Raw genomic sequence first — 56,259 nt, forward strand, 5'->3', positions numbered from 1 at the left:
GTCATTGCCATGGCATGCGCGTTTCTATGGCTACCAATGTGAAACGTCAACAGCCCCTAGCCCGTGGCAGGTTTTTTATGGCACTACGCATAACCATGGCAAGCGTGCCGCCGGCAGCGCAACGCGTTACAATAACCGGCTACCAGTAACAGACGGACATACCGCAGCATGAAAATCAGCAGCAATTTCGACGCCGGCAGTATCGAGGTTATCGCGCTCAATAACTTTGAAGACATTCAGCTTCGCATCCGCAAAGATAATGCCTCCGATTTTGCCCAATGGTTTTACTTCCGGCTGCAGGGTGCCGCCTACGAGCCGTGCAAGCTGCGCCTCCTCAACATCAAGGAAACCGCCTATCCCAAGGGCTGGGAAGACTACCAGGCGGTGGCGTCCTATGATCGCGTCAACTGGTTCCGCGTACCGACCTACCTGGACGGCGACGATCTGGTGATCGAGCACGTACCGCTGGCTGGCAGCATCTACTACGCCTACTTCGAGCCGTACTCGCACGAGCAGCACCTGAACCTGATCGGCATGGCGCAAAGCTCCGGCCTGAGCCAGGTGTCCGACCTCGGTTCGACGGTACAAGGGCGTGACATCAACCTGCTGACCATCGGCCACGAGGTCGAGTCCGATCTCAAGATCTGGGTCATCGCCCGCCAGCACCCCGGCGAAACGATGGCAGAATGGTTTGTCGAAGGCCTGCTCACCCGTCTGCTCGACACTCAGGACCCGACTTCGCGCGCGCTGCTGGATCGCGCCACCTTCTACGTGGTGCCGAACATGAACCCGGACGGCGCCATTCTCGGCAACCTGCGCACCAACGCCACCGGCGCCAACCTGAACCGCGAATGGCTGAACCCGAGCCCGGAAACCAGCCCGGAAGTGTTTCATGTCCGCAACAAGATGCTGGAAACCGGCGTGGACCTGTTCCTCGACATCCACGGCGACGAGGCGATTCCGTACGTGTTTGTCGCCGGCACCGAAGGCGTGCCCAGCTACAACGAGCGCATCGCAGCACTGGAAACCGCATTCAAGCAGCAACTGCGTGTGGCATCGCCCGACTTCCAGGACGAGCACGGCTACGACAAGGATGCCCCCGGTGCGGCCAACCTTGCGATGGCGACCGCCTGGGTCGGCAACCAGTTCAACTGCCTGGCCTACACTCTGGAAATGCCGTTCAAGGACAATGACAACCTGCCGGACGACGACTTCGGCTGGAATGGCCAGCGCAGCCTGCGTCTTGGCGAAGCCAGCCTGAGCGCCATTTACGGCGTACTGAAAGACCTGCGCTGAAGTGATACAGCACGCAACAATGAAAAAAGCCACGATCTGCATCGTGGCTTTTTTCATTGTTGCATCATTAATTGCAAATTACAGCTGTGCGACTAGCTCGATCTCCACCTGACACCAGTCGGCACCCTTTTCCAGCACCCGCCCCAGCGCCACCAGAAACCCCTTGTTCTTGGCAAACATTTGCAGCCTCTTGCCGTGCACATAGCTGGATAACGGAATCAGCAGGGTATTGGTCTTCCCCCCCCTTTTTGTCACCGAGGCAAACAGGGCAATTTCTCCCTGATTCCAAACCATGCCAGCCGGCAGGGTTGCAGCCGCATTCCTGCCATCCTCCGACTTGGTATATGCTGCCACAGGGCGCGAACTCAGCAGCTGCAAACCCAGGTACATGCGCCCCTTCTCCTCCCGCTTGATGCGGCGCACGATACTCAGGCTCCATGCCTGCTGCCCCGCTTCGCGCGTCGCCAGCAACGTCCCCAGTGACAGCCAGTCTGCCCCCGCTGCCGGCAAAGACACCCCGAGGCCACTCTCGCTCTGGTTCTCGATATCCCACAGCTGCAAATCGGCACTGGTAGCAATCTTGATCACATCATTCTGAAGCACGTTCCGCTCACGCCGACGGCCGGTCAGGAACCCGTAAATGCGTATCTCGGTAACATCTCCCGCACTGACTGCCGGACCTTCCCTGCGATTATCTTGCACCAGGGATTCTTCATGCTCGCGCACCAGACGGTGCACGCCACTTAGCAAGCGGCCAACCTCCAGCTGCTTGCTGACCACAGGTACCCGCTCCGCGCGCTCGAAGCGGAACGGCTTGACCGCCCACTCCCGCACCAGGAACCTCAGCAAGGCCGGGTCAACACCCTGGCTAAAACGCTCACGCAATGCTTGCGGTGTCGCACCACTGTCATACACCACCAGCCAGGCATTCAGTTGATCAACCAGCTCTGCAGTAGACCAGACTCGCACACCCTGTAATTGCGGCACATTGTGCGCACGGCTTGGAGGTGCCGCATGCTGGATATTGATGATGAAGCTGCTTTCCCCGGATAGATCGCGGGACAAGGTCATGCGATTGGACAGCATCAAGACTAGCTGATACGCAAGGTGAGTCTGGCGGGCAGTCAGATTACCGCTATTGAGCGACGAGGTCATCAGCAATGCCAGATACAGGTCGTGAATGGTTGTGGGCGCCTCGCCGGGAAACAGCTGCAATGGCACCGCATCAATGGCATTCTCTTCCGCGTAGCGAAATAACTGGTTGACATTACTCCACATCACCTCATCCAATGAGGCATGGCGGTAATAATGCCAGAGTGCGTTCTCGGTGAGGTAAAACAGCATCTTGCCGATTACTAGCGGCAACAGTCGCCGCATCTGCGGTGCATCCTCCCCGTCAGCATCGAAAGTCATGAAGCGCTGGAAAGCGTCCACCATCTGACGACCATATGAGCGGATCTGCGCCCGCTGCTGCCGCTCCATGGCGGGGAGTAATTTGGAACCCAGGTACTGGGCGCATAATTGCTGGTGCGTGGCATGCCCCAGCCGGTCCAGCTCGACAAGAGCCTCCAGCATGGCAACCGTCGGATTTTCTATCTCCTGATTGAACTGCAACAGCAGCCCGGTAATCTGGTCATGACTACCGGAGGCAAACTCCCGCAGGGTTGTGCCATACCACTCGGTTACCGACTTGACATCATCAAGCGGATGGGTTTTGCGCTTATCGCCAAACAAGAAAAAATCCAGTTTTGCCATGACCTTAACCGAAGTGGGCACTCATACAATCAAGCAATGCTCTCGACACCGGCACATTTTATAATGAATCCGGAATGAATGGCTGCAAAAAAAACGCCGTGCTTGTACACGGCGCTTTCATGCAAAAATGCATCACTTATACACGCAAACTGTCCAGATCGATGCCGGAATCCAGCAATGCAACAACCCACAATGGCTTGCGACCGCGACCAGTCCACGTCAGCGACTCATCATCCGGATGACGGTATTTGACTTCTACCGGTTTGCGCCCTGCTGTAACTGCCGATACTTTATTGCCGAGCACATCTTCGACGCTGAAGCCATAGGCCTTGGCAATTTCAAGAATCTGCTTTTTGGCTTTTGCTTTTTCCTCTACCTCACGGCGTCGAACCTCAACATCAACGTCATTTTTCAGCTGCAGCAGTGCAGCAAAATCCAGTGCGCTCAAATCCATTTAAAACCCCCTTCAATAAACAAAGCCAGCCTGAATATACCGAAATTAGATGACCAGCCGCCAAACGTCAAGCATTATATAAAACAATATAATTACTTTTATTGCATATCAGGGATCGCATATGGCAGTTCCTGTCGCAATAATAACGACCGGAGATCTCCTGCAAGATAAGGCTGCCCGCCCCAGCCTGATATTTGCATTACCACCAATGCCAGATATTTCCCTGCCGCCACCGGCACACTTAACATCACTTTTCCGATAGTCTGCTCACCAGTAGCCACGGTTTGCACATCCATGCCGGCAGTACAGTTAGTACTGCTTATCTCCACCATGAACATACGGCGTTTCACTTTGCCCAGATATTGGGTGCGCGCCACAATCTCCTGTCCCGGGTAGCATCCTTTACGGAAACTGATACCTCCGATCAGGTCCAGATTGGCCATCTGTGGTATGAATGCCTCGTAGGTTGCCCTTGACACCCAGGGAATGCCGGCACGAATGAAGAAGATATCAAACAGCTTGCTGGGCAGCAATTTGCCGGCAAATGCCGGCAATATGGCATCTTTTTCCGCACTCAGGCAGAAAATACGGATTTGAGTGCCAATCGATACAACCGCATGCTCTGCAGTGCCCGCCAGGGTCGGCTCAAAAACTGCCAGGCCAGTTTCTGGCGCAGCCAGATATTCACCGGCAATCACACTGTCGGCCACTTCGATTTTCACCTTGGCCCGCAGTACGAACATGGAAAGGCGACGACGGAACGTTTCGGCAATATCTTTTCGCAACAGCAGGAAAAATTTCTGTTCCAAGCGCCATAGCAAAAAGCTGGCCTGCATCCGGCCTTTGGCATTGGAATAACTACTCCATTGCGCCACCGTGCCATCCAGCAGTTTTACATCGGAAGAGAATTGCCCCTGCAGGAACGATTCAGCATCGTCGCCATGTACTGTCAGCAACACGAACTGGGTGAGTATGGCATGCCCATCCTGCCCGAATGGCAGCACCCCCTGGCTATCACTATTGGTCAATACCACATCACCCTCGGCATCAAGCATGGCACCATGCCGAGTCAAATAAGCCGACACTTGCGACTGGTTCATTACTGTTCCTTTCTGAATTACGGGCTTCATTACGCCTCGCAAAAGCTCGCCGGCCGGCTATTCACCCCACACCGGCCACGCTATGATCTACGAATGAAAAAATTCACCTTGCTGCCGGCATTGCTTGCTATTTTACTGTGGTCCTCGCTGGCTGCGTTAGGTACCTTTACCCAGCGCCTGCCACCATTCCAGGTCACTGCCGTGGCACTTTTCATCGGCAGCCTACTCGCCATTCACCGCATCCGCGACTGGAAAGTGGCACCGCACACCCTGCTGATTGGCGTCGCCGGTATCTTCGGCTATCACTGCCTGTTGTTTACCGCCTTTCGCACTGCTCCGGCACTGGAAGCCAATCTGTTGAATTACCTGTGGCCGTTACTGATTGTCGTGCTGAGCCCGCTGTTCGGGCTGGGCAAATTGACCATGCGCCATATCATGGCCGCTGCCGTCGGCTTTTCCGGTGCCGTATTGATTGTCAGCAAGGGCAGATTCGACTTTGCCGACAGCTTGCCAATCGGCTACCTGTTCGCGATCACCGCAGCCTTCACTTGGTCCAGCTACAGCCTGGCAACCTGCAAACTGCCGCCATTTCCCAATGCAGCGGTCGGCGGCTTCTGCCTGCTTTCCAGCCTGCTTGCCGCACTCTGCCACTGGCTGTTCGAGCCGGCGACCATTCCCGACAACGAGGAATGGCTGGCTCTGCTGCTGATGGGGATCGGACCGCTGGGCGCATCATTCTTCCTGTGGGACAAGGCGATGAAGGGGGGCGACCCGAAGCAGATCGGCGCCCTGTCCTATCTCACACCCTTATTGTCCACCCTGATTCTGGCCATTAGCGGATTGGGAGAGCTGAATACCATCACCTGGACTGCCGGCACCTTGATCCTGATCGGTGCAGCCATCGGCTCGCTGAGCCGCGGGCGTTGACACCCGGCACCAGGATCCCGCCGGCAGCGCACACCGCCATACCCGAACCTGATGCACAGACAACAACTCAGGCGAAACCAGATAAGACCAATGACATGGCATGTCAGGAGGTCGGAACAACGGCCGCCTCCATTCTAGATGGTTGGATGCAGATAAAACACCGAAGACGCAACAGGGTTATTGTGACACTTGCGATATGCATGGCGGGCACCACGCATCGCTGAGAGCGTGGCATAGGAAAAACGGGTGGAAGCAAAGTGCTGGATCTGGCGGGAGGCTCGCGAAGCAATCAGATAGCCGGCAAAGCCGAGGTCCAGGTGCATGGTACAGGGCGTAGCGGATAGCGCCGGCGATTGCTGCAACCATACCCTCTGCTGGTCGCCAAACCAGCGCTCCAGCACCAGCAGCAATTCATGCTGCGCATCAGCCGAAGCCTGCATCACAGAGGCTCCCGACATCATCGGTGCATCCAGCTGTCCGATCAGTTCCTGCTCATCCGCCACGGGCAGCGATAACCGGCACCAGCTATGCCAGCAATCAGCCTGTGCGGCCAACATACGCTGCTGGCTGGTCTGTACCGCGTCGAGATACTGCTGGAAAACCGTTGCCATGGCATGCCTCCGGATAAGGTAAGACGATATTCAGACAGTAAGGTCACCACCCAGCCCCCACACCGGTCGCAAGCCGGCAATCAGTGCCCGCAGGACAGGATCCTCCGCCCTGTCGGCAGGGTAAACAAATTGTAACTCGGCCATTTTCACGATCTCCGGCACCAGATCGACCACACCGCACTCGGCAGCATGGAGCGCATCCTCTTCGCGCAGCAAGGCAAGTCCGATGCCGGCCTGCACCAGCTCGGCCGCAGTGAACAGGTTGTCGCACTCCGAAACTTTCTTTGGTGCGATGTTTAGCTCCCGCCACAACTCGGACACGATCTTCGACAGGCTGGAAAACTGGGAAATGCCGACCCACGGCAAGCGACCCAGCTCCTTGGGGTTGGCCGCATTGATCCGTGCCAGCCAGCCCTTGGGCATCACGATGCGCAGACGCAACTGGGCCAACAGCAGGGTATGAACGTTGACGTAGGGGTTCTTGCCCAGATAGAAACCGGCGTCCAGCTCCTTCTTGCGCACCGCATTGAGCACATCGCCGGTAACCCCCTGATGCAGGCACACCTCCAGCAAAGGAAAGCGTTCGGCCAGCCCGGCCACCCAGGGGCCGACCCGCAACACGTTCGGGGTTAACGTAATACCGATCTGCACCTTGCCCGTCAGTGGTCCCTTCAGACTGCGGGCATGATCAAGCAGCTGTCGCGCGGACGCCAGTATGTCCTGGGCACGAGGCAGTAGCTCCTGCCCTGCCAACGTCAACATCACCCCCCCTGCCGTACGCTCAAATAAAGGCATCCCTACCTCTTCTTCGATGGCCTTGATCTGTGCCGTTACCGCCGGCTGTGACAAGTGAAGAAGCTCGGCGGCCTGCGTCAGATGGCCTTGCTGAGCCACCGTAACAAAGGTGCGCAGTTGGTAGATTTCCATGCTGGACAACTCTCCTGATCGGCCGGGGGTGTGCCACTTTATGCATCGTGAACACAGATTTCAGGTCATTTTGTACAAGTTCCCCGCCACCCTACAAGGCATACACACAAAAAGCTGGATAACGATTGCTGATGCCGGCCATCAATAAAGTAAATACTCGACCGCAAGTAACTAATAAAAAAGAAAAATCATCAAAAAACACCGTGGCGTTAATTCCTGCTATCAGAAAAAACGATTAGCCACATCGACAAAGCGACTTTTAGATTGCAAAGACACGCGAACCGCACCTGCGGCCAGCGAGAAACGGGAGGAGACAACGATGAATGAAGATATCCTTACACGGGTACAAAGCAACCCCAAATTCAAAGAGCTTGTTCACAAGCGGACCCGCCTTGGCTGGCAGCTGAGTATCCTGATGCTGGCTATCTACTACGGCTTTATCCTGGTGCTGGCCTTCGCCCCCAATGTGCTTGGAGCCTCCCTGTCGGGCGGAACCACCACGGTTGGCATTCCGGTTGGCATTCTCATCATCATCTCGGCATTCGTCCTGACCGGCATCTACGTGCGCAAGGCCAATACCGAGTTTGACCAACTGAACCAACAAATCGTCGAGGATGCCAAACAATGAAAAGCTGGATGAAAACCCTCTGCGCCACCGCACTGGCCGGCCTGCCAACTCTGGCACTGGCCGCCGGCGCCTTTGAAGGCGAAGTCACCAAGCAGGCGACCAACTGGTCCGCCATCATCATGTTCTTCCTGTTTGTCGCGTTCACCATGGGCATTACCTACTGGGCCTCGCGACGCACCCGCTCCGCCAGTGACTTCTACACCGCGGGTGGCGGTATTACCGGTTTCCAGAACGGTCTGGCGATTGCCGGTGACTACATGTCCGCCGCGTCCTTCCTCGGCATCTCGGCGATGGTGTTCGACAAGGGCTTTGATGGTCTGATCTACTCCATCGGCTTTCTGGTCGGCTGGCCGGTGATCCTGTTCCTGGTTGCCGAACGCCTGCGCAACCTCGGCAAGTTCACCTTTGCCGACGTCGCCTCCTACCGCCTGCAGCAAACTCCGGTGCGCACCTTCGCCGCTACCGGCACGCTGGTAGTAGTGGCGCTGTACCTGATTGCGCAGATGGTCGGTGCCGGCAAGCTGATCCAGCTGCTGTTCGGCATGAACTACTCCTCCGCGGTGATTCTGGTTGGTGTGTTGATGGTGCTGTATGTGACCTTCGGCGGCATGCTGGCTACCACCTGGGTACAGATCATCAAGGCCGTCATCCTGCTTGGCGGTGCCAGCTTCATGGCATTCATGGTATTGGCCACCGTCGGCTTCAGCCCGGAAATGATGTTCCAGAAGGCAGTAGCCATTCACGCCAAGGGTATTTCCATCATGTCCCCGAGCAAGGCCGATCCGATCGACTCCATCTCGCTGGGCCTCGCCCTGATGTTCGGTACCGCCGGTCTGCCGCACATCCTGATGCGCTTCTTCACTGTGTCCGATGCCAAGGAGGCCCGCAAGTCGGTGTTCTTCGCCACCGGTTTCATCGGCTACTTCTACATCCTGACCTTCATCATCGGCTTTGGCGCAATCATGCTGCTGCTGAACCAGCCAACCATGATGGAAACCGTGGTCAAGAACGGCAAGGAAGTGACCCAGCTGATTGGCGGCAGCAACATGGCGGCGATCCATCTGGCCAACGCGGTTGGTGGTGACCTGTTCCTCGGCTTCATTTCGGCAGTGGCCTTTGCCACCATCCTGGCGGTGGTTGCCGGTCTAGCCCTGTCCGGTGCCTCGGCTGTGTCGCATGACCTGTACGCCTCCGTGATCAAGAAGGGCAAGGCCAACGAAGCCGACGAAATCCGCGTTTCGAAAATCACCACCGTCGTGCTGGGTGTGGTCGCGATCCTGCTGGGCCTGCTGTTCGAAAAGCAGAACATCGCCTTCATGGTCGGCCTGGCCTTCTCGATCGCCGCTTCCGCCAACTTCCCGGTCCTGTTCCTGTCCATGTTCTGGAAAGGCCTGACCACCCGCGGTGCGGTAGTCGGCGGCTTCATCGGCCTGATCTCCGCGGTTGCCCTGATCGTGATGGGCCCGGCGGTATGGGTGGACGTGCTGAAGAACGAAACCGCACTGTTCCCGTACAAGAACCCGGCGATCTTCTCGATCACCCTGGCCTTCGTCTTCACCTGGCTGATCTCGGTCCTGGACAAGTCCAAGTCCGCGGTTGAAGAAAAAGCCAAGTTCGAAGCACAGTTCGTACGCTCAATGACCGGTATCGGTGCCGCAGGTGCCTCCAAACACTAAGCGAGTCGTGTAAAAATGGCCGCACCCGAACGGGTGCGGCCAGTTGCTGCCCGCGAATCATGTTTGCAAGGAACGCTTCATGTCTACTCTTGACTCCATCCTGCGCGAGACCCGCAGCTTTGACCCGGCAGAAGACTTCCGCCGCAAGGCCACGGTTTCCGGGCCGGACGCCTATTACGCCCTGTGCGAACAGGCTGACGATCACTACCTGTCCTTCTGGGGAGATCTGGCGCGAGAGCTGATCAGCTGGAAAAAGCCGTTCTCGCGCGTGCTGGACGACAGCAATGCACCATTTTTCAAATGGTTCGACGATGGCGTACTCAACATTTCCTACAACTGTCTGGATCGCCATCTGGCCGTCAACGCCAACAAGATTGCCCTCATTTTCGAAGCGGATGGCGGCGGCATCACCCGTGTTACCTACTCTGAACTACACCGCCGCGTCTGCCAGTTCGCCAACGGCCTGAAGTCACTGGGCGTCGGCAAAGGCGACCGCGTGGTCATTTACATGCCGATGGTGATCGAGGCTATCGTTGCGATGCAGGCCTGCACCCGCATCGGCGCTATCCACTCGGTGGTATTCGGCGGCTTCTCCGCCGCTGCGGTACATGACCGCATCCAGGACGCTGGCGCCAAGGTGGTGATCACCGCCAACGAGGGCCTGCGCGGCGGCAAGATCGTGCCGTTGAAGGCAATGGTCGACGAAGCGCTGGCGATACCGGGCAGTGAAACGGTGACTGCCACCGTGGTCTACCAGCGCACCAACAGCGGTGCCAGCGACTGGCACGACGGCCGCGACATCTGGTGGCACAAGCTGATCGACGGCCAGCCGGAATCCTGCGAACCGGAATGGATGCAGGCTGACGACCCGCTGTTCATCCTGTACACCTCCGGCTCCACCGGGCGCCCGAAAGGCATCCAGCACAGCAGCGCCGGCTACCTGCTCGGCGCCCTCAACAGTTTCCGCTGGGTGTTCGACTACAAACCCAGCGACGTATTCTGGTGCACCGCCGACGTCGGCTGGATCACCGGCCATTCCTACGTTTGCTACGGTCCGCTAGGCATGGGTGCCACCCAGGTCATTTTTGAAGGCGTGCCGACCTACCCGGACGCTGGCCGTTTCTGGCGCATGATCGAACAGCACAAGGTCACCACCTTCTACACCGCGCCGACCGCAATCCGTACCCTGATCAAGCTCGGTGCCGACCTGCCGAAGCAGTACGACCTGTCCAGCCTGCGCCTGCTCGGCACCGTCGGCGAGCCGATCAACCCCGAGGCGTGGATGTGGTACTACGAGATGGTCGGCGGCGAGCGCTGCCCTATCGTCGACACCTGGTGGCAAACCGAGACCGGCTCCGCGATGATCGCGCCGCTGCCCGGCGCCATCGCCACCAAGCCCGGCTCCTGCACCCTGCCGCTGCCCGGCATCATGGCCGACATCGTCGATGAATCCGGCGCCCCGGTCGAGCCGGGCAAGGGCGGCTTTCTGGTTATCAAAAAGCCGTTCCCGTCGCTGGTGCGCACCATCTGGAACGATCCGGAGCGCTTCAAGAGCACCTACTTCCCGGAAGAATTCAACGGCCAGTACTACCTCGCCGGCGACTCCGCCAACCGCGACGAAAGCGGCTACTTCTGGATCATGGGCCGCATCGACGACGTGCTGAACGTATCCGGCCATCGCCTCGGCACCATGGAAATCGAATCGGCGCTGGTCGCCAACCCGCTGGTGGCGGAAGCCGCGGTGGTCGGCAAGCCGCACGAGATCAAGGGTGAGGCGGTGGTTGCCTTCGTGGTGCTGAAAGGCCCGCGCCCGACCGGCGAGGAGGCCCGGCGCATGACCGCGGAGCTGAAAAACTGGGTGGCGCACGAGATCGGCAAGCTGGCGCAGCCGGACGACATCCGCTTCGGCGACAACCTGCCCAAGACCCGCTCCGGCAAAATCATGCGTCGCCTGTTGCGCTCCATCGCCCGCGGCGAGGAAATCGCCCAGGACGTGTCGACGCTGGAGAATCCGCAGATCCTCAGCCAATTGCAGGAGCGCGCCAGCTAAGCGGCCCCTCCTCAGAGCTGTCCTTGTAAACCGCACGCGTGCTGCCATCACCGTGCGGTTCTTTTTGTCTGCGGCAGCACAAGGTTGGCCGCAAGCGGATTGCGGCCAACCTTGCAGCGTCCGCGCGGCTGCCGGACAATAGCACCCAGCCATTTACAGATCCCAGGCCGGTTGCACTCCGGCCTTTAGCGAAGTCAGCATGCCATCATGAGCCAAGCTTTTCCGCCTGCCCGTCTTGACTGGAGCACCGGCCAACCCGTCTCTGCCGATTACGGCGACGTCTACTTTTCCCGGGAAAGCGGCCTTGACGAGACACGCCATGTGTTTATCGGGCATAACCAGCTGCCGCAGCGCTTCGCGGCGCTGACACCGGAGCAACTGTTCAGCATCGGTGAAACCGGCTTCGGCACCGGCCTGAACTTCCTGGCTGCCTGGCAATGCTTCCTCCAGCATGCCCCCGCCGGCGCGCGCCTGTCTTTTGTCAGTACCGAGAAGCACCCGCTCACCACCGCCGACCTCGTGCAGGCGCAGGCGATGTGGCCGGAGCTGGCCACCCAGGCTGCAGCACTGCAGCAGCAATACGACGTCATGGCACCGGGCTGGCACCGTTTCGTACTGGAAAACGGCCGCGTGATCCTGACGCTGCTGATCGGCGACGTGCTGGAAACCCTGCCGCAACTGGAGGCGCGCATTGATGCCTGGTTCCTCGACGGCTTTGCCCCGGCCAGGAATCCGGAAATGTGGCAGCCGGCGCTGTTCCGGCAGCTGGCGCGGCTGTCGCACCGCGGTACCACGCTGGCCACCTTCAGCAGTGCCGGCATCGTACGCCGCGGTTTGGAAGAAGCCGGCTTCGGCATCGAGAAAGTTGCCGGCTATGGCAAAAAGCGGGACATGACCCGCGGCCAACTGCAACACCTGCCACCCTCCGGGTGGCGGGCACCATGGTACGCATACCCACAACAGGCCACCGGCGAGCGCAGCGCAGTGGTGATCGGTGCCGGTATCGCCGGCGCCAGCATTGCGCGCAGCCTGGCCAACCGCGGCTGGCAGGTTACCGTACTCGACCGCCATCCACGAGCGGCGCAGGAAGCCTCCGGCAATCCGCAGGGCGTGCTGTACACCAAGCTGTCGCCACACTTCACCCTGTTGACACAACTGGTGCTGTCCGGCTACGGCTACACCCTGCGCACGCTGCACCAGCTGCTGCCGGAAGACGGCGTGCAGTGGCGGCGCTGCGGCGTGCTGCAACTGGCCGGTGACGCCGCCGAAGAGAAACGCCAGCAAGGCCTGGCCGCCGCCGGCCTGTCGCCGCACATCCTGCGCCGCGTCGATGCCGCCGAAGCCTCCGCCCTCGCCGGCGTCGAGCTCGCGCAAGGCGGACTCTATTTTGAGCAGGGCGGCTGGCTGAATCCTCCCAGCCTGGTCAACAAGTTGCTGGATCACCCCAACATCACCCTGCGCCTGGGCGACGCAGTCACCGAGCTGGCGCAAAACCCGGCAGACGGCGGCTGGGTAGCAATGGGCAGCGATGGCCCGCTAGCCATCGGCAGCATTGCCGTGGTCGCCACCGCCAACGACACCATGCAGTTCGACCCGACCTACTACCTGCCGGTAAAGCGTATCCGCGGCCAGGTCACCGAGCTGGCTGCCACCAGCGACAGCAAAGCGCTGCAGACCGTACTGTGCGGCGAGGGTTATATCACCCCGGTGCGTCGGGACCGGCACTGCCTTGGCGCCACTTTCAAGTTTGAATACGAGGACCTGGAGACCAACGATACCGAACATGCTGAAAACCTGGCCATGCTGGCCGGCCTGGCACCGCGACTGTACCAGGCCCTGGGTGGCGAGCGCATCGACCCGGCACAATGCCATGGCCGCGCCGCGCTACGCTGCACCAGCCCGGACTACCTGCCCATGGTTGGCGCCATCGTCGATCGCGATGCCTTCCTCGACTGCTATCAGCCGCTGGCACGCGACGCCTCGCTGAAACTGAGCGCCGAGGCGCCGCTGATCAGGGGGCTGTACGTCAGCACCGCCCACGGCTCGCGCGGCATGGTCACCGCGCCGCTGGCCGGCGAAATCATCGCCAGCCTGCTGAACGGTGAGCCGGCACCGCTACCCGGCAGCATCATGGATGCCGTCAACCCCAGCCGCTTCCTGGTGCGCGACCTGATCCGCCAGAAGCACCGTGACTGAATCAGTCAGTTGCGCCATGATCAGCGCCGCCGTGGCCTGCGGATGCTCCAGTGGAAACAGGTGCGAACCTTTTTGCACAATGATGCTCACAGCGAAGTGTTTGTGCATATAAGCCAGATCCGCCGGCGTCAGCACGTCGCTAGTCTCGCCGGCGACAAACACCGTCGGCACCCGCAGCTGTCCCTTGTAGCGCGGCACCGAATGCGGCAGCGTGTTGTAGATCGCGTTTTCGATCACCGGCCGGAACTTCAGGCGGCGGCCACCGCCGGCCGTCGCCACCGTGCCGAACTCGGCATAATCGTGCAGACAGTCGGGATCGAAGCGGGCAAACATCGGCTTGCGCGCGAAATAGTCGTACACCGATTCGACGCTGGCCCAGTTGTCGCGCCGCTTCAGGGTATTGCCGCCCGGTGTCACGCGGTCGATGAAGCCCAGCTTTTTCGCCAGCCAGATGCCGCGCGAGCGCAGCGGCCCCATCAGCGGCGAATCGAGGATGATCAGCTTGCTGAACAGCTCCGGGTGGCGAATGGCGGCAAAGAACAGGATGAAACCACCCAGCGAATGCCCGACGCCAACCACCGGCCGGTCATAGTGCTGGCGCAGGTAGGCAACGGTTTCCTCGACCAGATGCGGCCAACAGTCGGTCACCGGATAGCGCGGATCGTGGCCGATGCAGTCAAGGTAGCCAACGTGGCAGCCCTGTTCGCGCAGCGACTGGTGCAACTTGCGGTACACCGACGCCGGAAAGCTGTTGGCGTGGGCAAAATGAATGATGGTGGTCATGGCAGGCGCTCCTCGTGGCCCATAGTATATCAAGCGTTTGCTTGGCAAAATAAGGGCTGTGCGTTTAGCCGCGGCCGCACCATCGCAACAACTTATCAAGGCACCGTCGTTTTGGCGGTCACAAGCTCATGAACAAGCACATTTTTTCTCTCTTCATCCGTTGCCTGCTGTGGCTGAGCCTGCTGTCGGCCCCCTTTGCCCACGCACTGGACCAGGACGACCTGCTGCCGCCGGAACAGGCCTTTGCCGTCACCGCCGAGCGCCAGGGACCACAGCTGCGGCTGACGGTAACCGTCGCCGACGGCTACTACCTGTACCGCGACCGCAGCCGCTTCGAGACGATACCGGCCGCGTTGATCGCACAGCAGACGCTGCCCGCCGGCAAGCCCAAGGATGACCCCTACTTCGGCAAGCAGGTCACCTACCCGCCGGGACCGACCGTGATGCTGCTGACGCTGCGTCCGGACGCGCCGCAGCAGTTCACGCTCAAGGCCACGGTGCAGGGCTGCGCCGATGCCGGCCTGTGCTACCCGCCCTACACCCACACCCTCGCGGTCGGTGGTGACAACAAGGCGCTGTCGCCCTGGCTGCAGCCGGCCGGCGCGCAAGGCGACAGCAACCCGTCGCAACCACGCGAAGGCCTGGCCGCCACACTGGCGGCCTTCTTTGCCGCCGGCCTGGGCATGGCGTTCACCGCCTGCATGTACCCGCTGCTGCCCATCGTGTCCGCGCTGATTGCCGGCCAGGGCCAGCACCTGACCCGCCGTCGCGGCTTCCTGCTGGCGCTGACCTATGTGCAGGGCTTGGCCGTCAGCTACACCGCCATCGGCATCGTGGCCGGCCTGACCGGCAGCCTGTTCAACGTGTGGCTGCAGCAGCCGGCGGTGATCCTCGGTGCCAGCCTGCTGATGGTGGTGTTTGCGCTGGGCATGTTCGATATCGTGTCCATCCAGCTGCCATCCAGCTGGCAGACCCGCCTCGCCGCCTCCAGCAACCGCCTGTCCGGCGGCCACATCGTGACCGTGTTCGGGATGGGCGTGCTGTCGGCGCTGCTGATCGGCCCCTGCGTCGGCCCGCCGCTGGCACTGGCGCTGGGCTACATCGGCCAGACCGGCGACGCCTGGCTGGGCGGTGTCGCGCTCTACGCGATGGCGATGGGGCTGGGCCTGCCGCTCATCATCGTCGGCACCTTTGGCGGCCACGTGCTGCCCAAGGCCGGCATGTGGATGAAGACGGTCAAGGCGGTGTTCGGCGTGGTGATGCTGGCGGTGGCCATCTGGCTGGCGACGCCGTTCCTGCCCGCCATCGTGGTGATGCTGCTGTGGGCGGCGCTGGCGCTGGCCAGCGCGGTATTCCTGAAAGCCTTCGATCCGCTGCCGCCGAACGCGTCGTCCGTGCTCAAGCTGGGCAAGGCGCTGGGCCTGCTGCTGGCGCTGGTCGCCACCCTGCAGCTGATCGGCGTGTTCAGCGGTGCCAAATCGGCCCGCTACCCGCTGGCGGCGCTCGGCGCCACCGCCGGCGACAGCGGCAAGCCGCAGTTCCGCACTATCGGCAGCGTGGCCGAGCTGGACGCCGCCCTCGCTGCCGCCCGCGGCCAGCCGGTGTTGCTGGACTTCTATGCCGACTGGTGCGTGTCCTGCATCGAGATGGAAGAGACCACCTTCCGCGACCCGGCGGTGCGCCAGGCCATGAGCAAGGCGGTGCTGCTGAAGGCCGACGTCACCGCCAACCTGCCGGCGCACCAGGCGCTGCTGCAACGCTTCGGCCTGTACGGCCCGCCTGGCATGATCTTCTTCGACCGCCAGGGCAAGGAGCAACAGCGCCTCATCGGCTACAGCCCGGCCGACGAATTCCTGCCGCTGCTGCAACGCCAGCAAAACGGCGGCTGAGTCCGTTGCAGCCAACGTTGGCCGCAACGGTGAACACACCACGCCGACACCTCATCACACGAAAAAAAACAGGCCGCCGGTTCGCACCGGAGGCCTGTCCTGTCACTGCTATGCGCAGCGTGTTACTGTGCCGGCTTGCCGGCGACGCTGGCCAGGTAAGCGGCGCGACGTGCCTCCTTGGCGGCCACCTTCTCCGCCACTTCCAGCGCCTTCTCGGCGGCGGCCAGCGCCTCGCGCTCCTGGCGTGCCGCCATCGACGCGGCACGGGCGGCATCGCGCACCGCTTCTTCCTCCGCCTCCATCGCCTCGACTTCGGCGCGGGTCATGCATGGGCCGGTCTTCTCGAACCAGGCCACCGACTCGACGTGCCCGGTGTGCGGGAACATGTTGATGATGCCCGCCGTTTTCAGCGTGTAGCCTTTGGTGTGCACCAGCACCCCGGCATCGCGCGCCAGCGTCGCCGGATTGCACGACACGTACACGATGCGCTGCGGTGCAGTGTCCTCGGTGATCGCCTTCAGCAGCTGCATCGCGCCGTCGCGTGGCGGGTCCACCAGCATCTTGTCGAACTTGCCCAGAGCGGCGAACGATTCCTCGGTCACCTCGAACAGGTTGGCCATCTCATAGCTGACCTTGTGCTGCAAGCCGTTGTGGGTGGCATTTTCCACCGCCCGCTTCACCAGCGCCTCGCTGCCTTCCATGCCGTGCACGGTGGCGCCGCTGCGCGCGATCGGCAGTGTGAAGTTGCCGATGCCGCAGAACATGTCGGCAATGCGCTCGCCGGCCTGCGGATCCAGGAGGCGCAGCGCGCGGCTGACCATCACGTTGTTGATTTCCGGGTTGACCTGGGTGAATTCGGTCGGGTAGTACGGCATCTCGACGTCGAAATCGCGCAGGAGGTAGGTCAGCCTCGGCGCATCCAGCGGATAAATCGGGTAACAGCTATCCGGCCCCTTCGGCTGCAGCCAGATCTGTACCGTGCGCTGCGGCGTGGAGTGCGTGTCGGAGAACGCACGCAGCAAGGCAAAGTCAGCCTCGGTAATGTCGTCCATATTGCGGAACACCAGCACATCCAGCTCGGCACCAACCGCGATTTCCACCTGCGGCATGCGGTTGTAGATCGATAGCCTGGCGATCAACTGGCGCAGCGGCACGATCAACACCGAGATATGCGACGGCAGGATATGGCACTCGCTCATGTCGGCGATGAAGCTGGAACGCTTCTCGTGGAAGCCGACCAGCACGCCGTCCTTTTTCGCGACATGGCGCGCCGACAGCCGGGCGCGGTGGCGGTAGCCCCACGCGGCGCCGGCGATCGGCGGCATCACCACCTCGGCCCTGACCCTGCCGATATGGCGCAGGTCGTCTTCCAGCACGCGCTGCTTGATGGCGACCTGTGCCGAGAACTCGACATGCTGCATCGAGCAGCCACCACACACCCCAAAGTGTGGACAGGACGGCTTGGTGCGCAGGAAGCTCTCCTTCAGCACATCCGCCACATCAGCGTTTTCATAACTTTTCTTGATGCGATAACTTTGATAAGTCACTGTTTCATACGGCAACGCGCCATCGATAAAGACGGCCTTGCCATCGACACGGGCGATACCGCGACCTTCGTGGTCCAGCGACTCGACATGGGCAACTACAGACGCTTGAGTCATTGTTTCAACAAGTAAAAAGGCAAAAGACAAAGGTTGGAATTGTCGCAGAAAGCGCCACAAAAAGCACGATGCCGTGCCTCTTTTGACGGATGTTGCCATGCGGCACATCTGCTAACATCGAAGTATCCGCTTATCCCGAATCGCCAGAGAATGAAATTTTCGTCCCTGCTTGCAGCCTGCACCGTGGCCACCACTGCTTACAGCCATGCCATGACCCCGGAGCCGGACGTACTGGTCAGCAGTGCCGGCCAGCACTTGGTCGTCAACCTGCCGCAAACCCGCGTCTTCCTGTATCAGGATGGCATGCTGGTAAACAGCTACCCGGTGGCAGTCGGCAAGATGATCACCAACACCCCCACCGGCAACTACGCCATTACCGGCATCTACCGCAATCCGGTATGGCACGTACCCAGATCGATCCAGGAAGAAATGGTACGTGCCGGCAAGCCGGTACAGACCACCGTCGCTGCCGGGCCAGACAATCCGCTGGGGCCGGTATTCATCCGCTTTGGCGAAAGCAGGCTTGGCCTCGGTTTTCATGGCACCAACCAGCCCGCCAGCGTGCCCGGCTTTCGCAGCCATGGCTGCGTACGCCTGCGCAGCGAGAATGCGCTGGCACTGGCCGACTGGGTGGACATCGGCGCTGCAGTCACCATCAGCTACCAGACCACGCTGCTGAGTGAGGACAGTGCCGGCGAGCTGTGGCTGCATGCCTATCGCGACAGCTACAAGAAGGATGACATCGTGCCGCAACTGCTGGCGGAAACCCTGCTCAACTGGCAGCAGGAGAACCGGCGTCCGGTTCACGGCAAGCGCGTCGACCAGGCCTTCCGCGAGCGCAACGGCAAGCCGGTATGTCTCAGCTGCAGCAGCACGCAAAACAACCGTATCACCGGCACGCTCAACACCGTGCGCTGGCTGAGCCCGCCACCGGAGATCCGTGATGAGCAGCCCGATGAGCTGCTGCTGCCGGACAGCAACAGTGCCCGAGCACCACGCAGCGCACAATTCAAGCAGAAAAGCGCTTGACGCTGCAAAAGCTTCACGTTAAAGTGCGCACCTCGCTGACGAATCAACCGGTTCATCAGCGCAGCGTGGGGGTATAGCTCAGCTGGGAGAGCGCTTGCATGGCATGCAAGAGGTCAGCGGTTCGATCCCGCTTATCTCCACCACATCCGGTCCCTATCGTCTAGAGGCCTAGGACGTCGCCCTTTCACGGCGATAACCGGGGTTCGAATCCCCGTGGGGACGCCAGCATTTCGGGGGTATAGCTCAGCTGGGAGAGCGCTTGCATGGCATGCAAGAGGTCAGCGGTTCGATCCCGCTTATCTCCACCAAACAAACAGAAAACCGGCTTGCGAGCCGGTTTTCTGCTTTTCCGGCCCCATCTCCCGATTGAGCAGCGCTAGCGCAATACCTGCTCGCTCTGCTGCAAGGCTTGCTGCAGGCTTTGCACCTCACTGCGCTCACCGGCGCGCATTACCGCCCGCGATACGAAGTGGCAGATATTGAATATCCCCGCCAGTCGCGGCGCCGCCGCTTCGCGCCACGCCGGTCGCGCGCACCGCAGCCATAACGGTACCACCCGTTGCAGCACCTGGCTCACCTGCTGCAATTCCTGCAGCAGCCCGTAGGAAGGATGACCGCCATCAAGCAGGGCGCGCTCGCGCATGCTGTACAGCCGCTCTTCCAGCAACTGCAGCAGGTGTGCCAGCTCCGCCTCCAGTTGCGGCAGATCCAGCGCCGCCGCCGGATGTTCGTCCGGATCCAGCTGCTGGGCATGCTGTGCCAACAGGCTGAGCCGGAAGGCATCCTGCGGTACCGCCGGCCCGCCGCCCGCCGCATGATGCAGCTCAGGCGTTCGCGGCAGCTGCTCACTGACCGGTAGCGCCGGCCCCACTACCGTCACCTTGACCATGGCACACGTCCTTTCCTGTCATGCCCGACACTGACCTTATCGGCCAGCTTGCCGGATCATGAAGTCAGTGCCCAAACAAATGCCCCAGCTTGGCTTTCTTGGTATCGAGATAGTGGTCGTTGTAGGCATTGCGGCCAACCTGCAACGCCACGCGCTCGGCGACATTGATGCCGGCCTGCTGCAGGGTGTCGATCTTGCGCGGGTTGTTGGTCATGATACGCACCGCCGTCACCCCCAGATGTGCCAGCATCTCGCGTGCGATACGGAAATCGCGCATGTCGGCAGGGAAACCCAGTCTTTCATTGGCCTCGACGGTGTCGGCACCCTCATCCTGCAGCTTGTAGGCACGGATCTTGTTGATCAGGCCGATGCCGCGCCCTTCCTGACGCAGATACACCAGCACGCCACAACCTTCCGCGGCGATTGCCTCCAGCGCAGCCTCCAGCTGGAAACCGCAATCGCAGCGCAGCGAAAACAGCGCATCGCCGGTCAGACATTCGGAATGAATCCGCGTCAGCGGCGTACCACCGGCGACCTCGCCCAGCGTCAGCACCACGTGCTCGCGCCCTCCGACCTCTTCAAAGCCGTGCATGTCGAAAACACCCCACTGCGTGGGTAACTGGCAGGTTGCGACATAATCGACGCGCACCGGAGAATCAGGCTGAGTCACGTTGGCTTCCACTTGTTGTGCATTCATCTGAAGGATAGTGGGGGCAAAAGCTTGCAGTTTAAAGAGCCGGTGCCGCCAATTTGGCTTAGAACCTGTTCAAGGTTTTTTTGCGGCTGCGCTGACCTGGCAAATGGCCAGATGCAAGGCGGACGGCGCAGGCCTTGGTTATTCCAAGGTCAAGCCGGCCAACGCCGCAGCTGGTCGTTTGCCGGGCCAGCCCTTCGGGGCCATGCGCTGCCGGCGCATTACTGCGTCGCGCGCCCCTGACAGTGAATGCACTGCGGCGAGGCGCGCTCCTTGCACTGCATCCGGCAGCGCGTGGCCGCAGCTGCAAAAGACCTTGAACAGGTTCTTACCCCCGCAAAGTGACGAAATGCGCCGACAACACAGGAGCCGGCGCCTGCTGCGGATAATTCAGCCCCTCCTCGCCGGCAGCATACGCAACCATCGCAAAGGCGCTAGAATCCGCTTATCCCTACCCTGCGGCATCGCCGCATTATGCCAATCCCTGCGCAAAGCCGAAATCATGACTGCTGCCATCCATATCACCCCCGCGTCCGCGGCAAGCCCGGCGCGCAGCCACAGGTTGGCCGCATGAGCAAGTACCCGGTTTCACCGCTGGAGGTCGACATCAGCGCCGTGCGCGCGCAGGGCGCCGGCGGCCAGAACGTCAACAAGGTGTCCTCCGCCATCCACCTGCGCTTCGTGATCCGCGATTCGACGCTGCCGGAGCACATCAAGGAACGCCTGCTGGCGCTGCAGGACCAGCGCCTGAGCAAGGACGGCGTGCTGATCATCAAGGCGCAGCAATACCGCACCCAGGAGCAGAACCGGCAGGATGCGCTGCAACGGCTGCAGCAGCTGGTCGACAGCGTCAGCCACGAGCAGAAGGCCCGCCGCGCCAGCAAGCCGAGCTACGGCGCGCGGCAGCGGCGCATGGACAGCAAGAGCCTGCGCGGCAAGATCAAGTCGCTGCGCGGCCCGGTGCGCGACTGAAGTGCGATACGCCGCCGCCGGCACCGTTGCGGCCAACCTTGACGCACCCCCACCGCACATGCTGCAACGCGCATTGACAAGCCCGCCCGCCGCGCCCTCTAATACCGCCCCCGCTGCAAGGAATCGACGATGCAAGACCTGCACCACTGGCAAGCCTTCTGCCTCGCGCTGGCACGCGAACAGGCCGGCGACGACGGCGCCCACGACCTGAACCACCTCGGCCGCGTCTGGCATGCGGCGCGGCAGCTGCTGGCCAGCTATCCGCAGGCCGACGCGCTGGTGGTGATGGCGGCCTGCCACCTGCACGACCTGGTCAACCTGCCGAAGAACCACCCCGACCGCCACCTCGCCTCGCGCCAGGCAGCAGTGCTGGCCAGCACCAGGTTGGCCGCCGCCGGCTTCGACGCGGCACGGTTGCCGGCGGTGGCGCACGCCATCGAGGCGCACAGCTTTTCCGCCAATATCGCGCCGCAGACGCTGGAAGCACAGATCGTGCAGGACGCCGACCGCCTGGACGCGCTCGGCGCCGTCGGCCTCGCGCGGCTGTTCTACACCGCCGGTCGCATGAACAGCGCGCTGGCCGCCAGCGACGACGTGCTGGCCGTGCAACGGCCGCTGGACGACCGCGCCTACGCGCTGGACCATATCGCGGCGAAGCTGGCGACGCTGCCCACCACCATGCAGACCGCCGCCGGTCGCGAACTGGCCGAAACGCGGCTGCAATGGCTGTACCAGTTCCGTGACGTGTTTGTCGCGGAATGGGCGCCCGAGACGCCGCCGTCCTGAACGGCACCCGATCCAGTCGGCAGCCCGCGGCTGCCGGCGGAAGCAACTGGCCAGCACGAGGCGGCGCAGACTGCCCGGCCGGCCAGGGTAGTACCAACAACAACACCTGACCGATAGCAAACCATGAACATCCAACAACTGATCGACGACATCGCCGCCGATGTCCGCCCCTACCTCGCGCAGGCCGCGCCCGCCGACTACATCCCGGCCTTGGCCGGCGAGGACCCGCAACAATTCGCGATGGCGGTGGCGACGCTGGACGGCCGGCTGTACGCTACCGGCCACAGCGACAAGCGCTTCTCCATCCAGAGCATCTCCAAGGCGTTCATGCTGGCGCGGGTGCTGGCGGTGCACGGCGACGCGCTGTGGCAGCGCGTCGGCAAGGAGCCGTCCGGCAACCCGTTCAACTCGCTGGTGCAGCTGGAGTACGAACAGGGCGTGCCGCGCAACCCGTTCATCAACGCCGGCGCGCTGGTGGTCACCGATATCGCGCTGAGCCAGATCGGCGACTCCAGCAGCGCGCTGCGCGACTTCCTGCGCGAGGAAAGCGCGCAGCCGGCGCTGGATTTCGATTACGTGATCGCGGCGTCGGAATCGGAGCACGGCCACCGCAATGCGGCGCTGGCGCACTTCATGAAGAGCTGCGGCAACCTGCACAACAATGTCGAGCAGGTGCTGGCGCACTATTTCCGCGCCTGCAGCCTGCGCATGAACGTGACCGAGCTGGCGCGCGCCGGGCTGTTTCTCGCCAACCACGGCGCCTCGCCGGTCAGCGGCGTGCAGCGGCTGACGCGCAGCCAGGCCAAGCAGATCAACGCCATCATGCTGACCTGCGGCACCTACGACGCCGCCGGCGAATTCGCCTACCGCGTCGGCCTGCCGTGCAAGAGCGGCGTCGGCGGCGGCATCCTGGCGGTGCTGCCGGGCAAGATGAGCATCGCGGTGTGGAGCCCGGGGCTGGATGCACGCGGCAACTCGCTGGCATCCCTGGAGGCGCTGGACCGCTTCACCACCCGCAGCGGCGAATCGGTGTTCTGAGCCGCAAGGTTGGCCGCAAGCCTTGCGGCCAACCTTGTGCCGGCCTGCTTCCATAAAAAATGGCGGATCGCATGATCCGCCGAGCAGCCTTGAATGCCAGGAGTGTTTCAAGGAAAACCGCCGCGCCGCTGCCATCAGCAAGCGGCGCGGATAAAACGCTTACTTCCAGTTGGCCGGGAACTTGTAGCCGGCGTACTTCTGCTTCGCCCAGGCGCGGAACGCCGGCGAGTTGTAGGCGGCGATCACGTCCTTGGCCCATGGCTTGTTCACGTCAGCCGCGCGCACCACACCCCAGTTGACGTAGGCGTAGCTCTTTTCCTGGTACACGGCTTCGGTCAGCTTGATGCCGGAGCTGACGGCGTAGTTGCCGTTCACCACCGCGAAGTCAACATCGGCGCGCGAGCGCGGCAGTTGCGCGGCTTCCAGCGGCACGATCTTGATCTTCTTGACGTTGACTTCGATGTCCTTTTCCGACGCGGTCAGCGGGTTGATGCCCTTCTTCAGCTTGACCCAGCCCAGATCGTTCAGCATCACCAGCGCGCGGGCGAAGTTGGACGGATCGTTCGGTGCCGCCAGGGTGCTGCCGACTTTCACGTCCTTCAGCGACTTCAGCTTGCCGGCGTAGATGCCCAGCGGCGCGGTCGGCACCTGGAACACTTCCTTCAGCTGCAGCTTGTTTTCACGGGCGAAGTTGTCGAGGTAAGGCTTGTGCTGGAACACGTTGACGTCCAGCGAGCCTTCCTGCAGTGCCAGGTTCGGGCGCACGTAGTCGGTGAATTCCACCAGCTTCACGCTGTAGCCCTGCTTTTCCAGCAGCGGCTTGATCTGCAGTTTCACCTGGTCGCCGAAGTCGCCAACGGTGGTGCCGATGGTGATTTCCTTTTTCGCCGGGTCGGCAGCGTAAACGTTGGCCGCAGCGGTCAGGCCGATGGCGGCAACAGCGATGGATTTCAGTACGAGTCTGCGCATGGTGTTCTCCTTGTGAGAGTCTTTGTCCAATGGCGTGGCGTCTGCGTGAACGCCCGCCGCTTTAAATTGAGTGCTTAACGCTTGTCGAGGCGGGCCGCCAGATGGTTGCCGGCAAACTGGATGATCTGCACGATCACCACCAGCAGCAGCACCATCGCCACCATCACCTCGGTCTGGAAGCGGTAGTAGCCGTAACGGATGGCCAGGTCACCGATGCCGCCGCCGCCCACCACGCCGGCCACCGCCGAGTAGCTGAGGAAGCTGATGGTGAGAATGGTCAGGCTGGAGATCAGGCCGGCGCGGGCCTCGCCCAGCAACACCTTCCAGATGATCTGCGCCGGGCTGGCGCCCATCGCCTCGGCCGCCTCGATCACGCCGCGCGGGATCTCGCGCAGCGTCTGCTCCACCAGCCGTGCAAAGTACGGGATGGCGGCAAACGACAGCGGCACCGCGGCGGCGATCGGGCCGATGGTGGAGCCGACCAGCAGCCGCGTCAGCGGCACCAGCGACACCATCAGGATGATGAACGGGAACGAGCGCACCAGGTTGACGAACCAGCCGACCACGCCGTTGACGGCGCGGTTGGCGAACAGCTGTCCCGGCTGCGTCAGGTACAGCAGGATGCCGAGCGGGCCGCCGACCACGATGGCGACGGAAAGGCCGATGGCCAGCATCAGCCCGGTTTCCACGCTGGCCTGCCAGATTTCCGGCGCCAGATCGGACAGATTGGCCAGTGCCTGGGCAAGCGTCAGTTGTTCGTCCATTTATGCGACCTCCAGCAGCGATTTGGCCAGCGCCGAACGCGCTGCGACCTGTTTGTCGGTGACTTGCAGCAGCTCGACCACTTCACCGGCGTCGAGCAAGGCGGCGCGGTGGCAGATGGAGCGGATGACGTGCATTTCGTGGGTGACGATCACCACGGTGACGCCGAAGCGGGCGTTGATGTCCTGCAGGCAATCGAGGATGGACTGCGTGGTTTTCGGGTCCAGCGCCGAGGTCGGCTCGTCGGCGAGGATCACGTGCGGCCGCGGTGCCAGTGCGCGGGCGATGCCGACGCGCTGCTTCTGGCCGCCGGACAGCTGCGCCGGGTAGTGGCCGGCACGGTCGGCGAGGCCGACGACGTCCAGGCACTCGGCGACACGGGCGTCGATGTCGGCGCGGCTCCAGCCGGCGATCTCCAGCGGAAAGGCGATGTTGGCCGCCACCGTGCGGTTGGCCATCAGGTTGAACTGCTGGAACACCATGCCGATATTCTGGCGCGCGCGGCGCAGCTCGGCGGCGGACAGGCTGGTCAGGTCGCGGCCATCGACATTGACGCTGCCGTGGTCGGGGCGTTCCAGCAGGTTGATCAGTCGCAGTAGCGTGGATTTGCCGGCGCCGGAAAACCCGATCAGGCCGAAAATCTCGCCCGCCTTGATATGGAGGGTGGTGTCGCGCACGGCGTCAAACCAGCCGCCTTCAGGGCGACGGAAGCGCTTGTGTACGTTTTTGAGGTGAATCATCCTGGACTCCGAAGCAATAAAGCCCGCCGGGTTTGCGCTGGCGGGCTTTATCACGTGGAATCTTCGGTATCGAAAATTGGGAGAATCGTTTGATAAAACAATCCCCACGCTTTAGCTGTTTTACGCCCGCAAGCTGTGTTCAAATCGGCGTTAATCAAGTTGTTGTACACAATTGAACAATATACATTCGTTTGTGTCAATCGCTGCGATGCACCATCTTACCCTTATGTCGCAAAATTGCAAACATTAGTTTTAATATAACTTTTAGCAATTTAAATATTATATCCAGTGCCAGACACCGGCAGCGGCCGCCGACACGCGATCACGCTGCCATCTGCCCTTATCGCGCGCTAAAACAGGCGCTTAGCTGGCCCAGTTCGCCGTAGCGCAGGCTCGCCTCGCTGTCCGGCGCCAGCGTCAGCACACCGGCATAGGAGCCGGTGATCACCACCTGTCCCGGCAGGATCGCCTCGCCACGCGCGGCGAGGAAGCCCTGCAGCCAGTACAGCGGCGCCAGCGGATCGCCGGCCGGGTGCACGCCGGCCAGACTTTCCTCGCGCTCGCCCTGATTCAGCACCAGCGCCAAAACGTTGGCCGCAAAGGCGGCATCGCGATCGACCTGCGGCCCCAGCAGCAGGCCCTGGTTGACCAGACCGTCGGCCAGCGACTGCAGGAACGACGGCTTCGGCAGCGGCTGGTAGCGGCTGTCGATCAGCTCCAGCGCCAGATGCACGCGGGTGATGGCGGCGCAGATCTCGGCCGCGGTGTAAGGCTCGGCGCGCAGCGGCAGGCCGCCGTCGAAGACGAAGGCCAGCTCCGGCTCGACGCGTACCGCGCCGTCGCGCAGCCACACCGGGCATGGTGCGGCGGGGTGACTGCTGTGAATGCTGGTCGCGTAGATCGGCGCGGCGACGGTCTTGTCGCCGTCCGGCAGGCCGCACTTCCAGCCGCCGATGGCGTCGTTGAGCAGGCCGGAGACGGCCTGCTGGATCGCCAGCGCGTCGGCCGGCGTCTGTGGCGCCTGGGCGTCGGCCAGCAGCGGGCCCTGGCTACCGCTGAGGCGGCGCGCCGCAAGGGTAATGGCGGCGCCATGGATATCGGATGGGGTCATGAGGGAATGAAAACGGGTGGCAAAGCACCGTTGTACCCGCCTGTGCGCGCGGCGGCAAGCTCACTGCAGCTCAGCCGCGATAGCGCACGCAGTTGCGGCCGGCGGCCTTGGCCTGGTACGGCGCGGCGTCGGCCTCGCGCAGCAGCACCTCCTCGTCGCTGCCGTGGGCCGGATAGCTGACCGCCAGGGGAGCCGCTGGCGCAGAACAACTGCGCGGCACGTGCTGCGCCTTGTTCCAGGCCGGTTTTGACCCAAACGCGACCCGCAAACGAAACGTCAACAGACCCTAAGGTTGGCCGCAATAATGGGCACATGGCATGCGGCCATCCTGATGCGGTGAGCTGCAGCATAAATACACGCCGCCAACATTTTGAAAATGGCCGTACACGCCACCGGTTGGCGGCGTGTACGGCCAGCGGCGGGCAAGCCGCAGCGGCTCGCCCCAAAAGAAAGCAGATCGTCAGAAGCTGTATGTCATCCCGGCGTAGAAGCTGCGGGCAGGCCCCGGTACACCGACGCCCCAGGCAATGCCGTTCTTCGACATGGTACGGCCCTGGCCTGTGTAAGCACCACCCAACGGATCGGTATAGTGATGGTTGAGCAGGTTCTCGACACCAAAATCAATGCTGTAATTCTTTTGCTGGTAGCGACTGCGCAAGTTGAGCAAACCGTAGCCGGGGGTGGCAAATTCATTACGTTCACGCGAGAGTTTGTGCTTGGCCGCAACCAATTGCCACTCCAGTGTATTGCGCCATGCGCCCTGCTCTTGCTGCAGGCCAAACGTCCCGTTAAGCGGCATGATGTTGTACAGGTTATCGCCGGTTGTCAGGTTGCGGCCACGGGTGTAGGACACCTTCCCGGTCAGCCGGATCTGCCCCAGAGCCGGGTTTTTCCACAGTGCAACCTTGCCATCCAGATCGGCACCGTACAGCTCGGCATTCTGGTTGACGTAGCGCAGGGTAACGTAGCGATCGGTGACGGTGAGGTTGGTACTGCCGCCACACAGTGCGGTGCCGCAGCGCTCGGCATCGATGTAGTTTTCCACATAGCTGTAATAAGGCGTGAACTTGATGGACCAGCGCTCGTTGGCTGCATCATTCCAGACCGAGGCAAGGCTGAGGTTATGCGCCACCTCCGGCTTGAGGCTCACGTTGCCAAAGTAGCCGTTGCCATCGCCGGCGTAGTTGTTCATTACGGCCGCCATGCCCATGCTGGACCAGCTGTAGCGCTCGTACAGGTTGGGTGAGCGGGTTTTGCGCGCATATGCCAGTTCATAGCGTTTGCCTGCTTCCGGCTGGAAGTTGAGCTGCATGCTCAGGTCGACGTTATAGTCGGTCTGGTGCCGGTCCCTGGCATTGAAGGCTGCAGCATCGGTGGCATAGGCTGGCATGGTGTTATAACCGGCAACCTTGTCACTGTTCATGTCCACCACGCCCAGACGCAAGCCGAACAGGCCGTCCAGCGTATCGCTCCAGCGGTGGGCCAGTTCGCCAAAGGCTTCCAGGCGGTCGCGTTTGCCGTTATTGATGTTCTGGAAGGTATCGGGACTCATCATGCCCGTTACCATGCCGACTGCCGGCCACCAGTCGTCCAGCCGATATCGCTGGAATTCACCGCCGACTTTCCAGGTATTGCTGGCATCCGCGGCCAGGGTTGCGGTGAGGGTGCCGCCCTGGGTATGGCTGGCAGTCTCCATGGGCATGCCGGCGTAGCCACCATAGGTGTACTGTTTGTCATCGCCGAACTGCATGCTGTGACGCACATACTGGGCATAGAGTCTGGCATCCAGCATCCCCCAGTCATACTCGGCGGCATAGTGGGTGGAGGCTTGGTAACTATCGTTACCGGTCATATCCATGCGCTGATTGGCAAAGCCCTCGTAGGGGCTATGCTGGGCGCCGGCCTTGATTTCCCACAGGTGCCGGTCACCACGCATGGCAACGGCCAGCTCATGGTTCTGGGTTTCATAGCTGCTGGAGCCCACGGTATCGCCGTCCAGCCAGCCTCGGCCGCTACTACCGCCCGGATTCTTGAACTCCTTGGCCGCTTTATAGTTGCCGGCCTTGGCCATGGAGCCGGTGTAACTCATGCTGATGTTTTCATTGGCAACCGTAGCCGATGCACGGGCGGTGGACGCATGGCCGTTGCTGCGATAGCCCGCCCCTACCTCGCCTTTCACCAGCAGGTCGCCGCCAGTGGCAAACGCCTGCGGAGCCGATTCGGCAATGACTACCCCGCCGATATTGTCCCCCCCTACGCTTACCGGTGCCGTACCGGCATATACCTGAATGCTGTCAACCTTGCTTGCATCCATGTACGACAGCGGCGAGTTCATGTGATTGGGGCAGGAGGCGGGTACGGTTGCATCATCAGTGCGTACCAGCAGTCGGTCATCGGCCAGGCCGCGCAGTACCGGCAGGGACGAGAAGCCCCCCGCTCCGCGCAGGCTCATGCCGGGCACCGCCTGCAACAGGCGTGCGGCATCGGGCCCCTGTGCCTTCAGCGAGGCCAGTTCTTCCTGTTGCAGCCGGGTATGATTATCGACGGATTGTCCTTCCACTTTGACTTCCGGCAGCGTGACAGTGTTGTCCGCTGCAGCCTGCTGCCCGATGCCAAGAATGGCAATGCCGACAGCCCAAGCCAGATGGTTTTTCCTGAATGGCATGAGTTTCTTTCCTGAGTTGAGTAAAAATATTGAGTCAGTGTGTTGTGATGCTGAATGTCACGGGCACGAGCGCCTCGGCAGGAACTGCCTGTCCGTCTTGTTGTGCCGGAGAAAAAAACCAGCTCCGGACAGCCGTCATGGCCGACTGGTCCAGGCGGGGATGACCGCTGGAGCGTTCCAGCCCAACCGTCTGCACGGTACCGTCCCGGCCAATGCCAAGCCGCAGCCAAACCCGTCCCTGCTCACGCAGGCGGCGTGACAATTCCGGATATACCGGCTGGCGTGACTGGCGGACTTCGGGTGCCTGGAACGCGGAGGCCGCGTGCGAACCGGGATGAGACACCGCAGGCGCCATCAGCCCGGCTACCCCAGCCTGTTCCACCGCTGCCACACCGGAAGAGACGTCCGCCGGCGATGCTGCCGGCACCGCCGCCGTTCCGGTTGCGGCAGCCCGTGGCGATATGCGACGGACGGTGCGAGGCGCATCGGCATGTCGCCGGAAAGGGGATGCCGAGGAAGTGGCGGGCATGGCAGGCACGGCAAGCGGGAGATTTTGCGGCTTGGCGGACAGCACCACCCTGACCGCTGCGGTCGGATAGGCATGGGCCAAACCGGCATGGGGGGTTTCCGGGTACGGACTGGCCAGCATGGCGCCATGCATTACCAAGGAAAGTACTAACGCACGCTGTATGTTCACCCTGACTGGCTTGAATTATTTAGATTGGATGAATTGTATCGGAGAGTCCGTTCCGCCTGGTGCGACATATTGCCGCATGGCAGAAGACAAATGGGGGGGGCCGGCAATCCTCCCGCCAGGGCATTACCGGCTCAGGCGGCCAGCGACAGGCTGGCAAACAGCGGCAGGTGGTCCGACAGGTGCGACCAGGGTTGGCCGCGACACACCGCCGCCTGGTGGACATGCAGGCCGCGCACGTAGATGCGGTCCAGCGGCAACAGCGGCAGCCGTGCCGGGAAGCTGCGTGCATGCTGGCCCTGCTGCTGCACGAACACTTCCTGCAGGCCGCAGCCGTGCCCCAGCCAGCTGTCGGCCTCGCCGCGCCAGTCGTTGAAATCGCCGGCCAGGATCAGCGGCATGTCGGCCGGAATATGCTGCCGGATATAGTGCTGCAATGTCTGGTACTGGCGGCGGCGGTCGCGCGCCAGTAGGTTGAGGTGGGCGCAGAGGCAGGCCACCGCTTGCGGCCAACCTTGCGGCCGGATCACGGTGTGCAGGATGCCGCGCCGCTCCAGACGGTTGACCGAGATATCATGATTGGCGGCCAGCTGCTGCGGAAAACGTGACAACACCGCATTGCCGTGGTGGCCGTGGTCGTAGCGCGCATTCATGCCATAGCTGGCGGAATGGGCCAGTGCCGAGGCCAGAAAGTCGTGCTGCGGCCAGCCGGCATGGCACTGCTCGCGTCCGGCATGCCGGCCCTGCACCTCCTGCAGGAACAGTACGTCAGCGGACAGCTGCTGCAGGGCACTGGCAATTTCCTGCATGTGAGAGCGGCGGTTGAGCGGCGACATGCCCTTGTGCAGGTTGAACGTCACCACGCTCAGGCGCTTGCTTGGCATGATGCCTGCTCCTCCAGCCAGTCGCTCACCGCCGCCTGCGCTGTCTTGAACTGCTGCCACAGCTCCGGGATCGCCGCCAGATCGGCGGCACGCCCCGCTTTTTCCAGCGCTGCCGCCATGTCACCCAGTGCCATGGCGCCGACCATGCGGCTGGCACCCTTGATCCGGTGTGCCGACCAGGCAATTTGTGCGGCATCGCCGGCGGCCACCGCCTGCGCCAGGGCGGCAACATCCTCGTTGTTGCCCTGCATGAACTCGTCCAGAATCGCCTGCTCCACCGACCAGTCTCCGGCACTGTATATTGCCAGCGCCTGACGATCGATCACGGCCCCCGCAACGACCACCGGTGCTGCCGCTACCGGTTCAGGCGCGGGCAGCAGGGCGACATTGCCCAGCCACTTGTGCAGCATGTCCTTCAATGCCGCCAGCCCCAGCGGCTTGCTAAGGAAGTCGTCCATGCCGGCAGCACGGGTCTTGTCCAGCTCCTCTTTTGCCACATTGGCGGTGCAGGCGATGATCGGCACCGGTGTCCGCCCCTGGGCCGCCTCCTGGCTGCGGATTGCCTGTGCCAGCGCATAACCGTCCATCTGCGGCATATGGCAATCGGTCAGCACCAGCGAGAACATTTGCTGCTGCCACAGGCCAAGTGCCATCAGCCCGTCCTCGGCAGCCACCACCGGGTAACCAAGCAGCTCGAATTGTTTGACGGTCAGTTTGCGGTTGGTTGGATTGTCCTCCACAAACAGTACCGGTGCCATGTCGCGCATCCGCCCACCGGCGGCGGCCACAATGGCGGCATGGTCCAGCTCACCCGCCTGTGGCAATTCGGCGGCATCGCACAAGGGGAAACGGATTTCCAGCGAGGCGACGGTGCCGTTGCCCGGCTCGCTGTCCATCGCCACCGCCCCGCCCATCAGCCCGGACAGGCGCCGGCAGATGGTCAACCCGAGGCCGGTACCGCCAAAGCGGCGGGCGGTACTGTTTTCCGCCTGGGTGAAGGGCTCGAACAGCAATGCCAGCTGCTGGCTGTCGATGCCGATACCGGTGTCGGCTACCTCGAAGCGCAGCCACTGTTCGCTGGTGGTCGTTTCCAGACAGCGCACGCGCAGCGTTACCTGGCCCTGCTGCGTGAACTTGAGCGCATTGCTGCAGAAATTCTGCAGTATCTGGCGCAGGCGCAGCGGGTCAAAGCGCAATGCCGGTGCCACCCGGTCGTCGATATCGAGCAGGAACCACAGCTGCTTGCGCTGCGCCAGCTCCGCGTACAGGTGGTGTACGCGCTGCATCAACACACGCACCGATGCCGGCTCGGGAACGATCTCCAGCTTGCCGGCCTCGATCTTGGAAAAGTCCAGAATGTCGTCGATCAGGCGCAGCAGGGTATGCGCCGACTCCTGCACCGTGTCCACCGCATCGCGCTGCGCCTCGTCCAGCTCCGTTAGCGATAGCAGCTCCAGCATGCCCAGCACGCCGTTCATCGGGGTCCGGATCTCGTGGCTCATCGCGGCGAGGAAGGCGCTCTTGGCACGACTGGCAGCGTTGGCCGCATCGCGTGCCAGTAACAGGTCGGCCTGCTGCTGTTTCAGCGCGCTGATATCGGTCAGCACGCACACCGCGCCGCCGTCCGGCACCCGCCGCGACGCCTGCTGCAGCCAGCGCTCGTTCCAGCGCAGCTCGAACGACGATGCCTCGCGGCCGTAGCGTGCCAGCCGCTCCACGAACCAGCTGTGCTCCTCGTAGCCCGGCTCCGGCTGCTCGCCGGCGATCAGGCTGGCGCGCAGCACGCCGGCAAAGGACTGCCCTTTCAGCGTTTCCGGTGTGTTGCCGGCACCGGCCAGGCGGGCAAAGTGGCTGTTACAGCGCACCAGCCGGTCGTCGGCATCGAACAGTGCAAAGGCATCATCCAGCGAATCGATCGCCAACTCCAGCTGCTGGCGCGCCTCGGCGGCGGCATCATGTGCGCGCAGCACTCCTTCTTCTGCCTCGCGCCGGCTGGTGATGTCGAAACAGGCCAGGATCACGCCACCCTCGGCAGAGCCCGGAAACAGCAACTGGCCGGCGAACAGCACCCAGACCGGCTTGCCGCTGGTCTGCACGCAATTGATTTCGAGATTGAGGTGGCTGTCGTCGCGGCGCACCTGTTCCAGCCCGTCGTGCAGCTGACGCCACGCCTCGTCGCTACCGAGCAGCTCGCGCAGCGGCACGCCCGGCAGCCCGTCCTCGCGGGTGCCGAACAGCACCTCGCAGGCACGGTTGGCGCGCACGATGCGGTAGTCGCTGTCCAGCCGCATCAGCCCGACCGGCGACGCGCTGTAGATCGCCTCTTCCAGCTGCAGCACTTCACGCAGGTGGCGTTCGCTGGCACGGCGGCGGTCTTCCTCGGCATAGAAGCTGACAATGCTGCCGCAGGCGCCAAGCAACGGCTGCAATGCCTGGTAATGGGCATCACTGACGGCCTCGATGGCAATACCGGCCACCATCACCGTGCGGCCGTCGATCCGGATCGGCAGGAAGGTCCAGCCATCCTCCGTAATGGTCTGCTGCAACTGGCCCTGCTGCAGGGCAAGCGCCAGCGGCAGCTGCCGAAAGTGATCCACCCATGGCGGCTCCTTGCTGCCACCCAGCCGCGCCTGGATGCGGAACGATGCCGGCTTGTCGCACGCCGCTTCCAGTGACAGCACCAGCCCTTCGGTGACGCCGAAGTAATCCAGCAGGATGCGCAGCACCTCGCGGAATACCGTCTGTCGCGGGCTGCGTGCGAACAGCAGGCTCTCCACGCGCTGGATCGCCGACAGCAGCTGCATGCTGCGTGCCAGCGACTGCTCGGCGATGGTGCGCTGGTGCTCGTCGCGGATGATCAGCAGCCGACGGCTGTGGCGGCCGTCGCGGCCGTCCACCAGCGGGCTGACGGTAATCGCGGCAAAGAAACGGCTGCCATCGTGCCGGCGGCCGCTGCCGGCGCGCGACACGTCGAAGCGGCCCTCGTCGTCCAGCCAGTCGGCATCGGCGCCGTCGACGCTGAGGATGTCGTCCAGCGACAGCCCCTGCAACGCCGCCAGCGGCAAGCCGAACATCTTCTCGGCGCCGTAGTTGGCCACCTCGATGCGGTGGCTGGCATTGACGGTCAGGATCGCGTCCGCCGCCGCATCCAGCACCCGCTGCATACGCTGCAGCGGACGCAGGATACGGTAGCGCATGCGCAGCAGCAGGTAGCCGTATAACAGCAATGCCAGCACGGCAAAAGAAATGTTCAGCATCAGGCTGCGTGCATGGCGCTGCTGCTGCTCATCGACACGGTTGGCCGCAGCACGGGTCAGCTCGGCAAAAAAGGTGCCCAGGTTACGGCTGAGCTGCTGCGCGGCCATCTTGTACTCGGCCGCCGTGGCCGGCATGGCACGGCCCTGCTCCAGCGCCAGCAGCTGCCGGTCGGTACGCTGGTGCAACTGCCAGGCCTGGTCCGACAATGCCGCCAGCGGCTGTCGCAACACGGCATCGCCGAGATAGCCGGTACTGTAGCGCAATGATTCCAGCAGCAAAAAGGCACGCTCGCGGCTGCGCACCAGCTCGTACTCGTCGGTGGAATTGAGTTTGCGCACCAGCTGCGCACGGATGATCAGCGCATTGCCTTCCTGCTCCAGGGCACGGCTTAACTGCCATAGCTGGTACTTGGTTTCCGCCAGCCGGTTGAGGCGGTCATCCGCGCCATTGGCCAGATGAAAAGCATCGAGGCGCAACACCCTGTCGATGGCATCCTGCCAGGTACCGACCGACAGCTTCCAGCCGAAAATGGCATTTTCGTCGAACGCCACCGGCTGCCGTGCCAGTACCTTGTCCATCTCCTGACGCCGCTGGCGCAAGTGCGGCTGCCGCTGTTGCAATTGCAGCAATGCCGCATTGCGGTCCCCCTCCTGCGGCTGCGACAGGCGCTGTAATGCAATATGCAGGCGCTGATCGGTACTGATGCGCGCCTGCTGCAGCTCGGTGCGCTCATGGCGGCTGGCCGGCCGTGCCTGCGCCAGCAGGCCGAGCTGGAGCTGGTTTTCGCGGTTGATGGCTGATGCCAGCATGAACACGTCAAGGTTGGCCGCATTGAGCATGGCGTGCTGGCTGGCCTGGCGATAATTGAACACGCCGGAGCGGATCAGCAGGCCGGAGGCCACCAGCTGCAACGAGCCGAGTATCACCACGATCAGGATCACCGCCTGGCCGATGCCGGCGGTTTGCTGCTGCAGCTGACCTTGCTTGCTCATGGCGGACCTCGCGTGGCTCAGACAGTCGGGGGGGGCGTGATGATGTCGTCCAGCTCGCAACTGATATCGATTTCGCCGACACCGAAACGGTCCGGGAACTGACGCAGCACGCGCAACTGCGTCCTGGTGATTTCACTGCCGCGCAGCAGCAGCAGCTGCCCGGTCTTGTTGTACAGATCACGCGCCAGCCGGCTACCCGGTTTCACCGCATCCAGACGGAGGCGCTGTACCGGCTTGTTGTCCTCGTCCAGCAACAGCGACGCCTGCGCCACCAGTTCGCCAAACACGTGACGATCGAATGCGGTGCCGGTGGCTATCTTGTAGTAGGAGAACGGGTCGATGTCCGGGCGCGGCCGCGTCAGTGCCAGGCGCAGCGTTTTTTCCATGTCGGCCGGTTTGGGCGGCTTGATGATGAAACCGTCGGCATGCAGCTGTGCGGCAATGACGATATTGCTCTTTTCCGGATGGCCGGACAGGAACACGAACGGCAGGTTGGGCGGATTGTTGGTACGACCGCAGCGCAGGTCTTTCAGCACGTCGAGGCCGTTCATCGGCTCCATCTGCACATCGCACAGCACGATGTCGATCGGTTTGGCTTCCAGCGTGCGCTTGGCGAAGGAGCCATCTACCGCCTGTGACAGGTTTTCCGGTGCAACGCCCATGGTGCGCAGTGCCTGCGCCACCAGGGTGCGCACCAGCATTTGGTCATCGACGATCAGCACCCGCAGCCGGGAGAAATCCACAGTCATGACTTGGCCTTGCCCTTATCGTGGTTGCTACCCTGCATGATGGCGAGTGGCGACATGGCAGGCAAGGTTTTAATGCATGAAACTCGAAAATAGCGCACTCATTTTGAACATTCCTCAGCATCCGGTAGCCGGTGCCAGCCGCTGCCCCAGCGCGCGGATCGCCGCAGCATTGGAGGGCGAGAACGCCTTGTCGGCCGCCTGCCGCCACGGCAGCCAGCACCAGGCCAGATGCTCGGCGGCGGCCAGCCGCACTGCGCACGGTACCGGCAGCTGCAGGCTGAACACGTGCTCAGTGTTGTGCGTCACCCCCGGCGCGTAGCGGTGGCGCCACTGCGGGTAGATCTCGTATACGTTCTGCTGCTGCCAGTCGCTCAGCGCAAGGTTGGCCGCATCGATGCCGGTTTCCTCGAACACCTCGCGCAGTGCGGTGTCGCGCAGGCTCTCGTCGCCTTCGCGGCTGCCGGTCACCGATTGCCAGAAGCCGGGACGGTCGGCGCGTTCGATCAGCAGCACCTGGCCGTCGGCGCTGTGGATCACCACCAGTACCGATACCGGCTGCTTCGCTGGCTTGCTCATGGCTTGCCCGCCGCGCCGGCAAGGCTGGCGATCAGGCCGGCCAGCTCCACCGCCGACTTGACGCCCATCTTGTCGAACACCCGCGCGCGGTGCACTTCCACCGTCTTCATGCTGATATGCAATGCCTCGGCGATCTGCTTGTTGAGCAGGCCGGCCAGCACCAGCTGCATCACTTCCTTTTCGCGTTCGGTCAGCGTCGCCAGCGTCTGGTGCAGCCGCGATTCGCGTTGGTGCTGCTCGCGCGCGACGCGGTCCTGCTGCAGGCAGTGCTCGACCTGCGCCAGCAGGCGCTGGTCGTCGAACGGCTTTTCCAGGAAATCGACCACCCCCAGCTTGAACGCCGCCACCGCGTGCGGCACGTCGCCGTGGCCGGTCAGCATCACCACCGGCGGGCAGTACGGCCATGCGGCCAACGTTTGCAGCAGCACGATACCGCTCATGCCGGACAGGCGCAGGTCGACGATCAGGCAATTGAAGGCGGCATTGTCCGGCGCGGCGAGAAAAGATTCGGCGCTGTCGAAACCGGTAACGCGCAGGGTATCGCTTTCCAGCAGCCACAGCAGCGATTGCCGCACCGCGGCGTCGTCATCAATGACGGCAAGTGTCTGGCGTTTCATGTGCCGGCCTCGACCGGTGGCACGGCCACCGCTTGGTTGACCACCCGCAGCTCGCGCTGCGGGTACGGGATCTGGATATGGTGCTGCTTGAACAGCTGCCAGATGCGCAGGTTGATGTCTGAACGCAGGCCGGCGATGCCGTTTTCCGGGTCCCTCACCCACAACCCGATTTCCATGTTGATGCCGGAATCGGCAAAGGCGGTAACAAAAGCGTTCGGCGCCGGATCGCTCATCACCCGCGGGTGCTCGGCAGCCTCGCGCAGCAGGCGTTGTGCCAGTTCCAGATCAGTATCGTAGGCGACCTGGATCGGCATGCTGATCCAGATCTGCTTGTCGGTATAGGACTGGTTGATCACGGTGTTGGCGATCAGCGCCTCGTTCGGCACCAGCACCTCGCTGCCGTCCAGCCCCTTCAGCACCACATAGCGTGAGGTGATCTTGCTGACGTAGCCGACGCGGCCGTCGACCATCAGCCGGTCGCCGATGCGGATGGAGCGGTCGAGCAGGATGATGAAGCCGGACACGTAGTTGCTGGCGATCTTCTGCAAGCCGAAGCCGAGGCCGACGCCCAGCGCGCCGCCGAATACCGACAGCACGGTGAGATCGATGCCGACGATGGGCAGCGCCACCAGCACCGCACCGATGATCAACAGCGTGCGCGCCAGCTTGCTGATCACAAAGCGCAGGTTCATGTCGATGTCGCCGAGCTTCATCACCCGCTTCTCGATCAGCTTGCTGAGCCACAGTGCGCCGACCAGGATCACCGACACCCACACCAGTGCCGACAGGATCATCAGCAGGTTCAGCTCGTTCTTGCCGACGCGCAAGCGCACCGACTCCAGCCACTGCAGCACCAGGTTGTCGATGCCGGTCACCCACGCGGCAAAGGCCAGCCACAGCAGCATCGCCAGCAGGTGTTCCGAGTGGCGCTCCACTTTGCCCTCCGGCAGCGCGTGGCGCACGATGGCGGTCAGCACCCGGATCAGCGACAGCCAGAACAGCAGCGTCGCCGACAGCATCAGGATCACCGACGACTGTCCCTGCAGCAGCTGCCAGAGCAGTGCCATCGCCTGGGTCAGCAACTGCGCCGACAGCGGATACACCAGCCGGTACAGCAGGTATTTGCCGAACGGCCACTCCTGCGCCTGTGCCATCTGGAAATAGCGGCGGTACAGCTGCCGCGCCCACAGCCAGGCACACAGCAAGGCGGCGACGCCGACCAGCAGTTCCTGCCAGCCGGTTTCGCCCTGGATCACCTGGCCCAGCCGGTGCAGGGTGACCCCCGGCGTCCAGCCGTCCAGCATGTCGTTCACGGTATTGATCATGTTTCGTGCTCAAGGTTGGCCGCAACGCTCAGGCCCTGCGGCGTCAGGGTCAGCACTTTGCCGACGCGCCGTGCCAGTTCGTGGTCATGGGTGACGATGATCAGGCTGGTGCCCAGCGTGCGGTTCAGTTCCAGCATCAGCTCGAACACCGCCTCGGCATTGGCGCGGTCAAGGTTGCCGGTCGGCTCGTCGGCCAGCAGGCAGGCCGGATTGGTCACCAGCGCGCGCGCCATCGCCGCGCGCTGCCGCTCGCCGCCGGACAGCTCGCCCGGCTTGTGCTGCAACCGCGCGCCGAGTCCGACGCGCACCAGCATCGCCTGCGCCGCCGCCGCCGCTTCGTGGCGCGGGGTGCGCCGGATCAAGAGCGGCATCATCACGTTTTCCAGCGCGCTGAATTCCGGCAGCAGGTGGTGGAACTGGTAGACAAAGCCGAGGCTGCGGTTGCGCAGCTCGCCCAGCTTCTGCTCGGACAGGCTGCCGATCGCCTGCCCCATCAGCAGCACCTCGCCGCTGCTGGGGCGGTCCAGCCCGCCCAGCAGGTGCAGCAGCGTGCTCTTGCCGGAGCCGGAGGCGCCGACAATGGCCAGGCGTTCGCCTTGCTGCAGCGACAGGTTGATACCGGCGAGCACGCTGACATCGAGCTCGCCTTCACGATAGACACGCCCCAGATCGCGGCAGGACAGGACTTCACTCATAACGCAGCGCCTCCGCCGGGCGGGTACGTGCCGCGCGCCAGCTTGGATACAGCGTTGCCAGCAGCGACAACACCAGGGAAATGACGGCGATGGTGACCACGTCCGACAGCTGTACCTCGGATGGCAGGTAGTCGATCAGGTACACCTCGCTGGACAGCAGGCGCATGCCGAGCACGCGCTCGATCGCCGGCAGGATCACGTCCAGGTTGAAGGCCAGCAGCAGGCCGCCGGCGACGCCGCTGAGGGTGCCGAGCACGCCGGCTACCGAACCCTGGATCATGAAGATCTGCATGATGCTGGCCGGGCTGGCGCCGAGGGTGCGCAGGATGGCGATGTCGGCCTGCTTGTCGGTGACCACCATCACCAGCGTCGACACCAGGTTGAACGCCGCCACCGCCACGATCAGCGTCAGGATGATGAACATCATCCGTTTCTCGATCTGCACCGCACGGAAGTAGTTGCTGTTCATGTCGGTCCAGTCGCTGGCCACCAGGTTGGCCGCCAGCTGGCCGTTCAGCGCCGCCTTGACCTGCGGCGCCTGCAGCGGGTCGTCCAGCTTCAGCCGTACCCCGGACACGTCCTGCCCCATGCGGAACAGCACCTGCGCGTCGCGCAGGTGGATCATCGCCAGCGACGAGTCGTACTCGAACATGCCGATCTTGAACACGCCGGTGACGGTGAACTGCTTCAGGCGCGGCATCATGCCGGCCGGGGTGACATTGCCCTGCGGCGTGATCAGCGTCACCTTGTCGCCCACCTCCACCCCCAGCGCCCGCGCCAGCTCGTAACCGAGCAGGATGCCGAACTTGCCCGACTGCAGGTCGGTCAGCTTGCCGCGCTGCATCTGCTGCCCGAGGTCGATGACCTTGTCTTCCTGCTGCGGCACGATGCCGCGCACCATGGCGCCGCGTACCGCGCCGCCGCTGGACAGCAGGCCCTGGGCGTTGACGTAGGGCGCGGTGGCCAGCACGTGCGGCTGTCGCGTCAGGTTTGCGGCCAACATTGGCCAGCCGGCGACGCGACCGTCGTAGCTGCCGACCTCGACGTGCGACACCACCGACAGCATGCGGCCGCGTATCTCCTGCTGGAAGCCGTTCATTACCGACAGCACCACGATCAGCGCGGCCACGCCCAGCGCGATACCCAGCACCGACATCAGCGAGATGAAGGAGATAAAACCGTTACGACGCCGCGCACGCAGGTAGCGCAGCCCGACAAATATCTCGAAAGGAAAAGACATCGATACCTTGCTCAGGATTGGGGGCTCAGGATTGGTAGGGGTTTTCCAGGCGCTGCATCATGTCCACCAGGAACGCGCGCACCTGCTGTTCATCGCAGCCCATCAGGATGGCGTCCTCGAACGCGTCCTGCGCCATCTGGCCCAGCTCCTGCAGATTTTCCGTCATCACCTTGATCTTCTCGGTGCAGGACACCACGCTGCCGTCCGGAGCATACCAGGTGGGAAGTTGCAAACTCATGACTGTTTTACCTTGCTGAAAAAGCCAGCAGCCCGCAATCCGGGCTGCAAGCTGGAAAGGAGATGGATAGTCGCCATCCCGAAATGTTCCGTCCGTTCAGTCCGGTTTTTTCTTTTTGCGCGTGCTCTGCCCGCTTTTCTTGCGGCTGGCGCTCTTGCGTTCCGCTTCCTGCGCGCGCGCCGCCTTGCGCCGCTCGGTGCGGGTACTACGTTTCCCCTTCTCCGCTGCCGGTTTGTCAGCTGCCGGTTTGCCGGCAGGATTTTTCTCTGCCGCCTTTTTCTCAGCCACCGGCTCTTTCCATTCGCTGCCGCCACGGCTTACCCGTCGCGCACCGTTGAAGCGCTGCGCCCAGTAGCTGCTGGCCATGCTGACCACTTCCACCGACTTGCCGGTGCGCGGCGAATGAATGAACTTGTTGCCGCCCAGATAGAGGCCGACGTGGGAATACTGGAAACCGCGCGTGTTGTAGAACACCAGATCACCCGGCGCCAGCTCGTCGCGCTCGATCACGCGACCGGCGCGCGCCATCTCGGCCGAGGTGCGCGGCAGGTTGACACGCAGAGACTTGCGGAATACGTACTGGATGAAGCCGGAGCAGTCGAGGCCGGTTTCCGGACTGCTGCCGCCAAAGCGGTAGGCCACGCCCAGCAGGCTCATTGCCTGCAGCAGCAGGTCACCCACAGCCTCTTCGCCTGGCGCGGCAAACTGGGCTATCGGATCGGCAAAAATACCCAGATTCGGCTTGTTGCTGGCCGCCTGCTCCGGTTCGGCATGGGCAAACGACATAAATCCGGCCAAAATGATGGCAAACAGGTGAAGATGCAATTTCATAGGTTTGCACTGTAACGAAGCGATGCGGCACTGTAAAGCCGCCATAAGGGGTCAGAAAAAATGCTCAGAGAAACATTGATCGCCATGCGCGACTTGCCCCGCCTGCGCGAAATCAGCGCCTTATTGCTCAAGCACGGACTCGGCGAATTCGTACAGCGCTTGCGGCTGCCGGCAGCGGTGGAAAAAGCCGGCGAGTGGTTCAACCTGCGGCTGCCGGACAGTGCCGACGCCATCCCCGCGCCGATCCGTGTCCGCCTCGCCTTCGAAGAGCTGGGCCCCACCTTCATCAAGCTGGGCCAGATCCTGTCCACCCGCGTCGACCTGTTCGCGCCGGAATGGATCAATGAATTCGAAAAGCTGCAAAATACCGTGCCGCCGATAGCGGAAGCCCAGCTGGCGCCCTACCTGCAACAAGTGCTGGGCGAGGCGCCGGAGACGCTGTTCGCCCGCTTCGACATGGTACCGATCGGCTCGGCCTCCATCGCGCAAGTACACCGTGCCACGCTGCACGATGGCAGCGAGGTAGTGGTCAAGCTGCGCCGCCCCGGCATTGTGCCGAAAGTCGATGCCGACTTGCGCATCCTGGAGCACCTGGCCCATCTGATCGAACTGGAGTTCCCCGATGCGCGCCGCTTTATGCCGTCGGATATCGTGGCGCAGTTTTCCCGCTCTCTGAAACGTGAGCTGGATCTGGCTGCCGAAGCCCGCAATATGGAGCGCTTTGCCCGCGACTTTGCCGAGGATCCATACATCCGCATTCCCAAGGTGCACTGGGAGTACACCCGTGCCGATGTCAACGTGCAGGACTTCATCGACGGCCGCAGCGCCTCTCCGGTCAGCGCACTACCGGCGGCCGGACTGAATCCGCCGCTGCTGGCACGGCGCGGCGCCGACGCGGTGCTGAAGATGATCCTGCTCAACGGCTATTTCCACGCCGACCCGCATCCCGGCAACGTCATCTTTCTGCCGGATGACCGCATCGCCTTCATCGACTTCGGCATGGTCGGTCGCCTGTCACACCGTCGCCGCGACGAGATCGTCGATCTGCTGGCGGCCATGGCGCAACGCGACGAGCATGCAATGATGGGAGTACTGATAGGCTGGACCGGCAGCATACCGGTGGACGAGGAACAGTTTGCCGAGGACATCGGCGAGATCTTCTTCCAGTACGATCACGTGGTGCTGAAAGACCTCAACATGTCGCAGCTGATCAACGACCTGATGGCGCTGATCCGCAACCACGGCATCCTGCTGCCGGCGGACATGGCGATGCTGTTCAAGGCGCTGATCACGCTGGAGGGACTGGGCCGCCAGCTGGAGCCGCGATTCCAGCTGGTAGAACACCTCACCCCATTCGTGCGCAAGCTGATCATCGAGCGCTACCGCCCGGAGGCGCTGCTCAAGCGCGGCCGCGAAACGCTGAGCGACGGCTTTGCCATGCTGGCCAGCCTGCCACGCGACATTATCCGCATCGGGCGTGATATCCGGCACGGCAAGTTCCGCATCAATCTTGACCTGAAGCGGCTGGAGCAGTTTGGCCACCAACTGGACAAGAGCGTCAACCGGCTGACGATGGGCATCGTCACCGGTTGTCTGATCATCGGTTCCTCAATCGTGATGACGGTGGATGGCGGGCCGACCCTGTTCGGTCTGCCGCTGTTCGGCTTTCTCGGCTTCATGGTGGCGTTTTTCAACAGCATGTGGCTGATCTGGTCGATCTGGCTGGCCAGCAAGGAGTTTTAGAACCACCCCTTTCAAGGTCTTTTAGTGGAAACGGCAAAATCAATGAGTTACACGACGCGGTCGAAATTGCAAAGGACGACATTGGAATAATTTCTGATGCCAGCGAGTGTAAATCAATGGCTTGCCACACTCCCAAAGCACCGTTTTACAAAGACCCTGAACAGGTTCTTAGGCACCGGTTTGTGCATAAATGCAACGGTGATAGCCGTACCGCAATTTTATGTTGCATTCGCAAATGAGAATAAATATCATTGCTAAAAACTCAATGAAAGGTCTCATCATGAATGCAATGCTGGTCGGCGCCGACACCCTGGGCAATATTCCCGGCGTTCTGGACAATTTCGGCATTTCCATCAACAAACACCTCAGCGGGCGCAACAGCTCGCACCAGCGCAAGGTAGACCGCCTGCCGGCAGGCACCGACCTGCTGATCCTGTTCACCGACTTCCTTGGTCACAATGTGATGAAGCATTTCCGCCAACTGGCCAACGAGGAAAACATCCGCTTCATCGCCTGCCGCCGCTCGGTATGCTCGCTGAAGCAATCGCTGGAGTGTGTCGGCCTGTCCGAGCGTTGCGCCAGCTGTCCCAATGCCTGCCACCGCAAGCACTGAACCCGGCACACGCGACCAGACAAAACGCCCGGATCATCACGATCCGGGCGTTTTATTATCGACAATCCATCAGTCTGCCTTCAGCAGTGCCGATGGATCGAAACCGACCCGGATCGCACCCCAGTGCCGGCCTCCCAGCCGGATCGGCAATGCAATCTCGGACAGGATCTCGCCGGTATCGCGCATATAAGTCTGCAACAGGAATGGATGGGTATTCTTCGCCGATTTGATCCCGGTCGGATCGTTGAAGATGCGCTTGTCGCGGCTGCCGACCAGATCCTGCTGCAAATCACCGGTCAGCGGCTTGGAGTAGAAGCTGTTATGTGTCGGAGCATAGCCGTTGGTATCGACCAGCAGGCAGAAACGGCCGCCGTTGGTCTTTTGCACCACCTGGTCGTAGATCTTCTGCAGTGCCGGCGCCAGCTTGTCGTCGTAGGCGGTATGGAATTTCGCCGGATTGGAGCCGGGAATCGGCTGGTAGCGCTGGTCAAAGATGTTGATACCCTCGCCCTGCGCCTGCTCCAGCATTTCCGCCAGGTTATCGCGGGCGTGGCGGGCCACGGCGATCACCGCATCCAGTTCGCCCTCGCCGATCACGAAGCGCGACACCAGTTCCTGCACCTGCTCGGCGGCCACCGACAGTTTTACCGACACGTCTTCCGATTGCGCCAGGTGCGTGGATACCACCGTGCTCAGACCGTGTATCTCCGAAACATTTTGGTTGACCTGCAGGTTGGTGCCGGCGAACAGTTCCATGGTGGCGGCAATTTCGGTCAGTCCGCTGGCCATGTTCTCGAAATCGTTCATCATGCGGCCGAAGTGCTGTGAAGAGCGATTGACCACGGCCAGTGCCTGCGTGGTATCGGCATTGATGCGCGTGGTTGCCTCCTCGGTATGCGATACCAGACTGAGCATGCCATCTATATTGCCGGAAATTTCGTCGGTCGCCACGCCTACCCGCTCTGCCAGCTTGCGCACCTCGTCGGCCACCACCGCGAAACCGCGGCCGGACTCGCCGGCGCGCGCAGCCTCGATCGCCGCGTTCAGTGCCAACAGGTTGGTCTGTTCCGAGATGTCCTTGATCAGATCGACAATGGTCTTGATGCTGGCCGAGCGGCTGTTCAGCTCCACCACGGTATTGTTGAAGGCACCGACACGGCCGCTGATCTCATCTATCCGCGTCGCGGCATCCTGCAATTCGGCGTAGGACTCGCGCGCCATCTCCAGGTTGCCAACCGTAGTGGCAGAAATCGACTGCGTTTCGGCAGAGACCTGGCTGATGCCGGCAGTGGTCTTGTCACTGGAATCACGCACCTGGCTTGCCAGCTCGGCCTGCTGCTTGGCACTGCTCAGCGACTCGCCGATATTCTTGCGTGTACGGGCCGAATCCATGGCGATACGGATGGTCATGATGCGCACATTGCTGATGATTTCGCGCATCTTTTTCAGGAATTCGTTATAGGAAAGCGACAGGTCGCGGATTTCGTCGTAGGTGATGGTCGGGATCTCGCGCGACAGGTCGCCTTCGCCGGCACCGATTTCGCGGAAGATACCAATGATCATCTGCAATGGCCGCACGATCAGGAAGCGCAGATACCAGACCATGAAGGCAATGAATGCCAGCGACACGCACCAGATGGCAAACGACCAGATCATGGTCCTGTCCAGCAACACGAATATCTGCTGGCGAGTCGACTCGGTCAACTGGCCACTGACCAGCTGGCGGATGTCATCCAGTGCCAGGTAAACGTAGGCAATCAGGATCAACTGGAACAGGCTGATAAAGAAAAAGCTGCATAATTTCTTGGTCAGCGAGTTCCAGAATGACTTCTCCATCAGGTAATACGTCCGCCAGAACCAATTCATCCTTCGTCTCTCCTGTTGCTAGCTTGTGTACTTGTCTGTGCTTGTTATCGGTCGTTTTTACACTGTTTCCATGAAAAAAGACAGCGGGTATCTTAAATCAAATGACAGGCATCAAATTTTCTGATCGCTGCCAACAGAGCCAATATTCGTCCGGCGCGAACACCGGTAAGGAGCCGCTCACCGGGGTTTGCTGCTGCAGACTGAACCAGGGCTGGAACAGCGCCTGCAGCTGGGTCAGCGCAGCACCGAAGGGCGGGCCTTTCAAGGTTGGCCGCAAGAAGAAGTAGCCGGCGAGATAGCCGCCCGGCTTCACCAGCTGCGCCATTTTCTCGGCATAGGCCGGCCAGCGCGACGGCGGCAACGCACACAGGAAGGCGCGCTCGTACACCCAGTCCCAGCTACCGTCGACCTCGTCACCGAAAAAATCAGCCTGCCGCACCAGCCTTGCCAGCGGACCGAGCTGCTGCCGCGCCCGTGCCACGGCCTCAGCACTGAAGTCGATCGCGGCCACTCGCAAGCCCTGACGCTGCAGGTAGGCGACCTCGTAGCCGCTGCCGCAACCGGGCAGCAACACCGAATGAACCCGTGGCAGCAACGTCGGCACCAGCGCGGCGAACCCGGCCGGCAACTGGCCGCTCTCCCACGGTGTCACCTGCTGCCGGTAACGACTGTCCCAGAATGAACTCAAGCTGCTGTCCTGTGCCATGCGGCATCCCCCGGCTCCCGATCGAGCCGCTATCTTGCCGCCGACTGATAGGCAAACACAAGGAGCACTCAGTTCAGCGGTGTGCAGTCGGCATCGAACAGGCAGTCCCAGAAGAGATGCAGCCAGTCGTCGCGGTACACCGGCAGCAGGTAGCTGCGGCCGTCGTGGGTCAACAGCGGCACGTAGCCACGCCCCTGCCGCTGCTGCGGCCAACCCAGGGTGACCAGTAGCGATGGCGTCAGCACCAGCGTGGCCTGCCGCGGTGCCGGCCGGATCGACTGCAGACGACCGCCGGTCTGCATCGCCATCTGCAGCCAGACCTTGCGCCGTGACAGCTGCGCCTGGATGGCGGCGCGCTGGGCATCATCAAGCGCCAGCCAGTTGGAGACCTCGGCAAAACTCCGGCCGCAGCCGAAGCAGACATCATCACCGACGGCGGTGGAGCAGACTCCGGTGCATGGCGTGGCGATCATGATGGCAGCTCCCGGTGGCAACTACGGAGAAATCGGAATACGGAAAAATGATAAAGGCCACTTGCAAGCAAGTGGCCTTCGAATGAATTTTGGTCGGAGTGAAAGGATTCGAACCTTCGACCCCTTGCACCCCATGCAAGTGCGCTACCGGGCTGCGCCACACTCCGACTCAAGGGGAAAATTATAAACAGTTATTCAGTCTTTGCCAAGGCTCAGATCCAGCCAATCCAGGATGGCCTGCAGCTCCTTGCGCACCTCGCCGGCGGTGGCAGGGGCCGGCTGGTCGCCTTCCAGGCGCTGGCGGGCACCATGCAGCGTGAAACCGTCGTCGTAGAGCAGGGAACGGATGCGACGCACCAGCAAGACCTCGCGGTGCTGGTAGTAGCGACGGTTGCCGCGGCGCTTGACGTTGCGCAGCTCGGAAAACTCCTGCTCCCAATAGCGCAGTACATGCTGCTTGACGCCGGTCAGCTCGCTGACTTCACCGATGGTGAAATAGCGTTTGGCCGGAATGGCAGGAAGCTCAGCCTTGGGTATTTGCATGATGTTGTTCAACCATTCCCTTGAGTTTCTGACTTGCATGGAAAGTTACCACGCGTCGGGCGGTGATGGGAATCTCTTCGCCGGTTTTCGGGTTACGCCCCGGGCGCTGCGGCTTGTCGCGCAACTGGAAATTACCGAAACCGGACAGCTTGACGCTGGTGCCCGTTTCCAGAGTGGAACGGATTTCCTCAAAGAACGACTCCACCATTTCCTTGGCTTCGCGCTTGTTCAGGCCCACCTTGTCGAACAGCAGATCGGCCAGCTCGGCTTTGGTCAAAGTCATGACAATTCCTCACTACAACATCGGATAAAACGCCACCCGCCTGGCGGGTGGCCGACAGGGATGGATCAGGCGCGCAATACGGCACCGGCGGCTTCGGCTGCTGCCAGCATCGCGGCCACCGCTTGCTCGACTTCATTGTCGACCAGGGTGCGGTCGGCCGCCTGCAGCACGATGCGGAACGCCAGGCTCTTCTTACCCTCGTCCACGCCCTTGCCACGGTAGAGGTCGAACAGCGCCAGCTCGTGCACAAACTCGGGCGCGACCGCCAGCATCGCCTGCTGCAGTGTGGCGGCACTCACCTCTTCCGCCACCACCAGCGCCAGATCGCGACGCACCGGCTGGAACTTGCTGACCGGCGCCAGCTTGATGCGGCCAAGCTGCTCTACTGCGCAGGCCGCCAGCTCGAACAGCACCGGCGCGTTGGTCAGGCCGTAGGCCTGCACCCACTGCGGGTGCAATTCGCCCAGCAAGCCGACCACGGCGCCGTCCAGCAGCACCTCGGCGCAGCGGCCAGGATGGAAGGCCGGATGGGCGGCCTTGCGGTATGTCGCCACGCGCGGGTGCAGCAGTGCCTCGACGTCGGCCTTGATGTCGTAGAAATCGACGCGCTCGGCCTTGCTGGCCCACTGCTCGTCAACACGGCCGCCATACGCCAGCGCGGAGACGACTTCCGGCTGCTGTATGCTGCCGTCGGCCTGTTTGTGGAACACGCGGGCGATCTCGAACACGCGCACGCGGCTGTGCTTGCGGTTAAGGTTGGCCGCAAGGGTGTCCACCAGACCGCCTATCAGGCTGGAGCGCATCACGCTCATCTGGCTGGCGATCGGGTTGATCAGGCGGACCGGGTTGCTGTTACCGGCGAAGTCGCGCTCCCACTTTTCTTCCACGAAGGCGTAGCTGACGATTTCCTGGAAATCGCGACCGGCCAGCAGGCGGCGCACCTCGCTGCGCACGCGCAGGCCTTCCGGCTGCGGCAGCATGGTTTGCGCGGCGACCGGGGCGTTGGCCGGGATATTGTCGTAGCCGTAGACGCGGGCGATTTCCTCGATCAGGTCTTCCTCGATCGCGATATCGAAGCGGAAACTCGGCGCGGAAACCATGAAACCGTCGGCGTTCTGCTCGAACGGCAGGCCGAGGCGAGTGAAGATGGCGGCGATCTCGTCTGCGGCCAACGTTACACCCAGCACCCGGGCGACGCGGGCGGTACGCACCGCCACGCTGGCGCGCGCCGGCAGCGCCGACACGGTTTCGGTCAGCGGGCCGGGCTCGCCGCCGCAGATTTCCAGCACCAGCGCGGTGGCGCGCTCGATGGCCTCGGTCTGCAGCGCGAAATCCACGCCGCGTTCGTAGCGGTAGCTGGAATCGGAACCGAAGCCCAGCGCGCGGGCCTTGCCGGCGATGGCTTCCGGCTGGAAGAAGGCGCTTTCCAGGAAGATGTCGCGGCTGGCGGTGGTGACGCCGCTGTCCAGGCCGCCCATGATGCCGGCGATGGCCAGCGGCTTGGCGGCATCGGCGATCACCATCAGGTCCGGCGTCAGCTCGATTTCTTTCTCGTTGAGGCACACCAGCTTCTCGCCGGCGGCAGCCATGCGCACGGTGATGCCGCCGTCGATCTTGTCCAGATCGAACGCGTGCATCGGCTGGCCCTGCTCCAGCAGGATGTAGTTGGTGATGTCGACGATGGCGGAGATGGAACGCAGGCCGGAACGCTCCAGACGGCGCTTCATCCAGTCCGGTGTAGTCGCGGCGGCGTTGACGTTCTTCACTACGCGGCCAACGTAGCGGCCGCACGGTGCGTTGTCGGCAATCGCGACCGTCAGCTTGCTGTCGGTTTGCGGCGCCACGGCGGCGATGTCCCAGGCCGTCAGCGGGCTGCCGGTCAGTGCCGCCACTTCACGGGCGATACCGCGCACAGACAGGCAGTCGGCACGGTTCGGCGTGATCTTCAGCGTGAACAGGCTGTCGTCCAGGCCCAGATAGTCGCGGATGTTCTGCCCGACCGGCGCATCGGTCGGCAGCAGCATCAGGCCGTCAACCTCGTCCGGCACGCCCAGCTCCTTGCCGGAGCACAGCATGCCGCCGGATTCCACGCCGCGCATCTTGGTCGGCTTGATCCGGAAGTCACCCGGCAGGATGGCGCCCGGCAGCGCGCACGGCACCTTGACGCCCACGGCCACGTTCGGTGCGCCGCACACGATCTGCACCAGCTCGCCGGTACCGACATCGACCTTGGTCACGCGCAGGCGGTCGGCGTTTTCGTGCTTTTCACATTCTTTCACTTCGCCGATCACCACGCCGCTGAAAGCGGGGGCGGCGGCGTTGACTTCTTCCACTTCCAGGCCGGCCATGGTCAGCAGGTAGGACAGCTGGTCGGTGCTCAGCGACGGATTGACGCGGCTGCGCAGCCATTGTTCGGAAAATTGCATGATGAGTCTCCGTCGCGATCAGTTGAATTGTTTCAGGAAGGTCAGATCGTTCTCGAAGAACAAGCGCAGGTCGTTCACGCCGTAACGCAGCATGGCAAAGCGGTCGAGGCCGATACCGAAGGCGAAGCCGGTGTATTTTTCCGGGTCGATGCCGACATTGCGCAGCACGTTCGGGTGCACCATGCCGCTACCGCCGACTTCCAGCCAGCGGCCCTGCTCGTCCAGCACGTCGATCTCGGCCGAGGTCTCGGTGAACGGAAAGAAGGACGGGCGGAAGCGCACCTGCATGTCGTCGCGCTCGAAGAAGCGGCGCAGGAACTCGGTGATGGTGGCCTTCAGGTCGGCGAAGCTCACGTTCTGGTCGATCCACAGGCCTTCCATCTGGTGGAACATCGGCGAGTGGGTGGCATCGGAATCCACGCGGTAGACGCGGCCCGGGGCCACGATCTTGATCGGCGGCTGGTTGTCCAGCATGTAGCGCACCTGGATCGGGCTAGTATGGGTACGCAGCACGTCACCACCTTCGACATAGAAGGTGTCCTGCATGGCGCGCGCCGGGTGGTTTTCCGGAATGTTCAGCGCCTGGAAGTTGTGGAAATCGCTCTCGATTTCCGGGCCGTCGGCCACTTCAAAGCCCATGGTGGCAAACAGGCCGGTGATGCGCTCCAGCGTCAGCGTCACCGGGTGCAGACCGGCAGGCAGGATGCCACGACCCGGCAGGGTCACGTCCAGCGACTCTGCGGCCAACTGTGCCGCCAGCCTGGCGGCATTGAAGCCGTCGCGCACTTCGTTATGACGGGTCTCGAACGCCTGCTTGGCGGCGTTGATGGTGGCGCCGGCACTCTTGCGCTCTTCGGGCGACAGTTTGCCCAGCTGCTTCAGCAACTCGGTCAGGGCACCGCTTTTACCAAGATAGCGGGCCTTGACCTGCTCCAGTTCAACGAGATCGGCAGCAGCATCGAGTGCCGCCAGACCCTCCTTGAGAATCACGTCAACATTGCTCATGGGTCGCACCAGTATGCGTAAGAAAACTGACCGGAACGGGGCGCGCTCGAGTCAGCCATCTTGGGGAAGATCGAAAAAAAAGGGAGGCATCAGCCTCCCTTTTCAGTGTCCAGCGCTTAAGCGAGGGCGGCTTTTGCTTTTTCAACGATTTGAGCAAATGCCGGCTTGTCGAACACGGCCAGATCGGCCAGGACCTTGCGGTCGATTTCGATCAGCGCTTTCTTCAGGCCGTTCATGAACTTGCTGTATGGCAGGCCGTTCTCACGCGAAGCGGCGTTGATACGGGCAATCCACAGTTGACGGAACTGACGCTTTTTCTGACGACGGTCACGGTAGGCGTACTGACCAGCTTTCATCACCGCCTGTTTGGCGATGCGATAGACGTTCTTGCGGCGGCCGCGATAGCCTTTCGCCAGGGTCAGGATTTTCTTGTGACGGGCACGTGCGGTTACACCGCGTTTTACGCGTGGCATGAATTATCTCCTTAAGCGTAGGGCATCATTGCACGAACAGAAGCCATGTTGGTGCTATCCACCATGGCGGTACCGCGCAATTGACGTTTGGTTTTGGTGGATTTCTTGGTCAGAATATGACGCTTGAACGCCATAGAGCGCTTGACACCACCATTGCCCAATACTTTGAGACGCTTCTTCGCGCCCGACTTGGTTTTCATTTTCGGCATGGAATGCTCCTGCTGAATTTTCGTTAGATTAGACCCAGGGTGGCCACCGGCACTTGAAACCTCTGCGTCACGCTTTTGTGCAGACCGTTACCGGCCCACAAAATCAACACGGCAGGCGAACCTGCCGTGAAGAAGTCGATGATTATACCCGATTATTTCTTTTTCGGGGCAATCATCATGACCATTTGGCGGCCTTCCAGTCGCGGGAACTGCTCGACCGTACCCACTTCCGCCAAATCGGCTTCCACGCGCTTGAGCAGCGCGAGACCGATATCCTGGTGAGCCATCTCACGACCACGGAAACGCAGGGTTACCTTGGCTTTGTCACCTTCAGTGAGGAAGCGGATCAGGTTACGCAGCTTGACGTTGTAGTCGCCATCGTCGGTACCCGGACGGAACTTGATTTCCTTGATCTGGATCTGCTTCTGCTTCTGCTTCGCTTCGTGGCGCTTCTTGGACTGCTCGTACTTGTACTTGCCGTAGTCCATCAGCTTGACCACCGGCGGCTGGGCCGTCGGCGAAATTTCCACCAGATCAACGTCGCGTTCTTCCGCCAGCGCCAGACCTTCACGCAGACTGACGATACCGAGCTGCTCGCCTTCTTCTCCTACCAGACGGATCTCGCGGGCGGTGATTTCGCCATTGATCCGTGGTTCGCGTTCCTGAGCTATAGCCAATACTCCTGTAGTTTAGTGATCGTACCCGTAGGCACTCAGACCTGCGCCATCGCGGCTTGCAGGTGCTCAGCAAAGGCTTGCAGGGTCATCTGACCCAGATCCTCGCCGCGAGCACGTACGGCCACCAGCCCGCCCTCTTTTTCCTTGTCGCCGATGACGACCTGATAAGGGAGCTTCTGCAGGCTGTGCTCGCGGATTTTATAGCCGATCTTTTCGTTTCTCAAGTCAAGATCGACTTTGTAACCCAGTTTACGCAAACTGGTTGCCACATCCGCAGCATAATCGGCCTGTGCGCTGGTGATATTCATCACCACCATCTGCACCGGCGCCAGCCACAGCGGGAACACACCGGCGTGGTTTTCGATCAGGATGCCGATGAAGCGCTCCAGCGAGCCCAGGATCGCACGGTGCAGCATCACCGGACGGGCACGACCGTTATCCTCGGTGACATACTCGGCGCCGAGACGCTCCGGCAGCACGTAGTCCAGCTGCAGGGTACCGCACTGCCAGGAACGGCCCAGCGCGTCCTTGATGTGATACTCGATCTTCGGACCGTAGAACGCGCCCTCGCCCGGCAGCTCTTCCCACTCCACGCCGCAGGCGCGCAGCGCCTCGCGCAGCCCCTCTTCGGCACGGTCCCAGGTTTCCAGCGTGCCGGCGTACTTTTCCGGACGCAGCGACAGCTTGATCGCCACCTTGTCGAAGCCGAAGCGCTTGTACACCGCCATGGTCAGCTCGTTGAAGGCACGCGCCTCTTCGATGATCTGCTCTTCGGTACAGAAGATGTGGGCATCGTCCTGCACAAAACCGCGCACGCGCATGATGCCGTGCAGCGCACCGGACGGCTCGTTGCGATGGCAGGCGCCGAATTCGGCCAGCCGCATCGGCAGGTCGCGGTAGGAGCGCAGGCCCTGGTTGAATACCTGCACGTGACCCGGGCAGTTCATCGGCTTCACCGCGTAGTCGCGTTTTTCCGACTCGGTAGTAAACATGCCTTCACGATAGTTTTCCCAGTGGCCGGATTTTTCCCACAGCACGCGGTCCATCACCATCGGAGTGCGGATTTCCTGATAGCCGGCCTCGGTCAGTGTCTTGCGCATGTACTGTTCGATGCTCTGCCACAGCGCCCAGCCCTTCGGATGCCAGAACACCATGCCCGGCGCCTCGTCCTGCAAGTGGAACAGGTCCAGTTGCCGGCCCAGCTTGCGGTGGTCGCGCTTTTCCGCCTCTTCCAGCATGAACAGATACTGCTCCAGGTCTTCCTTCTTCTGCCAGGCGGTGCCGTAGATACGCTGCAGCATCTCGTTATTGCTGTCGCCACGCCAGTAGGCACCGGCCACCTTCATCAGCTTGAACACCTTCAGCTTGCCGGTGGACGGCACGTGCGGGCCGCGGCACAGGTCGGTGAAGCCACCCTCGCGGTACAGGCTCAGCACTTCACCCTGCGGAATGGACTCGATGATCTCGGCCTTGTATGCCTCGCCGATGCTCTTGAAGTAGGCGATCGCCTCGTCGCGCGGCAGCTCGTAGCGCTCAACCGGGATGTCCTTTTTCGCCAGCTCGGTCATCTTCTTCTCGATCGCCGCCAGGTCTTCCGGTGTAAACGGACGCTTGTAGGCGAAATCGTAGTAGAAGCCGTTTTCGATCTCCGGCCCGATGGTGACCTGCGCCTCCGGAAACAGCTCCTTCACCGCATACGCCAGCAGGTGGGCAGTGGAGTGACGGATGATGGACAGGCCGTCGACATCCTTTTCGGTAATGATGGCCAGATCAACGTTGGCCGCAATCAGATAGGACGTATCAACCAGTTGGCCGTCCACGCGACCAGCCAGCGCCGCACGCGCAAGACCGGTACCGATGGACGCAGCCACTTCGTGCACCGTTACCGGCTTGTCGAAGGAACGGATGGAACCGTCGGGCAGGCGAATGTCAGGCATAGCAACTCCAGCTTTAAAGTGAAGGTGGACGACAAAAATCCAAAAAAAAAGTGCGGCTTGAGCCGCACTTTCTGGTTTGCTTGGAGTATTCCTTTAATTCAAAGGCACCCCGTATGGCTCGGTTTTATCGCGAGATACGGGTGGTGGTAGTTCGCTCGAACATACAATACTCCAGACTGAATTTGGTAGGCACGATCGGATTCGAACCAACGACCCCCACCATGTCAAGGTGGTGCTCTAACCAACTGAGCTACGTGCCTGCAATCAAGGCTGCCGATATTACCAACCGGCGCCGGAAAACGCAAGCCGCTTGCGTGCAAAGCTCACACGCCGGCCGCACGCGGGGTGTATACTGCGCGGCTAAATTTCCGATTCCAGCCATTATTATCAAGCACATGCTGAAGTTTACCCTGCACAAGACATCGGGTGGCGCCCGCCGCGGCACCCTGGAACTGAACCACGGCAAGGTCGAGACCCCGGTGTTCCAGCCGGTGGGCACCTACGGCTCGGTGAAGGCGATGAGCCCGCACGAGCTGCACGACATCAAGGCCCAGATCATTCTCGGCAACACCTTCCACCTGTGGCTGCGCCCAGGCCTCGACATCATCGAGAAGTTCGGCGGCCTGCACGACTTCATCGGCTGGGACAAGCCCATCCTCACCGACTCCGGCGGCTTCCAGGTGTTCAGCCTCGGCGCGCTGAACAAGATTACCGAGGAAGGCGTCACCTTCCAGAGCCCGGTCAACGGCGACAAGCTGTTCCTGTCACCGGAAAAGTCGATGGAAATCCAGAAGGTGCTCAACTCCGACATCGTGATGATCTTCGACGAATGCACCCCCGGCCAGGTCGATCACGCCACCGCCGCCAAGTCGATGCGCATGAGCCTGCGCTGGGCCGAGCGCTCGCGCCGCGCCTTCGACGAGCTGAACAACCCCAACGCGCTGTTCGGCATCGTGCAGGGCAATCTGTACAAGGACCTGCGCCAGGAGTCGCTGGACGGCCTGATGCAGATCGGTTTCGACGGCATCGCCATCGGCGGCCTGTCGGTGGGCGAGCCGAAGCCCGAGATGTACCGCATGCTGACCGAACTGAAGGACATGCTGCCGGCCGACAAGCCGCACTACCTGATGGGCGTCGGCACGCCGGAAGACCTGGTGCACGGCGTCGCCAACGGCATCGACATGTTCGACTGTGTAATGCCGACCCGCAATGCGCGCAACGGCTGGCTGTTCACGCAATGGGGCGACCTGAAGATCAAGAACGCGCGCTACAAGGATGACAAGAAGCCGCTGGACGAGCAGTGCGAGTGCTACGCCTGCCGCCACTTCAGCCGTGCCTACCTGCACCACCTGCACCGCACCGGCGAGATTCTCGGCGCCCGCCTCAACACCATCCACAACCTGCACTACTATCAGGTACTGATGCAGGAAATGCGCGACGCCATCGACGCCGACCGCTTCGAGGACTGGAAAGCAGGCTTCCACGAGCGTCGCGCCTGCGGCGTGAACTGAGGCCACCGACGGCTGTCAGTGCATGGTCGCGTCACGCACCGCCATGCCGCTTGCAAAAGCGGCATGGCGGCACAATGGTTGGAAATC

General features: G+C 62.1%; 52 protein-coding genes and 5 tRNA genes (1 of these 57 only partly in view). 18 read left to right on the forward strand and 39 right to left on the reverse strand.

Translation table 11 applies throughout. The features are described 5' to 3' along the window. Positions 1 to 168 precede the first annotated feature (168 nt). Positions 169 to 1,296 carry a M14 family metallopeptidase gene (locus IE083_RS02580; RefSeq protein WP_189352082.1) on the forward strand — a complete coding sequence of 376 codons (1,128 nt, stop codon included), beginning with the start codon at positions 169 to 171 and terminating at the stop codon, positions 1,294 to 1,296. A 78-nt stretch (positions 1,297 to 1,374) separates the two neighbouring features. On the opposite strand, the gene IE083_RS02585 is transcribed toward IE083_RS02580, so the two are convergent. From IE083_RS02585 to ygfZ, 3 genes are all read right to left on the reverse strand, one after another. After that, positions 1,375 to 3,051 carry a cyclic-di-GMP receptor FimW-related protein gene (locus tag IE083_RS02585; RefSeq protein ID WP_189352083.1) on the reverse strand — a complete coding sequence of 559 codons (1,677 nt, stop codon included), beginning with the start codon at positions 3,049 to 3,051 and terminating at the stop codon, positions 1,375 to 1,377. Between the two features lie 136 nt (positions 3,052 to 3,187). After that, the gene (locus IE083_RS02590; protein ID WP_189352084.1) at positions 3,188 to 3,505 is read right to left on the reverse strand and encodes an H-NS histone family protein; all 318 of its coding nucleotides are present in this window, start codon (positions 3,503 to 3,505) and stop codon (positions 3,188 to 3,190) included. A 98-nt stretch (positions 3,506 to 3,603) separates the two neighbouring features. After that, positions 3,604 to 4,605 (reverse strand): CAF17-like 4Fe-4S cluster assembly/insertion protein YgfZ, encoded by a 1,002-nt coding sequence (ygfZ, locus tag IE083_RS02595; RefSeq protein WP_189352085.1) that lies wholly within the window; start codon positions 4,603 to 4,605, stop codon positions 3,604 to 3,606. A gap of 93 nt (positions 4,606 to 4,698) precedes the next feature. On the opposite strand from ygfZ, the gene IE083_RS02600 reads away from it, so the two are divergent. After that, positions 4,699 to 5,532, forward strand: a complete 834-nt coding sequence (locus IE083_RS02600) for a DMT family transporter (RefSeq protein ID WP_189352086.1) — start codon at positions 4,699 to 4,701, stop codon at positions 5,530 to 5,532. Between the two features lie 134 nt (positions 5,533 to 5,666). Here IE083_RS02600 and IE083_RS02605 read toward each other — a convergent pair whose 3' ends face one another. Both IE083_RS02605 and IE083_RS02610 read right to left on the reverse strand, forming a co-directional pair. After that, positions 5,667 to 6,143 carry a hypothetical protein gene (locus IE083_RS02605; RefSeq protein WP_189352087.1) on the reverse strand — a complete coding sequence of 159 codons (477 nt, stop codon included), beginning with the start codon at positions 6,141 to 6,143 and terminating at the stop codon, positions 5,667 to 5,669. Positions 6,144 to 6,173: 30 nt separating this feature from the next. After that, positions 6,174 to 7,070, reverse strand: coding sequence for a LysR family transcriptional regulator (locus IE083_RS02610; RefSeq protein WP_189352088.1), 897 nt, complete (start codon positions 7,068 to 7,070; stop codon positions 6,174 to 6,176). Between the two features lie 319 nt (positions 7,071 to 7,389). Between IE083_RS02610 and IE083_RS02615 the strand changes: the two genes are divergently transcribed. From IE083_RS02615 to mnmC, 4 genes are all read left to right on the forward strand, one after another. After that, positions 7,390 to 7,698 carry a DUF485 domain-containing protein gene (locus tag IE083_RS02615; RefSeq protein WP_189352089.1) on the forward strand — a complete coding sequence of 103 codons (309 nt, stop codon included), beginning with the start codon at positions 7,390 to 7,392 and terminating at the stop codon, positions 7,696 to 7,698. Positions 7,699 to 7,706: 8 nt separating this feature from the next. Further along, on the forward strand, positions 7,707 to 9,374 hold the full coding sequence (locus tag IE083_RS02620) for a cation acetate symporter (protein ID WP_229799562.1): 1,668 nt from the start codon (positions 7,707 to 7,709) through the stop codon (positions 9,372 to 9,374). Positions 9,375 to 9,453: 79 nt separating this feature from the next. Then, entirely contained in the window at positions 9,454 to 11,424 is a 1,971-nt protein-coding gene (gene acs, locus IE083_RS02625) for an acetate--CoA ligase (RefSeq protein WP_189352091.1), read from the forward strand. Between the two features lie 207 nt (positions 11,425 to 11,631). Beyond that, the gene (mnmC, locus tag IE083_RS02630; protein ID WP_189352092.1) at positions 11,632 to 13,620 is read left to right on the forward strand and encodes a bifunctional tRNA (5-methylaminomethyl-2-thiouridine)(34)-methyltransferase MnmC2/FAD-dependent 5-carboxymethylaminomethyl-2-thiouridine(34) oxidoreductase MnmC1; all 1,989 of its coding nucleotides are present in this window, start codon (positions 11,632 to 11,634) and stop codon (positions 13,618 to 13,620) included. Here mnmC and IE083_RS02635 read toward each other — a convergent pair. Then, the gene (locus tag IE083_RS02635) at positions 13,540 to 14,403 is read right to left on the reverse strand and encodes an alpha/beta fold hydrolase (protein WP_189352093.1); all 864 of its coding nucleotides are present in this window, start codon (positions 14,401 to 14,403) and stop codon (positions 13,540 to 13,542) included. The two genes, mnmC and IE083_RS02635, sit on opposite strands and share 81 nt — an antisense overlap. 128 nt (positions 14,404 to 14,531) lie before the next feature. On the opposite strand from IE083_RS02635, the gene dsbD reads away from it, so the two are divergent. Beyond that, the gene (gene dsbD / locus IE083_RS02640; RefSeq protein WP_189352094.1) at positions 14,532 to 16,292 is read left to right on the forward strand and encodes a protein-disulfide reductase DsbD; all 1,761 of its coding nucleotides are present in this window, start codon (positions 14,532 to 14,534) and stop codon (positions 16,290 to 16,292) included. Between the two features lie 122 nt (positions 16,293 to 16,414). Here the strand turns inward: dsbD and rlmD are convergent, their stop codons facing one another. Next, a complete protein-coding gene (rlmD, locus tag IE083_RS02645; RefSeq protein WP_189352095.1) occupies positions 16,415 to 17,953 on the reverse strand; it encodes a 23S rRNA (uracil(1939)-C(5))-methyltransferase RlmD in 1,539 nt (512 codons plus the stop codon). Positions 17,954 to 18,103: 150 nt separating this feature from the next. Here rlmD and IE083_RS02650 point away from each other — a divergent pair, with 150 nt between their 5' ends. From IE083_RS02650 to IE083_RS02665, 4 genes are all read left to right on the forward strand, one after another. After that, the gene (locus IE083_RS02650; RefSeq protein ID WP_189352096.1) at positions 18,104 to 18,982 is read left to right on the forward strand and encodes a L,D-transpeptidase; all 879 of its coding nucleotides are present in this window, start codon (positions 18,104 to 18,106) and stop codon (positions 18,980 to 18,982) included. A gap of 67 nt (positions 18,983 to 19,049) precedes the next feature. After that, positions 19,050 to 19,125, forward strand: a tRNA-Ala gene (locus IE083_RS02655). Positions 19,126 to 19,131: 6 nt separating this feature from the next. After that, positions 19,132 to 19,207: transfer RNA gene (locus IE083_RS02660), tRNA-Glu, on the forward strand. Between the two features lie 7 nt (positions 19,208 to 19,214). After that, a tRNA-Ala gene (locus tag IE083_RS02665) sits at positions 19,215 to 19,290 on the forward strand. A gap of 68 nt (positions 19,291 to 19,358) precedes the next feature. Here the strand turns inward: IE083_RS02665 and IE083_RS02670 are convergent. Both IE083_RS02670 and ribA read right to left on the reverse strand, forming a co-directional pair. After that, positions 19,359 to 19,871, reverse strand: a complete 513-nt coding sequence (locus tag IE083_RS02670; protein ID WP_189352097.1) for a hypothetical protein — start codon at positions 19,869 to 19,871, stop codon at positions 19,359 to 19,361. A gap of 64 nt (positions 19,872 to 19,935) precedes the next feature. After that, positions 19,936 to 20,520, reverse strand: a complete 585-nt coding sequence (ribA, locus tag IE083_RS02675; protein WP_189352177.1) for a GTP cyclohydrolase II — start codon at positions 20,518 to 20,520, stop codon at positions 19,936 to 19,938. Between the two features lie 615 nt (positions 20,521 to 21,135). On the opposite strand from ribA, the gene arfB reads away from it, so the two are divergent. From arfB to IE083_RS02690, 3 genes are all read left to right on the forward strand, one after another. After that, positions 21,136 to 21,537 carry an alternative ribosome rescue aminoacyl-tRNA hydrolase ArfB gene (arfB, locus tag IE083_RS02680; protein WP_189352098.1) on the forward strand — a complete coding sequence of 134 codons (402 nt, stop codon included), beginning with the start codon at positions 21,136 to 21,138 and terminating at the stop codon, positions 21,535 to 21,537. A gap of 129 nt (positions 21,538 to 21,666) precedes the next feature. After that, on the forward strand, positions 21,667 to 22,323 hold the full coding sequence (locus IE083_RS02685; protein WP_189352099.1) for an HD domain-containing protein: 657 nt from the start codon (positions 21,667 to 21,669) through the stop codon (positions 22,321 to 22,323). A 123-nt stretch (positions 22,324 to 22,446) separates the two neighbouring features. Next, positions 22,447 to 23,361 (forward strand): glutaminase, encoded by a 915-nt coding sequence (locus tag IE083_RS02690; protein WP_189352100.1) that lies wholly within the window; start codon positions 22,447 to 22,449, stop codon positions 23,359 to 23,361. Between the two features lie 159 nt (positions 23,362 to 23,520). Here the strand turns inward: IE083_RS02690 and IE083_RS02695 are convergent, their stop codons facing one another. The 17 genes from IE083_RS02695 to IE083_RS02775 form a co-directional block, all read right to left on the reverse strand. Beyond that, a complete protein-coding gene (locus tag IE083_RS02695) occupies positions 23,521 to 24,330 on the reverse strand; it encodes a MetQ/NlpA family ABC transporter substrate-binding protein (RefSeq protein ID WP_189352101.1) in 810 nt (269 codons plus the stop codon). 74 nt (positions 24,331 to 24,404) lie between these two features. After that, on the reverse strand, positions 24,405 to 25,094 hold the full coding sequence (locus IE083_RS02700) for a methionine ABC transporter permease (protein ID WP_047968061.1): 690 nt from the start codon (positions 25,092 to 25,094) through the stop codon (positions 24,405 to 24,407). Then, entirely contained in the window at positions 25,095 to 25,832 is a 738-nt protein-coding gene (locus IE083_RS02705; RefSeq protein WP_189352102.1) for a methionine ABC transporter ATP-binding protein, read from the reverse strand. Between the two features lie 340 nt (positions 25,833 to 26,172). Beyond that, entirely contained in the window at positions 26,173 to 26,943 is a 771-nt protein-coding gene (locus tag IE083_RS02710; RefSeq protein ID WP_189352103.1) for a hypothetical protein, read from the reverse strand. A gap of 70 nt (positions 26,944 to 27,013) precedes the next feature. Beyond that, complete coding sequence (locus IE083_RS02715; protein WP_189352104.1) at positions 27,014 to 27,163, reverse strand: hypothetical protein; 150 nt, start codon at positions 27,161 to 27,163, stop codon at positions 27,014 to 27,016. A gap of 240 nt (positions 27,164 to 27,403) precedes the next feature. After that, positions 27,404 to 29,608: a TonB-dependent receptor gene (locus tag IE083_RS02720; RefSeq protein WP_189352105.1), complete on the reverse strand. Its 2,205-nt coding sequence runs from the start codon at positions 29,606 to 29,608 to the stop codon at positions 27,404 to 27,406. A 34-nt stretch (positions 29,609 to 29,642) separates the two neighbouring features. Continuing rightward, positions 29,643 to 30,257 carry an energy transducer TonB gene (locus IE083_RS02725; protein ID WP_189352106.1) on the reverse strand — a complete coding sequence of 205 codons (615 nt, stop codon included), beginning with the start codon at positions 30,255 to 30,257 and terminating at the stop codon, positions 29,643 to 29,645. 179 nt (positions 30,258 to 30,436) lie between these two features. Next, positions 30,437 to 31,186, reverse strand: coding sequence for an endonuclease/exonuclease/phosphatase family protein (locus IE083_RS02730; RefSeq protein WP_189352107.1), 750 nt, complete (start codon positions 31,184 to 31,186; stop codon positions 30,437 to 30,439). Next, a complete protein-coding gene (locus IE083_RS02735; protein WP_189352108.1) occupies positions 31,168 to 35,436 on the reverse strand; it encodes an ATP-binding protein in 4,269 nt (1,422 codons plus the stop codon). Before IE083_RS02735 ends, IE083_RS02730 begins: the two co-directional genes overlap by 19 nt. Positions 35,437 to 35,453: 17 nt before the next feature. Then, positions 35,454 to 36,185: a response regulator gene (locus tag IE083_RS02740; protein WP_189352109.1), complete on the reverse strand. Its 732-nt coding sequence runs from the start codon at positions 36,183 to 36,185 to the stop codon at positions 35,454 to 35,456. Positions 36,186 to 36,299: 114 nt separating this feature from the next. Beyond that, complete coding sequence (gene nudB / locus IE083_RS02745; protein WP_189352110.1) at positions 36,300 to 36,761, reverse strand: dihydroneopterin triphosphate diphosphatase; 462 nt, start codon at positions 36,759 to 36,761, stop codon at positions 36,300 to 36,302. Beyond that, entirely contained in the window at positions 36,758 to 37,378 is a 621-nt protein-coding gene (locus tag IE083_RS02750) for a response regulator transcription factor (RefSeq protein WP_189352111.1), read from the reverse strand. The genes nudB and IE083_RS02750 overlap by 4 nt, the downstream gene beginning before the upstream one ends. Then, entirely contained in the window at positions 37,375 to 38,703 is a 1,329-nt protein-coding gene (locus IE083_RS02755; protein ID WP_229799563.1) for a mechanosensitive ion channel family protein, read from the reverse strand. The genes IE083_RS02750 and IE083_RS02755 overlap by 4 nt, the downstream gene beginning before the upstream one ends. Continuing rightward, the gene (gene lolD / locus IE083_RS02760) at positions 38,700 to 39,398 is read right to left on the reverse strand and encodes a lipoprotein-releasing ABC transporter ATP-binding protein LolD (RefSeq protein ID WP_189352112.1); all 699 of its coding nucleotides are present in this window, start codon (positions 39,396 to 39,398) and stop codon (positions 38,700 to 38,702) included. Before lolD ends, IE083_RS02755 begins: the two co-directional genes overlap by 4 nt. Beyond that, positions 39,391 to 40,638, reverse strand: coding sequence for a lipoprotein-releasing ABC transporter permease subunit (locus IE083_RS02765; protein ID WP_189352113.1), 1,248 nt, complete (start codon positions 40,636 to 40,638; stop codon positions 39,391 to 39,393). The genes lolD and IE083_RS02765 overlap by 8 nt, the downstream gene beginning before the upstream one ends. Positions 40,639 to 40,663: 25 nt before the next feature. Next, positions 40,664 to 40,876: a hypothetical protein gene (locus IE083_RS02770; RefSeq protein ID WP_047967896.1), complete on the reverse strand. Its 213-nt coding sequence runs from the start codon at positions 40,874 to 40,876 to the stop codon at positions 40,664 to 40,666. 96 nt (positions 40,877 to 40,972) lie between these two features. Beyond that, the gene (locus tag IE083_RS02775) at positions 40,973 to 41,707 is read right to left on the reverse strand and encodes a C40 family peptidase (RefSeq protein WP_189352114.1); all 735 of its coding nucleotides are present in this window, start codon (positions 41,705 to 41,707) and stop codon (positions 40,973 to 40,975) included. An 84-nt stretch (positions 41,708 to 41,791) separates the two neighbouring features. Between IE083_RS02775 and IE083_RS02780 the strand changes: the two genes are divergently transcribed. After that, on the forward strand, positions 41,792 to 43,450 hold the full coding sequence (locus IE083_RS02780) for an ABC1 kinase family protein (RefSeq protein ID WP_229799564.1): 1,659 nt from the start codon (positions 41,792 to 41,794) through the stop codon (positions 43,448 to 43,450). 280 nt (positions 43,451 to 43,730) lie between these two features. Beyond that, entirely contained in the window at positions 43,731 to 44,063 is a 333-nt protein-coding gene (locus IE083_RS02785; protein WP_047967893.1) for a DUF2325 domain-containing protein, read from the forward strand. 69 nt (positions 44,064 to 44,132) lie between these two features. Here IE083_RS02785 and IE083_RS02790 read toward each other — a convergent pair whose 3' ends face one another. The 13 genes from IE083_RS02790 to IE083_RS02850 all read right to left on the reverse strand — a co-directional run bounded on the left by IE083_RS02790 (position 44,133) and on the right by IE083_RS02850 (position 54,921). Beyond that, the gene (locus IE083_RS02790; protein WP_189352116.1) at positions 44,133 to 45,929 is read right to left on the reverse strand and encodes a methyl-accepting chemotaxis protein; all 1,797 of its coding nucleotides are present in this window, start codon (positions 45,927 to 45,929) and stop codon (positions 44,133 to 44,135) included. 97 nt (positions 45,930 to 46,026) lie between these two features. Then, positions 46,027 to 46,617 (reverse strand): methyltransferase domain-containing protein, encoded by a 591-nt coding sequence (locus IE083_RS02795; protein WP_229799565.1) that lies wholly within the window; start codon positions 46,615 to 46,617, stop codon positions 46,027 to 46,029. Between the two features lie 86 nt (positions 46,618 to 46,703). Then, positions 46,704 to 47,108 carry a DUF1289 domain-containing protein gene (locus tag IE083_RS02800; RefSeq protein ID WP_189352118.1) on the reverse strand — a complete coding sequence of 135 codons (405 nt, stop codon included), beginning with the start codon at positions 47,106 to 47,108 and terminating at the stop codon, positions 46,704 to 46,706. 90 nt (positions 47,109 to 47,198) lie between these two features. After that, positions 47,199 to 47,275 (reverse strand) — tRNA-Pro (locus IE083_RS02805). A 28-nt stretch (positions 47,276 to 47,303) separates the two neighbouring features. Beyond that, complete coding sequence (locus IE083_RS02810; protein WP_047967889.1) at positions 47,304 to 47,651, reverse strand: MerR family transcriptional regulator; 348 nt, start codon at positions 47,649 to 47,651, stop codon at positions 47,304 to 47,306. Next, positions 47,632 to 47,934 carry an integration host factor subunit alpha gene (locus tag IE083_RS02815; RefSeq protein WP_189352119.1) on the reverse strand — a complete coding sequence of 101 codons (303 nt, stop codon included), beginning with the start codon at positions 47,932 to 47,934 and terminating at the stop codon, positions 47,632 to 47,634. Before IE083_RS02815 ends, IE083_RS02810 begins: the two co-directional genes overlap by 20 nt. Before the next feature lie 65 nt (positions 47,935 to 47,999). Further along, positions 48,000 to 50,360, reverse strand: a complete 2,361-nt coding sequence (gene pheT / locus IE083_RS02820; RefSeq protein WP_189352120.1) for a phenylalanine--tRNA ligase subunit beta — start codon at positions 50,358 to 50,360, stop codon at positions 48,000 to 48,002. Positions 50,361 to 50,378: 18 nt separating this feature from the next. Continuing rightward, complete coding sequence (gene pheS, locus IE083_RS02825; protein WP_189352121.1) at positions 50,379 to 51,365, reverse strand: phenylalanine--tRNA ligase subunit alpha; 987 nt, start codon at positions 51,363 to 51,365, stop codon at positions 50,379 to 50,381. A gap of 116 nt (positions 51,366 to 51,481) precedes the next feature. Then, entirely contained in the window at positions 51,482 to 51,838 is a 357-nt protein-coding gene (rplT, locus tag IE083_RS02830) for a 50S ribosomal protein L20 (RefSeq protein ID WP_189352122.1), read from the reverse strand. An 11-nt stretch (positions 51,839 to 51,849) separates the two neighbouring features. Then, positions 51,850 to 52,047: a 50S ribosomal protein L35 gene (rpmI, locus tag IE083_RS02835; protein ID WP_189352123.1), complete on the reverse strand. Its 198-nt coding sequence runs from the start codon at positions 52,045 to 52,047 to the stop codon at positions 51,850 to 51,852. A gap of 152 nt (positions 52,048 to 52,199) precedes the next feature. Next, entirely contained in the window at positions 52,200 to 52,724 is a 525-nt protein-coding gene (infC, locus tag IE083_RS02840) for a translation initiation factor IF-3 (protein ID WP_082133798.1), read from the reverse strand. A 35-nt stretch (positions 52,725 to 52,759) separates the two neighbouring features. Further along, on the reverse strand, positions 52,760 to 54,661 hold the full coding sequence (thrS, locus tag IE083_RS02845) for a threonine--tRNA ligase (RefSeq protein WP_189352124.1): 1,902 nt from the start codon (positions 54,659 to 54,661) through the stop codon (positions 52,760 to 52,762). Between the two features lie 183 nt (positions 54,662 to 54,844). Continuing rightward, positions 54,845 to 54,921, reverse strand: a tRNA-Val gene (locus tag IE083_RS02850). Between the two features lie 135 nt (positions 54,922 to 55,056). Here IE083_RS02850 and tgt point away from each other — a divergent pair. Both tgt and yajC read left to right on the forward strand, forming a co-directional pair. Further along, positions 55,057 to 56,172 carry a tRNA guanosine(34) transglycosylase Tgt gene (tgt, locus tag IE083_RS02855; RefSeq protein WP_189352125.1) on the forward strand — a complete coding sequence of 372 codons (1,116 nt, stop codon included), beginning with the start codon at positions 55,057 to 55,059 and terminating at the stop codon, positions 56,170 to 56,172. Positions 56,173 to 56,194: 22 nt separating this feature from the next. Further along, positions 56,195 to 56,259, forward strand: partial view of a preprotein translocase subunit YajC gene (yajC, locus tag IE083_RS02860; RefSeq protein ID WP_308426728.1) — the 5' portion only. Its footprint extends 397 nt past the window's final position; 65 of the gene's 462 nt are visible here — the first part of the coding sequence; it begins with the start codon at positions 56,195 to 56,197; the stop codon falls past the right edge of the window.

It is taken from the genome of Vogesella fluminis (genome assembly GCF_014652335.1).
GTDB lineage: Bacteria > Pseudomonadota > Gammaproteobacteria > Burkholderiales > Chromobacteriaceae > Vogesella > Vogesella fluminis.

What these genes read in the sequence shown, in the direction of transcription:
- IE083_RS02600 (WP_189352086.1), top strand. Translation starts at nt 4,699, where the DNA reads ATGAAAAAATTCACCTTGCTGCCGGCATTGCTTGCTATTTTACTGTGG.
- IE083_RS02755 (WP_229799563.1), bottom strand. Translation starts at nt 38,703, where the DNA reads ATGATCAATACCGTGAACGACATGCTGGACGGCTGGACGCCGGGGGTC.
- thrS (WP_189352124.1), bottom strand. Translation starts at nt 54,661, where the DNA reads ATGCCTGACATTCGCCTGCCCGACGGTTCCATCCGTTCCTTCGACAAG.
- lolD (WP_189352112.1), bottom strand. Translation starts at nt 39,398, where the DNA reads ATGAGTGAAGTCCTGTCCTGCCGCGATCTGGGGCGTGTCTATCGTGAA.
- IE083_RS02735 (WP_189352108.1), bottom strand. Translation starts at nt 35,436, where the DNA reads ATGAGCAAGCAAGGTCAGCTGCAGCAGCAAACCGCCGGCATCGGCCAG.
- IE083_RS02730 (WP_189352107.1), bottom strand. Translation starts at nt 31,186, where the DNA reads ATGCCAAGCAAGCGCCTGAGCGTGGTGACGTTCAACCTGCACAAGGGC.
- IE083_RS02710 (WP_189352103.1), bottom strand. Translation starts at nt 26,943, where the DNA reads ATGACCCCATCCGATATCCATGGCGCCGCCATTACCCTTGCGGCGCGC.
- IE083_RS02785 (WP_047967893.1), top strand. Translation starts at nt 43,731, where the DNA reads ATGAATGCAATGCTGGTCGGCGCCGACACCCTGGGCAATATTCCCGGC.
- IE083_RS02750 (WP_189352111.1), bottom strand. Translation starts at nt 37,378, where the DNA reads ATGAAACGCCAGACACTTGCCGTCATTGATGACGACGCCGCGGTGCGG.
- pheS (WP_189352121.1), bottom strand. Translation starts at nt 51,365, where the DNA reads ATGAGCAATGTTGACGTGATTCTCAAGGAGGGTCTGGCGGCACTCGAT.
- IE083_RS02620 (WP_229799562.1), top strand. Translation starts at nt 7,707, where the DNA reads ATGAAAACCCTCTGCGCCACCGCACTGGCCGGCCTGCCAACTCTGGCA.
- IE083_RS02800 (WP_189352118.1), bottom strand. Translation starts at nt 47,108, where the DNA reads ATGATCGCCACGCCATGCACCGGAGTCTGCTCCACCGCCGTCGGTGAT.
- nudB (WP_189352110.1), bottom strand. Translation starts at nt 36,761, where the DNA reads ATGAGCAAGCCAGCGAAGCAGCCGGTATCGGTACTGGTGGTGATCCAC.
- IE083_RS02690 (WP_189352100.1), top strand. Translation starts at nt 22,447, where the DNA reads ATGAACATCCAACAACTGATCGACGACATCGCCGCCGATGTCCGCCCC.
- arfB (WP_189352098.1), top strand. Translation starts at nt 21,136, where the DNA reads ATGAGCAAGTACCCGGTTTCACCGCTGGAGGTCGACATCAGCGCCGTG.
- IE083_RS02610 (WP_189352088.1), bottom strand. Translation starts at nt 7,070, where the DNA reads ATGGAAATCTACCAACTGCGCACCTTTGTTACGGTGGCTCAGCAAGGC.
- IE083_RS02790 (WP_189352116.1), bottom strand. Translation starts at nt 45,929, where the DNA reads ATGAATTGGTTCTGGCGGACGTATTACCTGATGGAGAAGTCATTCTGG.
- IE083_RS02590 (WP_189352084.1), bottom strand. Translation starts at nt 3,505, where the DNA reads ATGGATTTGAGCGCACTGGATTTTGCTGCACTGCTGCAGCTGAAAAAT.
- IE083_RS02780 (WP_229799564.1), top strand. Translation starts at nt 41,792, where the DNA reads ATGCGCGACTTGCCCCGCCTGCGCGAAATCAGCGCCTTATTGCTCAAG.
- IE083_RS02815 (WP_189352119.1), bottom strand. Translation starts at nt 47,934, where the DNA reads ATGACTTTGACCAAAGCCGAGCTGGCCGATCTGCTGTTCGACAAGGTG.
- IE083_RS02725 (WP_189352106.1), bottom strand. Translation starts at nt 30,257, where the DNA reads ATGCTGGCCAGTCCGTACCCGGAAACCCCCCATGCCGGTTTGGCCCAT.
- IE083_RS02635 (WP_189352093.1), bottom strand. Translation starts at nt 14,403, where the DNA reads ATGACCACCATCATTCATTTTGCCCACGCCAACAGCTTTCCGGCGTCG.
- IE083_RS02615 (WP_189352089.1), top strand. Translation starts at nt 7,390, where the DNA reads ATGAATGAAGATATCCTTACACGGGTACAAAGCAACCCCAAATTCAAA.
- IE083_RS02770 (WP_047967896.1), bottom strand. Translation starts at nt 40,876, where the DNA reads ATGAGTTTGCAACTTCCCACCTGGTATGCTCCGGACGGCAGCGTGGTG.
- IE083_RS02740 (WP_189352109.1), bottom strand. Translation starts at nt 36,185, where the DNA reads ATGACTGTGGATTTCTCCCGGCTGCGGGTGCTGATCGTCGATGACCAA.
- IE083_RS02810 (WP_047967889.1), bottom strand. Translation starts at nt 47,651, where the DNA reads ATGCAAATACCCAAGGCTGAGCTTCCTGCCATTCCGGCCAAACGCTAT.
- IE083_RS02775 (WP_189352114.1), bottom strand. Translation starts at nt 41,707, where the DNA reads ATGAAATTGCATCTTCACCTGTTTGCCATCATTTTGGCCGGATTTATG.
- mnmC (WP_189352092.1), top strand. Translation starts at nt 11,632, where the DNA reads ATGAGCCAAGCTTTTCCGCCTGCCCGTCTTGACTGGAGCACCGGCCAA.
- IE083_RS02580 (WP_189352082.1), top strand. Translation starts at nt 169, where the DNA reads ATGAAAATCAGCAGCAATTTCGACGCCGGCAGTATCGAGGTTATCGCG.
- IE083_RS02605 (WP_189352087.1), bottom strand. Translation starts at nt 6,143, where the DNA reads ATGGCAACGGTTTTCCAGCAGTATCTCGACGCGGTACAGACCAGCCAG.
- tgt (WP_189352125.1), top strand. Translation starts at nt 55,057, where the DNA reads ATGCTGAAGTTTACCCTGCACAAGACATCGGGTGGCGCCCGCCGCGGC.
- ygfZ (WP_189352085.1), bottom strand. Translation starts at nt 4,605, where the DNA reads ATGAACCAGTCGCAAGTGTCGGCTTATTTGACTCGGCATGGTGCCATG.
- rpmI (WP_189352123.1), bottom strand. Translation starts at nt 52,047, where the DNA reads ATGCCGAAAATGAAAACCAAGTCGGGCGCGAAGAAGCGTCTCAAAGTA.
- IE083_RS02670 (WP_189352097.1), bottom strand. Translation starts at nt 19,871, where the DNA reads ATGGTCAAGGTGACGGTAGTGGGGCCGGCGCTACCGGTCAGTGAGCAG.
- IE083_RS02685 (WP_189352099.1), top strand. Translation starts at nt 21,667, where the DNA reads ATGCAAGACCTGCACCACTGGCAAGCCTTCTGCCTCGCGCTGGCACGC.
- dsbD (WP_189352094.1), top strand. Translation starts at nt 14,532, where the DNA reads ATGAACAAGCACATTTTTTCTCTCTTCATCCGTTGCCTGCTGTGGCTG.
- pheT (WP_189352120.1), bottom strand. Translation starts at nt 50,360, where the DNA reads ATGCAATTTTCCGAACAATGGCTGCGCAGCCGCGTCAATCCGTCGCTG.
- IE083_RS02720 (WP_189352105.1), bottom strand. Translation starts at nt 29,608, where the DNA reads ATGCCATTCAGGAAAAACCATCTGGCTTGGGCTGTCGGCATTGCCATT.
- acs (WP_189352091.1), top strand. Translation starts at nt 9,454, where the DNA reads ATGTCTACTCTTGACTCCATCCTGCGCGAGACCCGCAGCTTTGACCCG.
- rplT (WP_189352122.1), bottom strand. Translation starts at nt 51,838, where the DNA reads ATGCCACGCGTAAAACGCGGTGTAACCGCACGTGCCCGTCACAAGAAA.
- IE083_RS02695 (WP_189352101.1), bottom strand. Translation starts at nt 24,330, where the DNA reads ATGCGCAGACTCGTACTGAAATCCATCGCTGTTGCCGCCATCGGCCTG.
- IE083_RS02585 (WP_189352083.1), bottom strand. Translation starts at nt 3,051, where the DNA reads ATGGCAAAACTGGATTTTTTCTTGTTTGGCGATAAGCGCAAAACCCAT.
- IE083_RS02650 (WP_189352096.1), top strand. Translation starts at nt 18,104, where the DNA reads ATGAAATTTTCGTCCCTGCTTGCAGCCTGCACCGTGGCCACCACTGCT.
- IE083_RS02705 (WP_189352102.1), bottom strand. Translation starts at nt 25,832, where the DNA reads ATGATTCACCTCAAAAACGTACACAAGCGCTTCCGTCGCCCTGAAGGC.
- IE083_RS02765 (WP_189352113.1), bottom strand. Translation starts at nt 40,638, where the DNA reads ATGTCTTTTCCTTTCGAGATATTTGTCGGGCTGCGCTACCTGCGTGCG.
- rlmD (WP_189352095.1), bottom strand. Translation starts at nt 17,953, where the DNA reads ATGACTCAAGCGTCTGTAGTTGCCCATGTCGAGTCGCTGGACCACGAA.
- IE083_RS02700 (WP_047968061.1), bottom strand. Translation starts at nt 25,094, where the DNA reads ATGGACGAACAACTGACGCTTGCCCAGGCACTGGCCAATCTGTCCGAT.